We start from the raw sequence: 54,917 nt of genomic DNA on the forward strand, positions 1-54,917 counted from the left end.
CGCCCGCCGGCTCTACGATGCGGGGATCGAGGAGCCCGCCGACTTACGGACTGCGGACAAAGGCGTCATCCTCGCGGTTCTCAAAGGACGGAAGACGGCCAAGACCATCCTCGAGAACGCGGGCCGCGAGGATCCCTCGATGGACGGCGTCGAGCCGAGATCGAACGGGGCAAACGACGGGGACGGGAACGCGGCGGCGAACGCGCGCGGGGACCGCACGGCAACGGACGTGACTGAAACGACGGACGCGGACGACAGTCAAGCGAGCCTGGGTGATTTCTGATGGCGCTACTCGAAGGCCGACTCGAGATCGACGATGTTGACGCGTTCGTGGCAACCCTCGGTGAGATCGGGGACCGCCACGACGTGACGGTTCAGGCGTTCGATGCACGGTACGTCGCCGACCGACGCCACATAGCGCGGGCGGTCGAGTTCGCCGACCGGGCCATCGAACGGGGGGAGAACGTCGCCCGGGACCGGGCCGTCGAGATTCTCCTGTACGCCGCCGGCCGGCGACAGATCGACCGCGCCCTCGAGATGGGCGTCGGCGAAGGGGAGCACCGAGCGGTCGTGCTCGTCGACGGCGCTCACGACGGGGACGAAGCGGCCGCACTCGAGGAACTGCAGGCGCTGGGCGCGTTCGTCGAGCGGGACTCAACGCTCGAGACGCGGGATTCCGAGACGCTGTGTGATTTCTTCGACATCACCGATATCGAGCGGGCGGCCACAGACGCGCCACTGTCGGCGCTGGTTCATGAGCGGGTCGCACTGCTCGAGGTCGAAAAGTAGCCTCGCGGTGCCGAGACGTCCCGCGAGGGGAACGCCGGGTGTACGGACAGCGGACCGCAGTCAGTCGTCGGCCGACTCCTCGGTACGGCGTTCTCTGGCTTCTCGAAGGCCATCGCAGATGCCGCCCTGGCTCGACAGATTGACCTGTGCGAGCCGCCCCCGACGGTGGACGAGGGCGAACGACTCGGCGTCGATGGGATCGCCCTCCGGCGTTCGAAACAGGGGGTCGGCTGGTTCCGAAACGAGGGCAGTCTCGCGGGCTTTGCGGAGGTACCGCTCGATCGGAGCGTTCGGAACGGTGACCGCGAACGAACGATCGGGGACGTAGACGGCGACGGTGTCCGTCGAGTCGGTCATCTCGAGGTCGTCGCGGCTGAGAGCGACGATCGCTCCGGCGTCGAGACCGGCGTCAAGCAGCGCCTCGATCGCGTCGTACTGGCGGGCGACACGAGCCTTCTCGTCGAGTTCCGCACGGACTGCTGCGACGTCGCCGTCGGCGTCCGGAAACGCCTCAGCGAATGACAGACCTTCGTTCACGCCGCGGTTGATCTCCGCCTCGTGCATGTGATCGTGGAGCGTAATCCGACTCTCTTCGACCGCCGGCAGGGACTCGACCTCGTCGCGGGCGTCGATCGCCATCATCCAGGCGAACGCCGGCGAGCACAACGCAGTCGGGAGCGTGAGGTCGACACCGACGCGTTCGCCGTCGATATCGATCCGGTCGATGTACTCGAGTTCGACGATCGAGCGATCCAGTTCCGGATCGGTGACGCGGTCCAGTCGGTCGCGGATGGCCGCTCGAGTCGGAGCGGTGTCGTCGGAGGTTTGTGTACTCATGCTCGTCAGTCGTCCGCAGCAGTGGGTTCTTCGCTGGCGTAGTGATCCCCGAGATCGAACTGCTGGCTGATCTCGTCATCTCGGAACGCCTGCCGTTTTTGCTCGATATCGATGTCGTAGAGGGCGGCGATGTTCTCGCCCATGACTTTCTTCTTGGTCTCGAGGTCCCACTCGACGCCGTACTCTGCGCGGTGCTCCTGGGTGAGTTCGGCTTCCATGACCTCCTCGACGAGCCAGTCGGGGTTCCAGATGGCGTAGTCCGAGCCGAAGATTACGCGGTCCTCGCCGAGCCACCAGAGGAGTTCGGACATGATCTCGGAGAACTTGCCCGGCCGGTTCTGGGCGAACGGTGCGGCGACGGCCAACCCGCCGTAGACGTTGTTCTCCTGGGCGGCGATCCAGCAGAAGTCGTCGAGACGCGGCAACCCGACGTGTTCGACGATAAAGTCGAGCTCCGGGAACGACGAGGCCGCATCGTCGATGTCCGCGACGTCGAACGCGTCGCGATTAAGGGGGCGGATCGTCGGCCCCTTGTGCGCGTGGATGTTCTCGATCCCGAGTTCCTGGCACGTCTCGAGGAATTCGAAAGACTCCTCGTCGTCCAGTCGCCACCCCTTCGAGTCACCGCGCCACTCGGCAGTGTAGAGTTTGACGCCGGGAATATCGTAGTTCTCGTGGAGTTCCTCAAGGTACTCGAGGCCCTCCTCCCCGTCGCGCGGGTCGAAGGTGCCATTGAGGACGAACCGCTCGGGATACTCGGTTGCGAGTTCGGCGTTCTGCTCCGTCGTGTTGAACCCTTCAGTGTAGAAATCGGTGAGGTACGTCGGCTGGAAGATCCCCATGTCTGCGGCGGCGTTGCCGAACAGATCCTCGACCATTCGGTCGGCACCGTATTCGCGATACTCGTCCATGTCCCACTGCCGTTCCTCGGGCGTGAACGTCGTGTGGTAATCATAGAAACACTGGATGAACTCTTCCCCACCCTCGTGTTTGATGTTTTCCTCCGTGGCGTCCCACAGATGGACGTGGCCGTCGATTACGAAGATTTCTTCTCCGTTGTGCTGGTACATCGCACACTGTTTATCGGTACCACACCACATTACCCTTTTTTCGTACAGATACGAATCACACTGCGAGTTGAATATGCATGGTCAAAATTAGCGTATCCGCGATTTTATATCAATCCTCAAATATTCACGCGGAGCGATACTCGAGGGGACTATTATGCCGAATGCCGACGAACTGTGACGCGGTACCATGCAAGCAGCCAGGCTCCACGAGTACACCGACGACATGAGCGACGCGCTGCAGGTCGAGGACATCGACCGCCCTGACCTCGAGCGCTCGGATCAGGTACTGATCGAGGTCGAGGGAGCAGGATGGTGTCAGACTGATAATCATATCATCGAGGGGATGTGGACCGACTACGCGCCACAGGATCTGCCGATGACGCTGGGTCACGAAAACGCGGGCATCGTCGCCGAGACCGGTGAAGAAGTGACGCTGGTCGCGGAGGGGGACCCCGTGATCTGCCATCCCGTTCAGACCTGTGGCATCTGTCGGCCCTGCCGGCTCGGCGAGGACATGTACTGCGAGAACAGTGCGTTCAACGGGCTCACTACCGACGGCGGGTTCGCCGAATACCTGCAGACGAACGAGCGGGCGGTCATTCCGCTACCCGACGTCGTCGACCCGACGGACATCGCACCGCACGCCGACGCGGGAATCACGGCCTACCACGCCATCAAAAAGGCGGTCGACGAACTGAACCCCGGCGACACCTGCGTCGTCATCGGCGTCGGTGGCCTCGGACACATCGGGCTGCAGTGTCTCGACGCGATGAGCGCCGCGGACATCGTCGCCGCGGATATCAAAGACGAGGCGCTCGAGTTGGCCGAAGGGCTGGGCGCTCGCCACGCCGTCAACTCCGCCGAGGAGGATCTCGCCGACGTGGTTGCGGACCTGACCGACGACGAGGGAGCCCAGCAGGTCGTCGACTTCGTCGGCCGCGACGAGACGACCGCACTGGCACCCGAGATCGTCGCCGCCGGCGGTGATCATCACATCGTCGGCTACGGCGGGCACGTCCACGAACCCAGTCAGGCGCTGGTCAACGGCGAGTTCTCGTTCCGCGGCACGCTCGTCGGCAAGTACGCCGAGTTGCAGGAACTCGTCGCGCTCGTCGAGCGGGGCGACGTCGAACTGCGTACCGAACGCCACGACCTCGGCGAGATCAACACGGTCGCGGAACGGCTCGAGCACAACGAAATCGAGGGCCGAGCGGTGATCCAGCCGCCCTGACGAACGCAGCCCGCACCCCGCCCTCGATTCGCTTCCATCAGCCAAACCCGCTGCAGTGGCGCGCGACCGTGCGCCCACGCGACAACGAGGAGCATACGACGGAACTCGGGTCCGGTAACCGGCGGTGAGCCGACCATTCCGAACCGACGCTACGCTCTTGTGTGATCGGACGATATGCCGTACATGGCCACTCTCGAGGACCCGATCGATATCGGCGGGCTGACGGTCCCCAACCGACTCTACCGCGCGCCGCTGCTCGAGTGTGCGGGCAACGGTCCCGACGCGGTCGACACGCTGATCGACGACCTCGAGCCGGCCGCCGAATCGGGCGTCGGCCTCATCTGTCAGGGTGCGACGATCGTCCGCGGCGAGGGCGGCTGCGCCGCCCCGGGGATGACCCGGGTCCACGATTCCGACTTCGTGGCACGGCTGTCGCGGCTGACCGACCGCATCCACGACCACGGGAGCCGGATCGTCCTCCAACTCGAGCACGGCGGCCTCCGGAGCATGGAGACCTGGCACGCCGAGTACCGACGGGAGCATCCGGCCCTCGAGCAACTCGCCGTCTCGGAGCCGCCATGGCAGTTGCGCACCCTCGATCGACTCGGCTTGCTGGAGTACGATCCCCACGTCCTCACGACCGCCGAGGTGTACGGCCTCGCGGCGGATTTCGGCCGTGCGGCCGCCCGCGCCGTCGAAGCCGGCTACGACGGCATCCACCTCGCCGGCGCGAACATGGGGATCGTCCAGCAGTTCCTGTCGCCCTTCTACAACCGGCGGACCGACGAGTTCGGTGGGAGTCCGGAAGCGCGACTCGAGTTCCTCGCGATCGTCCACGACGAGATCCGCGAGCGGGCCGGCGACGTGCCCCTGCTGACCAAGGTGCCGGCCGAAACGCCCGCCCCACCCGCACCGGTCGTCCGCCGAAAGCTCTCGCTCGCGGACGGTATCGAAATCGCCCGTCGGCTCGAGCGGATCGGCTACGACGCGGTGGTCCCCGTCCAGACCTCCGTCGTCTGGGATATGAGCATCGTCCGCGGAGAGTATCCCGAGCGAGCGTGGGAGACCGAGACTCTGCGTAATGAGTACGACGCAGCGTTCGGCGGCGCGACGCGCAGACGACTCGTCGCCCTCGCGAACCGAATCCAGTCGCTGCAGTACGATTTCGAACCCGCGTGGAACGCGGACTTCTGCCGACGCGTACGCGAACAGGTCTCGATCCCCGTCCTCGGGGAGGGCGGGATCCGCGAGCGGGAAGAGATGGACCGACTGCTCGGCTCGAGCGGGCGGCGCGAGGACAGAGACGACGACGGCGATGGCGACGCGGCACCCGCCTGCGACATGGTCGGGATGGCCCGGCCTTTCTACGCCGAGCCGCGGCTGGGTGCGCGGCTGCTCGAGACCGGATCGGACGCGGAAACGCAGCGCGTGCTCTGTGAGAGCTGCAACAACTGTACGGTACCGCAGGTCACGGGTGCACCGGGGATCTGTCGGACGCCTGCCGTGCTCCGACGACGCGGCGAACTCGAGCGGGAGGGTGCGTACGACCGGACTGCAGGAGAGTGAGTCAGGCCGTGACGGTGTCGCTCGTCAGTTCCTTGAGCGTTCCTTCGATCGTATAATCGGGGGCCGCGACCCTGAATCGAGAGTCGGTCGAGCCCGCATAGTGGAGTTGGAGCGTGTACGAGCCGTCGTCGGCAATCGGTGCCGCTTCGGCGCGGTCCGCATCGAGTTGCTTGAGCATGACCATCTCGCCGGCGTCCGTGGCGTCGGCCTGGCCGCGAATCTCGTAGGTCGTTCGCTTCTGCGAGACCTCGGACCCCTCGAGCGGATAGCCGCGATCGACCCAGGCGTTGAATCCCTCGTCGAGCGCGTAGACGTTCTCGTAGCCGTTCTCGATCAGTTTCCCGGCTCGCAATCCGGAGAGGTGATGTGGACAGCCACAGTAGGTCACGATCCGTTGGTCTTTGGACCAGTCCGCAACCGGATCATCGTCCGGCGTGTACGGTGGAGCAGTACTTAGCGCCGCACCGGCGATGTGGGCTTTCTCGTACTGATCAGCGCCGCGGGCATCGGCGACTCTGGCCTCTTGCCGTTGATACCAGTAATAGACGTCATCGATGGGGGCCAACGGCACGTCGACACCATCGAACGTCTGCGTTTCGTACGAACTGGGATCGATCGATCGCTCTTCGGGTTCGGACTCCGAGCCCGGGCCGTATCCATCACCCTCGTTATCACCGCCACCGCCGAGGCAACCCACGACGGCCGTCACGGACGCCGTCGATCCCACTGCGAGAAACTGCCGTCGGTTCATAGGCCGACTATACGCGAGTCACCCCAATATGGGTTCTGGTAACGGTCAGATCGGTCGACCAACCCCTTCGTTTCAACTGGAAACGGAGAGACGGGGCTGGTGAAGTGCTCGAGGTGAAACGAAAGAGAAGTAGTCCATGCTGGATTCGAACCAGCGTCGAAGCCCCCAGAAGGCTTCAGGATTGGCCGCTACCCTAATGGACTGATCGGTTCGTCGGTCCCGCTTCCGACGGTGTACTACACCATAGTTGGGCTCCGTATTAGAGTGTTACGAACTCGGTCGCGATTCGAAACCGACAGCCGAAGTCCGGTATCGGAGCCGGATACACCGCTAATCAGGGGTGGAGTGAGTTGTAGTGTTCCTTCCGATGACAGTTTGCGCAGAGAACGATACACTTCTCGATCTCGTTTCGGATTCGATCTTTCGCGTATCCGAAGGCGATCATCTTCCCGACAGCCATTTCCTTCTGTTCTTCGTCGACGTGATGGAAGTCGAGGCAGACGGGATTCGTCTCGCTACAACGAGCACAGCCACCATTCGCTCGCTGAAGTTCGTTCGCCCACGCCCTGTGTGATGCCCGTCGTTCGAGCGAGCGCTCGGTATTCCAGTCGGCATTCTTATAATGCCACCGCTGGTCGACGGACAGCTCTTTCCACGACGTTCCCTCGGGAAGATCAATCTCGTCTGGTTTCGATCCGACTCGAGATCCCCTCGAGTACGCAGTCTCCAGTCCCGCCATCTCTTTCGCATCGTTCCAGCCGCCGCACAGTCGTTCGGTGGCCTCCTGCAGCGCCTCGAGACAGTCCGCTTCCGTCGTCACACCGCCGTTCGCTGCGCAATCCCATATAAAGTACAGGACGATACCGGCAGCGATCGTTCCTCGAGTGCGAACCGATATCCCTTTTCCCCTTACCCGCGCACCCCCGAGTATGTACGTCGGACGATTCGTCGTCGTCGGCCCCGAAGTCGGAGCGTACCGCGTCTCCTCACGATCGTTCCCGAACCGGGAACTCACCGCTCGAGACGAGGCCCTGACCGTGGGACCCACGGAAGACGCCCCGGAAACGGACAACCCGTACGTCTCCTACAACTGCCTGCGGGTCGTCGAGACGCCGACCGGCGAGACGGCCGCCTTCGGCAACGGCTCGCACGTCGATCCGATCGCGGAGAAACTCGAGTTGGGCTACCCCGCACGCGACGCCCTCGCGGAGAGCCTGCTGGCGCTGGACTACGAGAAGGACGACTACGACACGCCCCGCATCGCGGCGACGATCGGGGACGGCGGCGAGGCACTGATCGGCACCGTTCGCAAGGACGCCCTGCTGGTCGAGACCGTCGACGAGCCGACGCTGGTCGCGACCTACGAGACGGACGCGCCCGAACCGTTCGACCTCGAGGCCGAGACCGCCGAGGCGGCCGCCAGCGAGGTCTACGATCACGAGTTCGAACACGCGGTCTGTGCGGCCGGCGTCGCCCGGACCGACGACGGGTTCGAGACGGCCATCGAGAACGGCGACTGAGAACGGCGACCGGGTGAGCCGTAGCGCAGGACTGGGACGCCCATCGCCGGTCACTGCGGGAACGCGTCGGGCGGCGCGACTCCGTATTCAGCGACCGAAATCGCGGCGTTCGGCATCCCGGTCGTCAGAGCGCGGGTCGCGGACCGCACGCGGGTGCTGTCGATTCGGCAACCTACAAACCCCTCGCAACTGTTACTGTCGTGCATGAAGGTGGGACTCGTTTCGGACATTCACGGCAACCGGGTCGCGCTCGAGGCCGTCCTCGCGGACATGCCGCCGGTCGACGAACTGTGCTGTGCGGGCGATGTCGTCGGCTACAACCCCTGGCCGGGGGAGTGCGTCGACGAGCTGCGAGCGCGTGACGTGCCGACGGTGATGGGAAACCACGATGCCGCCGTCGTCGGGGAGACGCCGTTCCGGTTCAACGGGATGGCCAAGGCGGGCATCGACCACGCCGACCGACGGCTTTCCGAGGCGCAACTCGAGTGGCTCGCCGGCCTCCCGACGGAGCGCCGCGAGTGTGACGGCCGCGTCAAACTCGTCCACGGGCATCCCGACGATCCCGATCGGTACACCCGGTACACGTACCCCGAGGAGTTCTCGCCGCGACTGCTGGGCGACGAGGACGTGTTGGTGCTCGGGCACACTCACAAGCAGGGCGCGCGGCAGTTCGCGGCGGGGATCGTCGTCAATCCCGGGAGTGTCGGGCAGCCGCGAGACGGGGACCCGCGAGCGGGCTACGCGGTCCTCGATCTCGACGCGATGACGGTCGACACCCACCGCGTCGAGTACGATATCGACGCCGTTCAGGCGGCAGTCGAGGACGCGGGGCTCCCGAAGCGAATCGGGACCCGGCTCGCCCGTGGACAGTGATAGCGACCTCGGAAACGAATCTTTTTACACTCACCCCGCTGCTACGTTCGGGCATGGTATCTGCCGGCTCCACCGCGTGTACCGCCCGGAACGATCCTCGACACGCCGTGGGTCGGTGTTGTCGCTCGGCGCGTCGGCCGTCGACGCGAGGCCGGCGGCGCATCGCAATCGATCCCATGAGAACGACGACGGAAAGCGATGTTCGGACGCATGCGTGAGGACGTTCGGGCGATGCGTGAGCGCGACCCCGCCGCGACGGGGTGGCTCGAGGTCCTGCTGTGCTACCCGGGGTTACACGCGATCTGGGCGCATCGGCTCGCCCATCGCTGCTGGTCTCACGGGGCTAGCTGTCGGCTGCTCGCACGGCTGTGTTCCCACCTCGCCCGCTGGCTGACCGGGATCGAGATCCACCCGGCCGCCGAGATCGGCCGCCGGGTAACGATCGACCACGGGATGGGTGTCGTCATCGGCGAGACGGCCGAAATCGGCGACGACGTACACATGTACCACGGCGTTACGCTCGGCGGCGATACGAACGAACCGGTCAAACGTCATCCGACGGTCGAGACGGGGGCACAGCTCGGCGCGAACGCCACGCTGCTGGGGGACATCACGATCGGCGCGGACGCAGCCGTCGGTGCCGGCTCGGTCGTCACGAGCGACGTCGAACCCGGCGCGACCGTCGTCGGGGTTCCGGCCGAGCGAGTCGATTGACCGAGGAGACGGACCGCGACGATCCGCGGCTCGAGCGCGGTGCTGACTCCGTCAGCCCCAGGCCCCACCGACGCCGCCAACCGACGCTTAGACGAGCGGTGCGACCAGTTCCTGGCCCGCCTCGAGCAACTCCCCGATCCGCTCCTCGTCCTCGGCTTCGGCGTAGACCCGCAGTACTGGCTCGGTGCCGCTCGGCCGAACCAGCAGCCACGAGCCGTCGGCCAGCAGGAGTTTGAACCCGTCGGCGGTGTTGACGTTCTCCACCGCGGTTCCCGCGACGGTCTCGGGGATCGCGTCCTCGAGCGCCGCCAGGACCCGCGATTTCTCGTCGTCGGGACAGTCGACGCTGCGCTTGTCCTGAACGACGGTGCCGTGTTCGGCGAGCAGTCGGTCGACCCGGTCGTCAAGGGGCGCTTCGGCGTGCATCAGCGCCGCCAGCAGAGCCATCAGGACCCCGTCCTTCTCTCGGACGTGGCCCCGAACGGTGAAGCCGCCCGATTCCTCACCGCCGACCAGCGCGTCGCCCTCGGCCATCGCCTCGGCGACCCACTTGAAGCCGACCGGGACCTCACGGACGGTCTCGCCGTGGGCCTCGGCAACCCGATCGATCAGATACGTCGTGGAGACGGTCCGGACAGCCGCGCCCGACGCGTCCTCGAGGAGGAAATCGTACAGTGCGGCGAAAAAGAGGTTCTCGTCGAGGTAGCCGCGTTCCGGCGTGACGATCGCGAGGCGGTCGGCATCGCCGTCGTTGGCGATACCGAGATCGACGCCGCTGGTATCGTCGGTGACGGTCGCGATCAGGCGGTCGAGGTTCTCGGCGGCGGGCTCGGGCGAGCCGCCGCCGAATTCGGGGTCTCGTTCGCAGCGATAGCGCTCGAGGGAGGCACCCGCGCGCTCCAGCAAGGCGTCGGTCGTGTCGCGCCCGCTCCCGTGCATGGCGTCGTAGGCGACGCTGAGTTCGGATATATCGGTCCCGCCGGTGATCGACGCGGCGAGTTCGAGGGCGGCGTCGGCGTGAGGGGTGGCGAAGTCGACGTCGCGAACCGTTCCGTGTTCGCTCTCGGGAAGCGGATCGGGGTCGGCGAGGCGATCCGCGATGGCGTCGGTGACGGCCGGCAGGGCCGGCGCGCCGTCCGCGGGGATGAACTTCACGCCGTTGTACTCCGGCGGATTGTGCGAGGCGGTGATCACCAACCCGCCAGCGAGGTCGCGGTCGGCGATCGCATGGGCTACCAGCGGCGTCGGCCGATCACGGTCGGAAAGCAACACGTCGAACCCGTTCGCACACAGCACTCGCGCCAGTTCCTCGGCGAACCCCCGCGAACTCTCGCGGGCGTCGTACCCCACCGCGACCGGTCCCTCGAGTCCGGTGTCCGTGAGGTACGTCGCGACCGCCTGTCCCACCATTCGAACGCGAGGTACGGTGAACTCCGCGAGCGTCGCCCGCCAGCCGTCGGTACCGAAGCTGATCGTCTCCATACCCTGTGGTCATTGCCGGCCGCGAAAAAAGCGACGCTGGCGGACGGGAACCGCAAGCGATGGATCGCCGACGGAGTCAGGCGTCGACATCAGTGAGGCGCTGTTCGAAGAGCCGTTCGCCGGTCTCCTCGCAGGTGACGGCAACGACCTCGTGGGAGGTACAGCAGGATTCGACGACTTCCTCGCCCATCCGGACGTCACCGCCGGACGGACACGTCTCGAGGAACATCCGGAGTCCGTTGAGCACCTCGCCTTTCGTTTCGGGGTCGAAGGCGTCCCAGTCGTCCATCCACGTCTCGAGGGCCCGACTTGCGGCGACATCCGCGATCAGGGCGGCTCGAGAGGGCCAGCGGCCGGCTCCGCCGGCACTGGACAGCAGGGCGCGACTCTCACCGCGTGTCTCGAGTTCGAACTCGTCGGGATCGGCGTCGAATCCGAACGCGTCGACGGCCGCATCGACATCGACGCCGGACTCGGAGAGCGGGTCGATTTCGTCAAACCAGGCGGTCTCGAACTCGTCGGTGAGACAGAGGTCGTCCCGATCCGCGCAGGGCTCGAGGACATCGTGATCGAGGAAGAACGTCTCGAGGTCGGCGACGGCGGGTTCGTCGGTGTCGGCGGTCGACTCGTCGCCAACGGCGTCGGTGTCGGTCGACGCGACGGCATCGGATTCGTCGAAGGTGGTCTCGCGACCGGCTGCCGGGCGATCGGTCGAGTCGACGGTGCCGAGGCCGCTCGCCACCGCCGGATCGGGCTCCTTGCCGAACCAGCGCAGCACTTCCGGCGGGAGGTACCGCTTGGTCAGCGTCGGCGTGCCGGGGACGAGATACCCCCGAAGATAGATTAGCGCGATCGACACCCCCACGGCGAGTACCCCGCCGAGGCGGGACTTCCGCGCGATGACCGAGCCGACCACCGCCGCAATGACGAGATTCAACACGGTACAGGGCTCACACCGGTTCTCACCGGTGTACTCGGCTGTTTCAGGTCGTCGACGACATCGAGTTGCATCTCGGTCATACTATCACGACCTGTATGTATCTATTTTTCGGAGTGGATGTGTGAGATAATGGTCGACGCGACGGACGGGGACATCGAACGGGGGCTCACTCGAGGCCGACCAATCGTTCCTTCGCGGTGCGACTCAGTTGTTTGATTTCGTACTCGCGGGACATGGCGGCCGATTTCGAGTCGAACGTCTCACGGTGGCGGAGTTCGACCGGTGTCCGTCCGCGCGTGTATTTCGCTCCCTCGCCGGCGTCGTGTTCGGCGACGCGCCGCTCGAGGTCGGTCGTGTAGCCGGTGTACAGCGAGCCGTCGGCACACTCGAGAACGTAGACGACGTGATCGGCCATCGGTCGTGGCCAGGCGTGGGAAGGTAAAAAGCGTCTCGTCCGTGGGGGCGCGTGGTTGTTGATCCGCGTCACTCCGAGGTCAGGTACCGCGGGCGCGCTCTTTCGCGGCTTCTGCGATTCCCGCGTTGGCCGAACAGCTGACACACGCATGGATTTCACCGTGTTCGTCGGCGAAAACGCGTGCAAACCGTTCGGAGACGTGCGCGCCGCAGTGATCACACTTGGGCATTGGTCACACCGGCCGGAGCCGGTACTACCGACTACTGGGCGAACGGATAAATAGCCTTCTCCATACACTGTTTGGCTTTTCCGTTGTGGAAAGTATTTTTCCGAAATGGTGCACGCTACGCAGTCACGTGCCGCATCGATCGCTCGAGCGATCAGCGTCGCCTGCCCGCTCGAGACTGGAATGCCGATGACCGGCGTGTCGACCGGTCCCGCCAGGGACATGGTCGCAACTGAAACGAGTGACACACTGATCGCAACCCCGTCCTGCGATCAGGTGTGCAGTGACTGTCAGTTGCGACTATAGCCACCATCGCGTCGAGCGACGGCGGCTCGTACTGAGCCGTCGTCACGCGAACCGTCGGGGACGGTCTCGAGGGCCGACGCACTCGACTCCGTCGACCCGGTCGGCCGAGACGGGACGGAGATCCAGTGACTCGGTATCGCTGAACGCGCGTACGAGCCCCAGAGGGCCGCGCGCGAGCCGAATGCCGGGCTCGAAGAGCCGCGAAATGCCGGACGGGTGCTCATCGAACATATACTTTCCGGTGGTGACGGGGATCGAAACGGGCGAATGAACCGCTGCAACCCCCGTATTTCTACGACTAACCAAAAGCATTATATGAGGTAACGCGAAACGAGTAGATCGTATGGCAGATCTTATCGTCAAAGCCGCCGTCAAGGAAGCGCTCGATGACAAAAACGTTGCTTCGGACTTCTACGACGCGCTCGACGAGGAAGTCGACGAGCTCCTCGAGGACGCCGCCCGGCGCGCAGAGGCTAACGACCGGAAGACGGTCCAGCCCCGCGACCTGTAAGGCACGATTGAACCGCGATTTTTTCGGCCGCTACGTCGATAGCGGTTAGCATCGCCGACCGGAGAAGTGAGCGCCCGCCTCACCCCGAGACGGACCGCACGAACGCACTTAGCGGCGGCGCTGGTCGATGTACTCGTTCGTTCGTCCGAGCACGACGTATTCCGTGTCCCGTAAGTCCGAAAGCGACGCCGAACCGGTGACGAACATCGCCGTCCGCAGTTCCAACACGAGCGTCTCGATGAGTTCGACGACCTCGTCGACACCCTGCCCGGCCGGCCCGAGAAACGGTTTCGCGAGCCCGCCAGCACGGGCCCCGAGCGCGATGGCCTTGGCGATATCCAGCCCGGAGCGAACGCCGCCGCTTGCGATCACACAATCATGGACTGTCGCCGCCTCGAGCGTGCTCACCGCTGTCGGGACGCCCCATGCGCGAAACAGGCGGCCGATCGCTTCCTGTCGCTCGGCACCGACCGCGGCTGCTCGATGGGACTCGATTCCCGACCACGTCGTTCCGCCCTGACCGGCGACATCGACAGCATCGACGCCGGCGTCGGCGAGCCGGGTCGCCGTTTCTCGTGACATTCCGTTGCCCGTTTCTTTGACGATCACCGGCACCGAAAGCTCGTCGGCGACTCGCTCGATCGCTGCGAGACACCCACGGGCGTCGACGTCGCCTTCTGGCTGGACGGCCTCCTGCAGAAAGTTCAGGTGGATCGCCATCGCGTCGGCGTCGATCATCTCCACGGCTTCCTCGACGTCGTCCACGCCGTACTCGAGCAACTGGGCCGCACCGACGTTTCCGTAGAGGAAGGCATTCGGGGCGGCGTCTCGGACGACCGTATACGACTCGAGGACCGCTTCGTCGTCGAGTTCGAGGCCGGCACGCTGGCTGCCGACGCCCATGGCGACGTTCGTGCGTTCGGCGGCGTCCGCGAGCGTCCGATTTAGTTTCGTGGTGTTCGGGTGTCCCCCGGTCATGCTCTCGATAACGATCGGGGCTGCGAGTTCGTGTCCGAACAGGTCCACGGTCGTCTCGATCTCGTCGCGGTGAACCTCCGGGAGCGCCTCGTGGACGAGGTCGATATCGGTAAAGCCTGCACCGGTCGTCTCGACGTCTTCTTCCTCGATAATACGGATGTGGTCGTCTTTTCGATCGGATGTCTCGGGCATTGAACCGTCTCCTCCGAAGGGTCGCGTGTCCGTGTTGAAAAGCTGTCTATTCCGCGTTGCGATCGACGCCACGACCGCCGATCCGCCGGCCGCCGGCTCGAGGTTTTTGTCACGCGCCGTGGGAGGTGTGAGACACATGTTGCGCAAACTCCTGCTCGGCTTCGGGATCGTCGAGATCCTCAAACCGGAGCCGATTATCGGGCTGTGCGAGCGGATCGGGCTGCGAAACTCCGGCGAGATCGAGCGACGGCCGTTGGCGCTGACGGGAGCCCGGATCGAGGGGCTCGTCTTCGTCTGGTTGCTCGTCCGCGGCCGACAAGGATCGACACTCGTCTCTGCGTTGCTGGGGAGTGCCGGACTGACGCTCGTTCTGGTTCCCCGGCCGATCATCGAACTCAGCCAGCACCTAGTCTACGCCGAGACGGACCGGCTCGAGTTACAGCCGTGGGTAGTCCCCGCGGCGCGGCTGCTGGGTGTGCTCTATCTGATCGTGACCCTGCTCTCACGGAGTCCGGGTACCGAATCGGCCGGCAACAGCGGAGCTGCCGAGAGTACAGACGACTCGGCACAGTCGGCAAGCCGACTCCCTTCGCGGTGACTCTCGACATGCGACGAGCACTGGTGATCGGCGTCGGGGTGCTCGAACTACTCGCCCCGAGACGTGTTATCCGGTTCGGCGAACGCCTCGCGTTTGCGAACCCCGAGGACGGACAGCTGCGATCACGGACAGTCCCGATCGCTCGGCTCGAGGGAGTCGTGTTCGTCTGGCTGGTCGGCCGCGAGGNCAGAGATGTGTATAAGAGACAGCGCTGGTCCCGCAATCGGTCGTCGAGATGAACCTTCATCTGGCCTACGAGAACGCGGATGAACTCGAGCTGAAACGATGGGTTGTCCCGCTGACACGCCTGTTAGGCGTTGTTTCCCTGCTCGCTGGCCTGTTCGCGACGCCGGTCGATACGCCGACGGACTCGGACGCGCCTCGACGCGACGGGGCGGCAGAAACTTACCGGGCATCGTAGAGGACGGGCTGTCGAATCGGCTCAATACTGGTGAACGTCGACGCCGTCTTCGGTGCCGACGTAGGCCGCGTCGGCCATCCCGACGAACAGGCCGTGTTCGACGACGCCCGGAACCGTAGAGAGTCGCGTCGCCAGTCGGTCGGGGTCGTCGATCGGGCCGAACTCGCAGTCCAGCACCAGATTGCCGTTGTCGGTCACGACCGGCCCGTCCTTTCGTTCGGCCGCTCTGAGGGTCGCCTCGCCGCCCAGTTCGGTGAGGCGGTCCGCGACGACGGTATGTGCGTCGGGGAGCACTTCGACGGGAACCGAGCGCTCGAGTCGGGCGGTCAGCTTCGAGGGGTCGGCGACGACGACGAATCGATCTGCCGCCGTATCGACGAGTTTCTCGCGCGCATGGGCCGCGCCGCCGCCCTTGATGAGCGCGCCATGAGCGGTGGCATCGGGCGCGTCGACGACCCGATCGGCACCGTCGATCGCGAGGTCGACGCCGTCTGCGGCGTCGAGATCGGTCAGGGGAATCCCGACTTCCAGCGCCAGTTGCCGGGCTTGAAACGAGGTCGGGATGCCCCGGACATCGAGGCCGTCGTCGATCGCCCGTCCGATCGCCCGGATGGCGTGGGCGGTCGTCGACCCGGTGCCGAGTCCGACCACGAATCCGTTCTCGACGTCCGCAACCGCCCGTTCACCGGCGCGCCGTTTCGCTGCATCGGAACCGCCGTCCGTCTTCATGGGTGTGCAAGCGAGCGGCGGCGAGAAAAACGTTGCACCTCCGCCCGGCCCGTAGCGCTACCGGTTGGCCGCTATGGCCGACCGTATCAGAGGTCGACGTAGTCGAACCGCCAGAGGCCGAGTCCGATCGGGACGGCGGCCCAGACCGCGAGGATGACGAACCCGAACCAGGGCTCGGCGACGAGCGGCAGCGTCGAGATGTCGTACGCGCTGGCCACCGTGGGACCGGACTGGTTCAGCACGGCACCGATCGCGGAGCCGTAGGCGGCGTCCGGTGATACCGCGTTGTAGACGAAGTACCAGCCGGGTGGTGACTCCATCAGAAACGTCCCCTCGATCACATAGAGGAGGATCGTGCCGACGATCCCCCAGATGACTTTGAACAGGATCACGACGCAGAGCGCACCGACCGCCGCTCTGGTCGTCGACCGCGTCATCGCGGAGAGCCCGACGCCGATGGCGACGTAGACGAGTCCGAACAGTATCGTCACGGCGGTGAACGCGACGTAATCGGTGAGCGAGACCGAACCGACGAACGCGAAGAGGCCGAGCAGGCCGATGGTAAAGCCCACGAAGATCGAAACGGCCACGACGCCAGTCCGGCCGAGCACCTTCCCGAGAACGACGTCGCGACGGCGGTGCGGGAGACCGAGCAGGAACTTCAGACTGCCGCTCTCTCGCTCGCCGGCGATCGCACCGTATCCGACGATCAGGGCGATAATCGGGACGAGAAACCCGGCGGGTGCCTGGAGAGTGAGGACCAGTTCGATCGTCGACTGGGCACTGGCGTCGTCGGACAGTCCCGAGAGCCACGATGCGAGGGCCGCGCCGCCGACGGTAAACAGGGCGAACAGGACGGTCAACCCGATCAGCACGCGCGACCGAATCGCATCCCGGAAATCCTTCTTCGCGACGATGATCGCACTCATTGTATCACCCCCGCACTGCCGGCCGCGTCCGAGGTGTAGGCGACGAACAGGTCCTCGAGCGAGGAGTCGTCGGTTTCGAAGTCCTCGACTGAGACGCCGTGCTCCTCGATTCGCCGCAGTACGGTCGTCTTCGCGCGGTCCTCGCAGGCGACGATGAGGGTCCGGCCCTCGGGCTCCACCGACGACACGCCGTCGATGGATTCGATCGCCGCGAGCGCGGCCGCGGAATCGTCGGGGATGCGGTCGAGCGTCACGCGGAGCCGGGTCTGGGTCGGCATCGAGTCGCGGAGGCCGTCGATGGTGTCCTCGGCGATCAGGTGGCCATCACGGAGAATGCCGACGCGGTCACAGACCGCCTCGACCTGCCCGAGAACGTGCGAGGAAAAGAAGATGGTCGCACCGCGGGCGTTCTCCTCACGGATGATTTCCCGCATCTCGCGGGCCCCGTTCGGGTCGAGGCCGGTCGAGGGCTCGTCGAGGATCAGCAGATCGGGCTCGCCGACAAGGGCCGTCGCGAGCATGAGCCGCTGGGCCATCCCTTTCGAGTAGCCGCCGGCTTTCTTCCCGGCGGCGTCGGCGATTCCGACCCGCTCGAGGAGTTCGTCGGGGTCGTCGTCGGCCGCTTTCGATTCGATCGCGAACTCGACGTGCTGGCGACCGGTCAGGCGGTCGTACAGCGTGGCCCCTTCGGGAAGGATGCCAGTCCGCTTGCGGATCTCGAGGCTATCCGATCGTGCGTCCAGATCGAAGACGCGGACGTCGCCGCGAGTCGGCCGGATGAAATCGAGCACGAGGTTGATCGTCGTGGACTTGCCCGCGCCGTTGGGGCCGAGAAAGCCGTATATGTCTCCGCTCTCGACGGTGAGGTCAAGTCCGTCGAGTGCCAGTTCGGTGCCGTATCGTTTCGTCACGCCGGAGATATCGATCGCGGTCACGTTAATTATCCAAGTTATTTACGTGCGGATATAAATACCTTGCTTGGGACCCCATCGCAACCGATCGCCGAGTGGACGAGTGCGCCAGCGGTAGCATTGCCCGTCGCCGGCCACTGAGCGGAGAGGCGTCTGCCGGTATCGACCGGGTGGCGTCGTCGTTTCGTGCTTGATCTAGTATATCACTGATGGAAAAGTGAGAAAGAAATATAACACCTATTCGATTATCATCACTTGTATATGAGAGTACTCACGTCGCGTTCGATCGATCGAAGCGGTAGCGATCGACACGGGAAACCCGACGGTCGATCGATGGACGAGTCGAACGGGGTGGTGTGATGGTGCAACTCGCCCTCCTCCCACTGCAGGCCGGCGGCGAAGCCGTCAACGTCGACTCCACGGCGGCCCTCGTCGGGATGATAATCGGGCTCATCATCGGTGTGCTAATCGCGGCCGGTGCCGGATACTGGGTGTACAAAGACGCCTCGAAGCGCGAGAACAACGAACTCCTGTGGGCGATCGGCGTCGCGGCGACGCTGTTCATCGTATTTCCGGTCGGAATCATCGTCCTGATCGCGTATGTCATCGTTCGGGGCAACGAAACGCAACCGGAACCGGTGCAGGAAGGCGGAGCCGCCGGCGGCGACTGGTAGTCGCCGATCGGCTCGACGCCGATCCGGACGCATCGACGACCGGACGGCCGCGCCCCCGCTTCGTTTGCGGCCCGTGCTGTTGCGCCGAACTTTTTTTGAATCGTCCGTGGACGATCCTGCATGGCACGGGAGACGGCGGTCGCCCTCGAGAACGTCCGCAAGACCTATCGGATCGGCGAACCCGTTCACGCGCTCGACGGGGTCTCCCTCGCGGTGCCGCGGGGATCGTACACCGCGATCATGGGACCGAGCGGGTCCGGCAAGTCGACCCTGATGAACCTCGTGGGCTGTCTGGACACGCCGACGGCGGGCGAGGTCGTCGTCGGCGGCCGGCCGGTCGGCGAACTCGAGGACCGCGAACGGACGCGGCTCCGGGGGACGGAGGTGGGGTTCGTCTTCCAGACGTTCAATCTGATGCCGCGGCTGAACGCCCTCGAGAACGTTGCCCTGCCGCAGTTGTTCCAGGGTATCGATCGGGCCGAACGCCGGGAGCGGGCGCGGGACCTGCTCGAGCGGGTGGGCCTCGGCGACCGCGCGGAGCACCTGCCGAACGAACTATCGGGGGGCCAGCGACAGCGGGTGGCTCTCGCGCGAGCACTGGTCAACGACCCGGCGATCGTACTGGCCGACGAACCGTCGGGGAACCTCGATACCGACACCGAAGCGGACATTCTGGACCTCTTCGACGAGTTTCACGCGGCCGGGACGACGATGCTCGTCGTCACCCACGAGCGACACGTCGCCGACCGCGCCGACCGCATCGTCCACCTCCTCGATGGGACAATCGAGCGGATCGAGGACCTCGAGCGCGGCAATGACGGTGGGTCGGCAGTGGACCCGGGACGCGGGACGGAGACGACACCCGACGCGGACGCCGATTCCGAGACGGGGTCGCCGACGGGACGTCGGGAGGCCGATTCCGAATGAATCCGCTCGAGAGCCTGCGTCTATCGTGGCGCTCCATTCGCGGTCACAAGCTCCGATCGGCGCTGACGACGCTGGGGATCGTGATCGGCATCGCGGCGGTGATCGCGTTCGTCACGCTGGGTGCCAGCCTCCAGGCGGGCATTATCGGCGACATCAGCCCGGACGACCGGCGCAACGTCTACGGCTGGGCCGCCGATCCCGACACCGAGGGTGGCCCCTTGGCGGGAGCCCAACCGGTGTTCACCCCGGACGACCTCGACTCGGTTGCGTCGCAACCGGACGTGGCGGCGGCCTACGGGTACGCGACGATTCAAACGCAGGCGATCTCGAACGGCAACGAGACGGTCGCACAGGGGAACGGACTGATCGCCACGGGGCCGTCGTACATCCGTGAGGGCAGGCTGGCCGAGGGCAGGCAATTCGAGCGAGGGGACCGCGAGGCGGTTGTCAATCCCGCGGCGGCGAACCAGTTCGAGGAGAACGTCACTATCGGCGACGAACTCACGGTGACGATCCTCGGCGGCGAGCGCACGACGCTCGAGGTGGTCGGCATCACCGACACCAGCGAGGGACAGAGTCCGTTCGAAGGCTTCGAATCCTCGCCGCGGGTCTACGTGCCGACGGACCCCTACTACGTGGAGCAGGCGGCCGGGCTGGGAATCGGCGGCGGGAGCGATGGAAGCGGGAACGATACCGGTGCCGGCAGTGAAAACGGAACCGGCACCGGTGACGCCCGCTTCCTCGCGATCATTATCGAAGCCGACTCCGCCGCCCAGTCCGATATCGACGCCGCCCGCGAGAGCGCGACCGCCTACCTCGAGAGCGAGCAGTCCGACGCGAGCGAGTTGCTGGGCGACGATCTCGCGGTCACGTTCCAGACGAGTACGGAACTGCTCCAGCAACTCCAGGACGTGCTGGCTCTGCTGCGGAACTTCATCGTCGGCATCGCGGCTATTTCCCTGCTGGTCGGCTCGATCGGCATCGCGAACATCATGCTCGTCAGCGTCACCGAACGGACCCGGGAGATCGGCATCATGAAAGCCGTGGGCGCGCAGAACCGCGACGTACTCGGACTCTTCTTGACCGAAGCGGTGATCCTCGGCGTCATCGGCGCGATCCTGGGAACGGGGCTGGGGCTGCTCGGCGGCTATCTCGGCGCGCAGTACATCGACCTGCCGCTGGTCTACCCCCTCGAGTACGTGGCGCTGGCGATCGGCGTCGGAGTCCTCGTCGGGATTCTCGCCGGCCTGTATCCAGCCTGGCGGGCCGCGCGAACGGACCCGATCGATGCGCTCAGATACGAGTAACCCGTCGTACAAAGCGCTTCACCATCGCTTTCGGCGGTCGGAGCGGCTGGCATCGGTCACGGTCGTGATCACCGATCCGACTCGTACTCCCGGTCACGGTCCGGGTAGCGATCCCCGTCGGACCCGGCCGATGGGTCCCGATCCGACCGTCCGTCGCGGTCCCACCCTCGCGTCGTCTCGGGATCGCGGTCCGGGGACGGCGGGACATCGGCAGCGTGGGACGGGCGCTCCGACGCCGTCGAGAAGCCGATCGTGTCCCGCGTCCGCCGTCGTTTCTCGGGATACTGGCGCGCGAGGTAGGCACCCAGATAGCCACCGAGCACCGAGAACCCGATGGTGTAGACGAGCACGATCAGGAGGGCGACGACGACGAAAATCGAGAGGACGGCGATGCCGCCGCCCGGAACGCCGCCGAGGAGTCCCAACCCGAGGAACCCGAAGACGAGGGCCCCTCCGGTCGCGATCGGGAGGAACATGACGAATCCGGCTATCACGCCCGCGATCGTTCCCGCCCGTCCGTCGGGTCCCTCGAGAAAGCCCGCGACGGCTCCGCCGAGGACGGTCGAGCCGGGGATAAACGAGAGCGCGACGCCGACGACGGCACCGATGACCGCGTTGACGAACGTGCGAGTGCTGACCATGCCGAACGGACGACGGGACCGGTGAAAATTGTGGCGGAGAACGGCGTAAATGGACAGGGGAAACGGTTGTCTCGAAGGGGTACCCGCCGGTCGGTGGCAGCTTCAGTTCGTAGCTGTTCAGTATCACCAGAAGACATATGACCTGGTGGTGAGAACCCAAATGTGAGTTATGAGACATGATCAGGCCACCACAGAGAAGGGACTCTCGACCCGGCCGGACGGAGTCGGCAAGCGCCGATGGGTCGGTTCGAAACCACTCACCGCGGTCCGAGACGGTCGAGTTCTCGACCGCCGACGGCGAACGCAGTGTAGCCGCAGGAAGACTCGAGCGGGCGATAGTGGACCCGGCGAGCAGTGACCGATCACCGTGGACCCAACAACGATGACAGAACCAACCATGCTCGGACGGCTGAATGGAGTATTGAAAGAAAACTATCTTCTTCACGCAGTCATCGCGATGCTCGTCGTTTTCGTTATCAGAATCGGGTTCAACATCTATAACGGAGAGGACCCATCGTTCATCGAAGCAATCGCTTCCGGTGTATTCATGGGGGTAATATACTACGGCGGAATGAAATACGGCAGCTCGTAGTCACCCCGAGGAATGGCACGACACGACCGGACTCTCGTCCACGGACTGCGGATCGGATACGTCGACGTGGTGCGGGACTGGCGGACGCTCAAGCGGGACCGCGTCCGACTCGCGTTGCTCGCTGGTGCCGCTCTCTTCGGGACGCTCTATCTCGGACTGATGGCGCTGGTCGTCCAGGGTCGAACGGCCGACCTCGCGGCTCGAGCCGAGCCGTCGCTACCGCCGGCGGTGGGTTTGCTCGTGACGCTGCTGTGGCTGTCGAGTACTCTCATGTTCGGCCAGCGAGCGGCGGTCCGAACGATCGATATCGACGCCCCATCGCTGGTGCTGACCAGCGTTCGACCGAGAGCGGTGACGATCGGCGTTCTCTTCGCGGAGTTCCTGCGTGGACTCGCGTTCGTCGTCCTCCCGGTCGGCATCCTCGGTATCGGATTCGCCACCGGTGCCGGGACGCCCGTTCCGATCCTGACGCTGCCGCTCGTTACCGTCCTCTTTCTGACGAGCAGCGTCTGCGCAGGCATTGCGATCGGTGCCGCGGTCGCCGTCTGGGGTCGCCGCGCCCGCTGGAAGACCGAGTACGTGGCCGGCGGGCTGGCCCTCTTCGGCGCGCTCGTCGTCGCCGGGGTGATGACACGACTGAGTACGACCCCGGAGCTGGCCGCTGGGCTGCCGACGAGTTGGTACGGCGACCTCTTCGTCGTCGGGACGCCGATCGCGGCGAGCCAGGCCCGCGCCTTCGGCGCGGTGCTCGGGACGGTCGCGATCGGCTACGCGGGCGCGACGGTAACCGAGCGGTTCGCAACGCAGCTCTGGCTCGGCGAAGTAGGAGCGGGCGGTAACGATCGAGGAGTCGCGGCCCCGGGCGAGCGATCACGGCCGTTCCCTCGCCTGCGAGGATGGATCGACCGTCCGACGCGGTACGTCGCGTGGCGATCGCTCCACCGAGTAAAACGCGACCCGACCCGTCTCTCGCATCTCGGCCTCCCGCTGCTGGGGGCCGCGTGGTTGCTAGTCGATCTGGCACGGTCGACGACCGGACGGTCCCTGCTTCCGATCGCCGTCGGCCTCCTCGGGTCGTGGGTCGTCGGGAGCGTCCTGACGCTAAATCCGCTCGGTGACGACGGAGGGGCGTTACCGGCGACGCTGACATCGCCGGTCGACGGGAGCCAGTTCGTGCGGGGAACCGCACTGACGAGCGCGCTCGTCGGCGTGCCGCTGCTCGTCGCGGCCGGAAGCGCGGTCAGCATCGCGACATCGGCGCTTCCGCTCGCGCTCGGACTGAGTCTCTGGGTCGGCGTTCACGGAGCGGCCGCCATCGGGATCGCACTCGCCGTCGGCATGCGCTTTCCCCGGTTCGGCGCGATACGGGTCAGCCGTCGGCGAACCGTGGTCCCGCCGAGTTTGTCGGCGATCGTGATCTACTCGATGACCGTACTGTCGCTCGGACTGATCGGGGTCGGCGCTCTCGTCGGTCCACGGCTCCTTTTGCACGACGGCGCGGCAGCAACGATCGCTCAGGGCGCGTCGGTACTGGTGTGGCTCTCCCTGGAAGGTGGAATCGGATACGGCTGTTATCGAGCGGCGGTACGGCGGTTCGATCGATATACGCTCGAGTGAGCGGTGACTACAGTTCCCGGCGGAGCGTGCCGGCGAGGTCGAAGTAAAACGAGAGGACGGCACACCCGAGCAGAACGACGATCGAACCGAGGTAGAGTTCGAGCCCGAGCGTCTCGAGCATCCAGTCCGGGTCGAGAAAGCCGGTTGCGATCACCAGTGTACAGACGGCTGCGATACCGGTGACGAGGACCGCGACCGGGAGCGATGTCTGCCGATTCATACCCGAATATCTATTGCTAGAGATGATTAATTTAATGGGTTTTATCCAATCCGATCCGATTCCGACAGCATCGTTGCCGGCTACGCCCGGGGAGAGAACTTCGCTCGAGAGGTCGTCCAATACGATCTCGAGAACCTGACGGACGCCGCCGAGGCCAGCATCGTCATCGGTCGCAATCCCGACAGCGGTGAGATCGAAGTCGCCAATCTCGATTACTACTACGAAACCGACGACGGTGTCCTCGACGAGGTGCACCGGTTCGAGCCCACGAACGGACCAGAAACTGCGTCCAACAACCCTCCGTTCCGGAACGAACGACGTGATGCGGACGGCTGTCCGGTAGCGGGACGGATCAGTCACCACGTCCCGGTCAGTCGTCGACGGCCTGCGAACTCGAGTCCTCGAACGTCGTCTCGGTATCGGCAGCCGCGTTTGGCGGCTCCTGGTCGTCGGCTTCGACGAGTTCGGTAAACGTCGTGTCGCCGTTGACTTCGTCGGCGAGCAGGTCGACGGCTTCGACGAAGACCGCGACGATCAGCGGCCCGACGACGATGCCGATCGGGCCGAGCGTGAAGAGCCCGCCGGTAAAGCCGACGAAGTAGAGGCTGCCGGGTAGGCCGGCCGACCGGCGGGAGAGCCGCGGTCGGACGGCGAGGTCGGGCAGCCAGGCCACGAATACGAGCCCCAAAACGCCGATCAGGGTCGCCGCGACGAGGTCGCCGACCGCGACGTGGTAGAGCGTGATAGGGGCGATGAGCATACTCGGACCGATGATGGGGACGAACTGTAAGACGGCGGCCATGATCGAAAGCGTCAGTGCAGCCTCGTAGCCGAGGAGTCGGAACAGTGGGTACGCGACGAGAAGCGTCGCGATCGAGGTCGCGACCTGCAGGACGTAAATCGCGTACAGCGTCTCGCGGGCCCGTTTGGTGAGCGCGTAGACGACATCACGATAGCCGTAGGGAATCGGCGCGACGGCGGCTCGACCCGCTTCGTCACCCTTGAGCAGGAGGCCGAACATGAGAACGATAAACAGCGCGAACTTGATCCCGAGCACCGGCAGCGCCAGCGCGAACGAGGTCGCGGCGTCGCTGAGATAGTCGACCGAAAGCGCCTGTATCTCCCCGGCTTCGACGGTGTACGTCGCCTCGAGCACCGTCACGGAGAACTCCGGAGGGAGGGCCTTGACGGCGTCGAGCACCTGCTCGATGCGGAAATACAGCGCGACGACGATCGGTGCGAAGACCGCGATAGCGGCGACGAAGCCGACGACGGTCGCCGCGAGCGCGCCGGTCCACTCGGAGAGGCCGCGCCTGACGAGCCAGCCTTGAACGGGCAGAAGGACGTAGGCGACGGTGAGCGCAAAGAGGATCGTCCCGAGAACGTCGAGCAGGATACCGCCCGTGAGGACGCCGAGGGCGACGACGATTCCAGCGAGGACGTATCGTCGCCGGCCGTTCGAACTCGCCGGTCCGGTCGATGATCCTGTCACAGCGGTGCGTCTCACCCGGACAATAAAGTCTTTCGGCTCTGACGGCGGTGCTGGAACGAAACGATGCCGATCACGGGCCTTAAGACTACCCAGTGCAACCACCCGGTAATGAGACGACGAACGTTCGTTGGCGCAGTCGGTGGGGGTGCAGTCGCCGGCGTCGCAGGCTGTCTGACACGCGACAGTACGTCGGGAGGCAGCGACGGCGATACGCTTCGCATTGCGACCTACCCCTCGATGGTCGAAGAGGGGGACCCCGCCGGCGTGTGGCTCAAGGAAGCGTTCGAGTCGGCGTATCCCGAAGCCGAGATCTCCTGGACGGTGCCCGAAAACGGCATCAACACCTACATCCAACGGGCGCGACAGGACACCGTCGACGCGGACGTGTACTTCGGTCTCAACATCGACGAACTCGTCCGTGTCGACGACAGTCTCGACGGGCAACTGTTCCGATCGCTCGAGCGGGACCGGATCGAGGGCGTCGATCGGCTCCGGGACGATCTCACGTTCGGCGATCCAAACGGCCGCGTGCTCCCGTACGATACGGGCTACATCAGCCTCGTGTACGACGAGAGCGTCGTCGCCCCGCCGGAATCGCTCGATGCGTTGCTCGGTGCCGAGTACGAGGACACCCTGATCACCCAGAACGCCCAGTCGTCCGATCCGGGGCTGGCGTTCCTGCTCTGGACCATCGCGGAGTACGGGGCCGACGGCTACCTCGAGTACTGGCGCGCGCTTCGGGACAACGGCGTACAGATCCTCGACGGGTGGAGCGAGTCGTACTTCGGATCGTACACCGAGGAGGAGCGGCCGATGATCGTCTCCTACTCGACCGATCAGGTGTTCCACGCGACGGGCGATGAGCCCGACCTCACCAGACATCAGATCGCGTTTCCGAACGGGCAAGGGTACGAGAATCCGGAGGGAATGGCGATCTTCGCCGACAGTGACAAGGCGGACCTCGCCGCCGATTTCATGGCGTTCGTGCTCTCGAGCGAGGCGCAGGCCGAGATCGCGCAGCGAAACGTCCAGTTCCCCGCCGTCGCCGACGACCACGTCGACCTCGACGAGAGCTTCAGCCAGTACGCTCACGCACCCGCAGAGCCGGTTACGTTTACGTACGACGACCTTCGGGGCACCCTCAACGGCTGGATCGAGGACTGGGCGCGCGAATTCGCCAGCCAGTAGGCTCGTGTCTCGACCGAACCGGTCCGAGCGGGGAGCCCGGCTGCGACGGCGATCGGCCGACGTTCGCCGCTGGCTCGAGCGCCGCGCGCTCGCGTTGACGACGCTCGTCACGGCCGGCGTCCTCGCCGTCATGCTCTACCTGCCGGTCGGCGTCGTCTTCGGTGAGGCGGTGATCGACGACGGCGCGGCGACGCTCGCGTTCTTCCGTGCGGTCCTCACCGATCCGTTCTACGTCGGCGTCCTCGCGGACGTCTTCGCGGAGCCGCTGGCAGTGAAAACGCACCTCGAGTCGCTGGTCGGCTGGCTCGGGGCGATTTCGGTGGCCGTGTCGTTCGAGTCCCCGCTGCCCGGCGTTTCGCTGCCGGTCCCGTGGCTCGCTCTCGAGGTGCCGCCGATCCGAAAGGGACTGTTCGGCTTTACCGCGTATCAGGCCGCGCTGTCGACGATCGCGAGCGTCGCGCTTGGACTGCCCGCCGCCTACGTCCTCGCGAACTACGAGTTCCGGGGCCGGCGAACGCTACGTTCGCTGACGATCCTCCCGTTCGTGCTGCCGGGAATCATGGTCGCCGTGGGGTTCTACGCGATGTTCGGCCGGGCGGGCACGCTCAACCAGGGACTCGCTCTCGTCGGACTGGGACCGATCCCGTTCATCGAGTGGAACCCGCTCGCCATCGTGATCGTCGCCCACGCGTTCTACAACGCGCCGCTGGTCGCTCGCGTGACCGTCGCCGCCTGGGAATCCGTCGACGCCCGAAGCGTCGAAACCGCACGCAGTCTCGGGGCGAGTCCCCGTCGCGCGTTCCGCGATGTGGTCGTTCCGCAGCTCCTGCCGGCTATCCTGACGGGCGCGTTGCTGACGTTTATTTTCACCTTCATGACCTTCCCCATCGTGCTCGCGCTGGGCGGGCTCCAACTCGCGACCGTCGAAGTCTGGATCTACGATCGGGTCCGCCGGCTCGCGTACTCCGAGGCGGCGACGCTGGCCGTCCTCGAGACGCTCCTCTCGCTTGCCCTGACCTACACCTACCTGCGGTACGAGTCCGCCCAGTCCGGCCTGGCTCGAGCGGCGACCGCACCGTCCCGAACGCCGCTGTTCCCGGACCGTCGGACGGCACTGTCGCCGCGGCGGCTGGCGATCGTCGGTTACGGGCTCGTCACCCTCGTCGTCTTTGTCGGCCCGCTGGCGAGTCTCGTCGTCGGGAGCGTGACCGACGGGAGCGGGTTCACGCTGGCTCACTACGCGTTCCTGCTCGAGCGCCAGCTCGAAGGGGCGTCGTACCAGACGTTACCGTGGGTCGCGATCCGGAACTCGCTGCTGTTCGGCGTCGCAACGTTGGCCGTCGCCGTCCCGATGGGCGTCGTCGTCTCGGTCGTGACGGTCCGGGCCGGTCGCGGCGGCACGATCGTCGATACGCTGGCGATGCTCCCGCTGGCGGTCAGCGGCGTCGTGTTCGGGATCGGGCTGTTACGTGGCTTGGTCTTCGGCGTTTCGCTGCCCGGCGGCTGGCAGTTTCGGGTGACGGGCGGGGTCGCGATCGTTGCCGCTCATGCGGTCGCGGCGTACCCCTTCGTCACGCGCAACGTCTCGCCGCTCCTGTCGACGCTCGATCCGGCACTGGTCGAGTCCGCGCGTGCGCTCGGGGCTTCCCGGTATCGCGCCCTCCGAGACGTGGAGTTGCCGCTGGTGGCCAGCGGGATCGTCGCCGGCGCAGCCTTCGCGTTCGCCATCTCGATCGGCGAGTTCTCTTCGACGGTGCTATTGGCCAGCGGAAGCCAGACCTACACCATGCCCGTTGCCGTCGAGCGCTATCTCGGCCGCCGCTCCGGGCCCGCGGTCGCCATGGGAACCGTGCTGTTGGTCGTCACGGCCGCGAGTTTCGTCGTCGTCGACCGCGTCGGCGGGAGGTTCGAGCGATGACCGAACTCCGTCTCGAGGGCGTCTCGAAAGTCTACGGGGCGAACGGAACCGGGACCAGCGCGCTCGAGGGCGTCGACATCACCGTTCGCGACGGCGAGTTTTTCACCCTGGTCGGCCCCTCCGGCTGCGGCAAGACCACGACGCTGCGGACGATCGCCGGCTTCGAAGCACCGACCGACGGAACCATCCGTTTCGACGGACGGGAGATGGGCGATGTCCCGCCCGAACGGCGGGATGTCGGCGTCGTCTTCCAGAGCTACGCCCTGTTCCCCCACATGAGCGTCGCCGAGAACGTCGGCTACGGCCTCCGATTTCGGGAGCCACCGGACGGCGTGACAGTCGACGACCGCGTCGCCGACCTGCTCGAACTGGTCGATCTCGAGGGGATGGGCGACCGCGACCCGGATCAGCTGTCCGGGGGACAGCGACAGCGGGTGGCACTGGCACGGGCGCTCGCGCCGGCACCGGACCTGCTCTTGCTCGACGAGCCGATGAGCGCGCTCGACGCACAGCTTCGGGAGTCACTGCGTCGCCAGGTCAGCCGGATTCAGTCCGAGCTCGGAATCACGACCGTCTACGTCACCCACGACCAGGCGGAGGCGCTGGCGATCTCCGATCGAGTCGCGGTCATGAACGGAGGACGGATCGAACAGGTCGGCCGGCCACAGGAGGTCTATCGGGAGCCCGCGACGCGGTTCGTCGCCGAGTTCGTCGGCGACAACAACGTTTTCGAGGGCGACGTACGGGGCCGGAACGGCGAGTACTCCCGGATAGCTATCGACGGCGAGACGTTCTCGCTGCCGTCGATCCCCGACGGAGCCGATCGTGTCACCTTCTGCGTGCGGCCGGGAGCGCTCTCGCAGGCTGCCGATCACAACCGGCTGCCGGTGACCGTCGAAACCAGCGAGTTCCTCGGGGAAACCGTCCGGGTCAACGGCCGATGGAACGGGCGCAGGGTCGTCCTGCAGCTTCCGGCCGTCCCCGAGAGCGCCGAGCTCACCGTCGGGTTCGCGCCCGACGACGCACACGTCATCGACCTCGACCGGGACTGATTCGGATCCCGCCTACCGGGGCCGCTCGGCATGCCGGAACACGCAGGTGATTTCTTTTCCCGACGGCACTGGTAGCATTCCACATGCAGATCACACGACAGCTCCGGATCGACGTCGGGCGGCGGGAGGTCGACGTCGGTACCGAAACGACCGTCCGGGTGCGCGACGACCGGCGACAGCCCGTCGAGGGAGCCATCGTTTCGACGGAGACGAAATCGACGCGAACCGACGAACGCGGGCTGTGTAAACTGCAGTTCGGATCGCCGGGGTTCTGGAAACTCACCGCCGCGAAATCCCCGACCGACCGCGTGGCGTACAAGCCCGCGTCGACGCTCGTTCGGGTCGTCCCGAACGCGGCCGCGCTTCGGCCGTATCGTCCGATCGGCTCCCGGTAACGCCATGTGATGGGATGGTACAGGTTATCTCGGCCGCCGCGTGGAAGACCGTGACGGACACCAAAGAGAGTCGGGACGAGCAGGCCGGCGACGAGTCCGACGAAAAGCAGACGACGGGAGCGGAGTAGCGTCGCTACAGACCCCAGAAGAAATTGATTCCGAGGACGGTCACGATCGAGAGCAGCAACTGGAGCGGTGCACCGACTCGGACGAAGTCGGTGAACTTGTAGCCGCCGGGGCCGTAGACGAACAGGTTCGTCTGGTAGCCAACGGGTGTGAGGAACGCGGTCGAGGCCGCGAACGTCACCGCCAGCACGAACGCAAAGGGGTTCGCGCCGATCTGGTCGGCGGTCTGGACGGCCACCGGGAGCATCAACACGACGCTGGCGTTGTTGGAGATGACGCCCGTGATGAGCCCGGTCGCGAGGTAGAACACCCAGAGCACACCGAGCGGCGGTAGATAGGTGCCGGTCATGGCGACGAGGCTCCCGAGCAGATCCGCGCCGCCGGTCTGCTCGAGGGCGATTCCCAGCGGGATGATGCCGGCCAGCAGGAAGATCACGTCCCACTCGACGGCATCGTAGATTTCCGTCGGCTTGAGCACGCCCGTCGCGACCATCGCGACGACGCCGGCGAGTGCGGTCACGAGGATCGGCAGGGAGAGCGCGGACAGCGCCTCGAACGCGCCGACGCCCGTCAGCCCGGTGAGGGTGGTGCCGACCGTGCCCCACGGCACGGCGACGAAGCCGACGACGCCCGCCATGATCGCCGCTGCGTGGGGAATCTTCTCCGTTCGGTAATCCGGCTCCTCGGGTTCGTGTGCGACGATGAAATCGTCGTTCTGCGAGAGTCGGTCGATGCTGTCCGGGGCCGCCTGGACTAACAGCGTGTCACCGACCCGAATCCGGCGTTCCTCCATGTGATCGCGGACCGTCTCTCCGCGGCTGCGAAATGCCAGCACAGTCGCGTCGTAGCGCTGGCGGAACGTCGACGTCTCGAGCGATTCGCCGACGAGGAACGAACCCCGCGGGACGACGATCTCGACGAGGGTTTGATCGGTCACCTCGTCGGGCTCTAACTCCTCGTCCGTCTGCGGGTTGCCCGCGAGCGTAAGCGTCCCCCGATCGACGAACTGCTGGACGGTGTCGCGGTCGGCGCGCAGCCGCAACAGGTCTCCCTCGCGAATCGTTTTCTGCGCGATCGGTTCGATGAACTCCTCGTCGTCGCGGACGACCTGAAGGATGTCGGCGTCGAACTCGACGTGGTCGATCGCGTCCGCGACGGTCGTGCCGACGATCGGCGAGTCCCCGTCGACGACGACCTCGGTCAGATACTCCTCGATCGCGTACTCCTGGACGTAGTCCTCCTCGACGGGGACGCGCTCGGGCAGCAGTCGGTGGCCGATAGTCATGAGATAGAGGCTCCCGACGACCAGGACGACGATTCCGAGCTTGGTGAACTCGAACATCGAGAACTGGTGGAGTTCGGGATACTCGGTGCTGAGGCGGGCGCTGACGTCGCTCGCGAGGATGTTCGTGGACGTGCCGATCAGGGTGAGCATCCCGCCGAACATCGAGGCGTAGGACAGCGGGATCAGGAGCTTCGAGGGCGAGGTCTTCCCCTTGTGGGCGATATCCGAGACGACGGGAACGAGGATGGCGACGACCGGCGTATTGTTGATAAAGCCGGAAATCGGGCCGCTAATGCCGATCGTCGCCAGGAGCTGTTTGTCGAGGTCGTCGCCGGCGAACGCGGCCATCTTGCGGCCGAGTATCTGAACGACCCCCGTTTGACTGATCCCCGAACTGAGGATCAGCATCGCTAGCACGGTGATCGTCGCCGAACTCGAAAAGCCCGACGTTCCCTCGCTCGTCGATATCTCGGTGGCGTTCACCACGCCGTCGGCCCCGAGCACCATCAGCAACACCATAATCAGGATGGCGGTCACGTCGATTGGCAGCCACTCGGTAATGAACAGCACCAGCGCGATAGCGATGATCCCGAACACGACCAGCATCTGGGGGGTCACGGTGAGCGTTCCTGACTCGGCGGCCAGCGGCACGACCCCGATACCCGGGAGGGGACATCCAGGCACAGTTGACAGTACGGCTATTCGGATCGTCCCGCTTGAAGGCCTCGGTTCGGGACGGGTTCTCGACCCGTGAACATCTTCGGAGGAGTTCCTTTGATTCGGGAACCGGACGGGACACTCAAGTGACTGCTCCGAACACGAACGCGTACGACGGCGGCCGCCGCTCGAGTCGCCCGGACCACTGCGGTCGACCCGCGGTGCTCGCGCGATCGAATCGGACGCGGCGAGCGGTCGACGCCGATCCGGAGACGACCATGAACGAGTATGCGCTCGTCATCGCGATCGCGAACACGACGACGGTGCTGGCGGGAGGTGCAATCGCACTGCTAGCCTATCGTGCGTTCCGGCGAACCGGTGCCACGGCGCTGCGGACGGTCGCCATCGGCGTCGGCGTCATCGTCGGCGGATCGATACTGGGAAGCAGCATACACCTCGTCGGCGATGCGGTGGGGCTCGGGATTGCCCTCCAGAGCGCGGTCACTGCGGTCGGATTCGTTATCTTGCTGTACTCGCTATACGCCGAAACGAGCGATCTGAGCGTTACGACCGAACTGTCACTATGACCGACGGATCGACGGAACGGCCGACGCGTGTCGTCGCACAGGGGACCTTCGACCTCCTCCATCCGGGGCACGTCCACTACCTCGAGGAAGCCGCCGCTGCGGGCGAGGAACTCCACGTCATCGTCGCCCGCGCCGAGAGCGTCGCCCACAAGCCCGCGCCCGTCCTCCCGGACGCGCAGCGCCGTGACGCCGTCGCAGCCCTCGAAGCGGTCGATCGGGCTCGGCTCGGGCATCCCACGGATTTCTCGGTCCCGATCCGCGAGGTCGACCCCGACGTGCTCGTCCTCGGCCACGACCAGCACCACGACGACGACGAGGTCAGAGAATTGCTCGCGGCGTGGGGGATCGACTGTCGCGTCGAGCGGGCCAGCGGGCTCGAGTCGACCGGCGACGAACTGTACGGGAGCAGCGACATCGTCGAACGGGCGGTCGCCGACCGGGCACGGGCCGGACCGCGATCGTCGGGCGAGTTGGAAGCCGACGCCGACGACTGACGGCTGACGACTCCCATCGCCGTTACTGCGATGACAGCCGCGGTCGGAACCGCTCGAGGCCGACGTCGAGCATGTCCGGACTCACCGTCTGGAACTCGCCGTCGTCGGGCAGGTACGGCCGGACGGAATCCCAACTCTCGCGCGCGTAGCGCTCGTCGAGCAGGACGCGAACGCCGACATCGTCGGGACTGCGGATGACGCGGCCGATCGCCTGTCGGGCTTTCCGGACTGCGGGAATGGTCAGTGCGTAGGTGAAGCCGTCGCCGAACGCGTCGTCGTAGGCCCGGCGCACGGCCGTGGTTCGCGGACTCGAGGTGTTGACGATCGGGACCCCACAGACGACGGCAGCGGCGAGGCGATCACCGCTATAGTCGACGCCCTCGGTCAGCGTCCCCCGGAGGCTCGTGACGAGTACTTTCCCCGGACCCGCGAAGAACTCGTCTTTGAGCGACTGCGTGGTCTCGTCGTCGCTCGCGGCGTCGAGCAGGACCGGCTTCTCGACCCGCTCCTCGAGAGTTCCGGCGGCCCACTCGGCCTCGGCGTAACTGGGCATCCCGACGAGGACGTTGCCGGGAAGGCGAGCGACCGTCGCGATGGCATCGGCATAGGACCGTCGCGTCGGCGTCTCCTCGTCGGGGCTGCCCCGATTATCGTAGGTGAACTTCGGCGCGGCGACCGCGAAGCTCTCGCGGTTCTCCGCGGGGAAGTGGAGGCCGTACCGGCGCTCGACGACCGGCCTGTCGTCCTCGCGGGCGAGGTACTGAAGCCCCGTAACCTCGGTGAAGGCGTCCATCGGCTCGAGAGTCGCGCTCATCAGGATGCCGCCGCCGAAGTGTCCGAGTCGGTCGCCGATGGCGTCGCTCGGCACGCAGTTGTGCAGGGCGAACCGGGCGTTATAGGCCCGCCGCCACGAATCCGGCGGCTCGGTGTCGTCCCACGTCCGCTCGAGTTCGATCTCCCGGAAGTAGTCGGTGTGGCCGCGGCGATACCACTCGCCGAGCACGCGGCCGACGGCGGGCGCGGCGCGGGTTCGGTCCTCGTCTTCGGCCTCGTTCAGGACCCGTTCGACGATCGCGCCGACGGCCTCGGCGCGGACCCAGTCGGCGTCGCCGTAGCCCGCCTCCCTGGCCCACTCCGAGAGTTCGTCCTCGGCGGGCTCACCCGGATCGCGGAGCGGGATTTCCGCGTCGTGAAGCCCGGTCAGGTTCGATTGCCAGCCCCGGTGGTTCCGGTCGAGATGGGCCCTGACCCGGCGGTCGAGTTCCTCCCGGAGGTCCCGGACGAACTCGAGCGTTCGATTGAGTTCCTCGAACGAAACGTCGCTCTCGGTCAGTTCTCCGCGGACGAGGTCGGCGTCGGCGGTCTTGGAACCGCCTTCGGCTTGTCGTCCCTCGCGTTCGAATTTGATCGGCTGGATGACCCGCGAGAGTTCGGTTTCGACGTCACGGAGGGTGCGGTCGGCGATCCCGTCGCTGACCAGATCGCGGACGCGCGGCTCTAACATGTGGGCCTCGTCGCAGACGACGAACGTCGACTCGTCGAGGAGCGCGCCGGTGAACGAGCCGACCGTTCGGGGATCGAAGGCGTGGTAGTAGTTCCCGATCACGACCTCGACCTCGCCGAGGGCAGCCCCCATCACGGAGTGGGGACAGGTGCCGTGTGTGACCGACCGGGCGACCAAGTCCTCGGGCGTGACCATCCCCGCGTCCGTGAAGTCGTAGGGAACCGCCTCGGCAGCCGATCCGGTTTCCTCGTCGTCGGGCAGGTCCGACAGGTACTGGGCGTAGAACGGGCAGTACTCCGTTTCGGCACCGACGGGACCACCCTCTCCGTACTCGGGGAGGTCGGGCGGGTACGGCGTGGGCTCGCCCGCGGTCTCGAGGAAGGTGTTCTTCGATTGGCTGCCGCTGTCGGCCAGGCCGATCTGCTGGCTCCGGGCGCGGGCGGCCAGGGTTTCGGCCGTCGTATCGCCGCCCTCGCCAGTGAGGTCGCGGGTGCGATCCCGCAGCGTTTCGCAGCGATCGTAGACGGTGCTGTCGTCGATTCCCGCCGCGTTCTCACGGTTGTACGGACAGACGTCGGCCTTCCCGACGAGCGTGAGTCCCGACACCGGGTCCCAGTCGGCGGGCAGGTTCTCGTTGATCGTCTCGAGGTCCGCTTCGAACTGGCGCAGTTGCTGTTTGACGCTCGTCAGCACGAACACGCGCTCGTAGTCGGTGTCCGGATCGCGCACGAGGTCGATCCCCGCGGTGAGCGCGATCATCGTCTTCCCGGTGCCACAGGCCCCTTCGATGACGGTGTACCCGCCTTCCCGTCCGGTATCGATAGCCGTCTTGATGCCGTCGACCTGCGGGTCGTAGGGCTGCGCGTGGCCGAACACCGTCCGCCAATTCGTCATTCTTTCCGTACTCGTCGTCGGTTGTCCATAGCGTTGACGGACTGGAGTGGCCGCACCATCGGTTGCTGGCAGCGTGACCCTTTACTTAGCTGAGTTCCTACGGCACTATGTGAAGGTCCCCCAATCACTCGAGAACGTCGGACAGGACGTGGTCATCCGCACGTTCGAGTACGGCGACGGCAGCGTTATCGCGGTCGACTTCGGCAGTTCGGCCGCCGACATCGCGGTCGATATCGTCGGCTCGACCGCGATCATCGTGGCGGACGGCGAACAGTTCGAGTTCGAACTCCCGCCCGAGGCGAGCGCCGTCTCCGCGCACAACGGCGTGCTCACGATCGAGGAGTAACGTCCCGACCGGTACGAACGGCTTCGACGAGGTCGATACCACTGTGTCGACGGGGGCGACCGGATTCCGAGCGACTGGCGTTTCGAACCGGGACCGAAGCGCAACGCCTTCCCCGATCCGTCGACTACCCCGCCCATGAGCGATTCGATCGATGTCGACCGCTGGCGCGCGGACCTCGAGTCGAAACGCGCCGAGAAAGACGAGTTCTTCGCGGAGCATCCCCAGTCGCCGATCCCGCCCGACGCACGGGACGGCTTCGAGGGGCTCGCGTATTTCGATCCCGATCCGACCTACCGCGTGACCACGACGGCGACGGTCCACGACGATCCCGAGGTCGTCCTGATGGACACCACCGCGGGCCGAGAAATGCGCTACCTCCGCGTCGCCACGCTCGAGTTCGACCTCGACCGCGAGGACGAAGACCTGGACGACGGCACCGTCGCGCTCGCGGCCTACCGGCAGGAGAGTCCGAACGAACAGCCGCTGTTCGTCCCGTTCCGGGACAAGACAACGGGCCAGCAGACCTACCAAGGCGGTCGATACATGGAACTCGAACCGGATCGGGACCTCGAGGACGGCGACGAGATCGTCGTGGACTTCAACCTCGCGTACTCCCCGTTCTGTGCCTACAGCGATACGTTCGACTGTCCGCTCCCGCCCGAAGAAAACTGGCTCGAAGTGGCGATCCCGGCCGGCGAGCGCTACGAGTAGTCGGCCGTCCCCGGAGAGGTGCGTTTCGACTCGAGTTATCGGCCTCCGTACGTCCTGTCTCGTGTGTTTCTCGGCCTCGAGTGGAAACCGGGGGGTTTTCGCCGACAGGTCGGCCGTCGATAGATGACGCCGACGCGTCAGTGAGCGACGCCGACGGTGAGCAGCGTCCCGAGTTCGCGGTAGCGTTCGACCATGTCCTCGCGGGTGTCCCAGTCCTCCGTGGGGAACTCGGTCGCGTCGGGAATCGTGATCTCGCGGTCGGGAATGGTATCCTGTTCGGCGACGGAGAGCCCCGCATCGCGGAAGGCATCGCGGTACTGGTCGCGGTCCCAGCGGGTCATCTCAATGGTGATGAACTCCTGCCACTCGTGGGAATGGACGTTCTCCTCGTAGTAGTTCACCGCACAGTAGAAGGTGCCACCGGGTCGGAGGACTCGAGCGATTTCCGCGAGCGTATGGTCGGGATCGGCCGCGTAATAGAACGCTTCCATGCTCCAGACGTGATCGATCGAGTCGTCGGCGAAGGGAAGTTCGTCGAAGTCACCGACGAGATAGCCGACGACCGGATCGTCGGTGTACCCCGCGGCGTTGCGCGCCATCTCGGGGGAGCCGTCGAGTCCGTAGACGCGGCCGGCGTCTTTGGTATCGCGCAGCGCGCGTCCGGCGTAACCGCTTCCACAGCCGAGATCGAGGACGGTATCGCCGGGTTCGATTGGCATCCGCGCGAGCGCGTGCTTTGCAGTGTGCCAGTGGCGCTCTTCCATGCCCTTGTCCCGGCCGCTCGAGGCCCAGTCGTCGAACTCCTCGCGAACGCTCATATACAAACCCGTGAACGCCGCGGCCCTAAACCCGTTCGCATCGAAACGAATCTCGTCAGAACCCGACCCTCGTCGGAACCGGGTCGGATCGACACGCGGATCGCTCGAGTCGCCCCCCGCGGCCGAACCGGGCACCCTTCTCACTGTGCTGAGAACCACCGATAGATTCTTTAGGCTAGCCTAAAACATATGGAGTGAAGGGTCGGTGATCGAAATCCGTGGGCATCCGGATTTCGATTCGACGCTCGGTGAGTCTCGCTGTCCCACCCCTCGCCAGTTTTTCAGACCCTTCCTCCGTTTCCGACGCTAACTTCCCCCGGGAGACACATCCGCACGCTTAAGGGAGTTCCCAAAGTTGTTCACGGCACTATGGATTACACACTTGCAATAGACGGGACACCGGAAACGGTTCCCGGCGGAACCGGAATGCTTCTCTTGCACCCGAGCACCGGCGAAACCGACCGTATCGACACGGATTTCCTCAAAATCGATACCGACAACTTCCTCGTCGTCTCCACGCGAACTACCGCTCGCGAGGTCAGACAGAAACTCGAGTACTACGACGTCGACGAGGAGCGCGCCGAAATCCTGGACACCCTCAGCATCGAACGCGGCTACTCGCGGCGCTCCTCCGAGACCGTCCACTACGTCGCCGCACCCGACGACGTCGACGGCATCGTCGAGCACATCGACGGCTTCCTCGACGAGCACGACGGCAAACTCCGCATCAGCTTCGACTCCGTCACCGAACTCGCCTATTACGCCGGCGACGACCAGGCCCTCGAGGCGGTCGAGCGGATTCTCGAACTGCTCGAAAAACACGACGCCGTCGGCCTCTTTCATCTCTCGGAGGAGCCCCACGACGAGGCGGTCGTCGACGAGTTCCGCGCCCTGTTCGACGGCATCATCGATCTCGACGAGGACGGCAGCGTCGACGCCGACTTCTAACCGGCACCCGGCGGTCGAGTGTCGGAAGTTACTCCTCGAGCGAGTCGAACGTTTTCTCGGCCCACCGAATCGCGTACTCCGGGCCGTGGTCCAGATACGCCTCGGTATCGAGCGCGGCGAAGGGTGGTGGCAACTCGATCGCGTGTTTGAGCGCGGCACACGCCAACTCCGTCGCATCGGCGAACGTGGTCTCGCCGCGTGCGACCGCACGCGGGAGTCCGGCAACCCGATCCTCGAGCCGGGTCCCGGCGTCCTGCCATGCCGCGGCGAGTTCCGGGTGGTCGGCGTGCCAGTTCGCGAAGACCGCACGCGTCTGGAGTCCGACCCAGCCGTCGAACAGTGCCGCGGCGATCTGGTACGTATCGTTCGGGTCGAGCGCGACCGCTCGATCGAGATCGGGATAGGCCGCCTCGAAGAAGCCGATGAAGTGTTCGGGCACCTCGAGAGCGACCTGGACGAGCGCCTCGGCGATCAGGAAGTCGACGAACGAGTCGGGCGATCCCTCGACCCGGGGTTTGACGAGAACGATCGGCGGGTCGGTCTGGCGGGTCCAGGCGACGCTCCCGTCGCCCGGCATCCCGACGGTGAGATCCGAACTCGCGTAGCGAGCGAGCAGGGTCGGTGCGTCCTCGGGAAGCCAGGCCGCGGAGTAGCTCGCGGGCTCGAGCGCGTCGACGATCAGGCCGAGGTCCTCGGCGACTGCCGGGTTCAGCGTCTCGAAGTCGCGCTCGCAGTCGAGAACCCGGACGTCGGGCGCGTGGGCCTGACGGACGGCCTCGACCCGATCCGAGAGCGCACGCGCCTCGAACATCAGGCGAACGCGTTCTGGAAGACGAGCAGGATCGACAGCAGCGCCGATACGGCGACCGTGGTGAGAACGACCTTGGTTGCAGTGCTCATGTCCGGTGGGTTGTCTCCGCGTCGCTTAAATCCATCTGTCTCGGTCGCGCTTCCCACTCTGCCAGCCGTCAGCGCCCGTTTCGGCCCCCGCGAGTTCGCGCGGTTCGTCCGTCCGTCGCGGTCGTGTTCTCGTGACTATCGACCCCGCCGGTTCGGCCCCATTGAGACGGGAGGGTCGCGTGGATGGACGACGGTTAGAGGGCGTGGGCGGACGAACGAGTAGCGGGAGGCGTTCTCGAGAACTGGGCTAGCAGTCGAACCAATGCCATGCTGGGAGACAAACCGTGCCGTGCTGGGAGGCAAACCGAGGCGGCCGAGCGGCAGGTCAGTCGTCTTCGTCGCCGTCGTGCCACGAATCCGGGACATCGATGACGTATCGTCCGTCTTCTTGTAGGGAGATGATGTACTCGTCCCGGTTGTAGAGCTCCATCAGGTTGAGTTCGTACTGTCCCGGTCGAACGATCTTGATGCTCTCGAACTGCTCGTTAAGCTCCGCCCGGAGGTCCTCGATCGACGGACGCTGCCCGCTCGGCTCGCTGACGACGCGCCCGTGTTCCGGAGGTCGGTCGGCGTCATCGGAGCCGACCTCGGCCCCGGTCTCGGCTTCGCTATGTGTGCCGGCGACACTGTCCGCATCGCCGTCCGGCTCCGCTCCGCCCTTCTCGGGACGGTCGGAGTGTGCAGGGAGATCGTCCGAGGGCACGACTTCGGTACGGGCGTCGGCCTGTGCCGAGTTCTCGTCGTCCGCCATGGTCGCGGTCGGACCGCTCGATGGGCGGTCCGACGAGTTCCGGGAGTGGGACTGCTCGTCGGAGCCTGCCTCGGTCGGCGATCCGGACCGATCCTCGGGTCGTCGGGCCGTCTCGGGCCACTCCTCGAACTCGCCGTCCGATGGCGGCTCCGAATCGTCACTGTCGGTCTCGTCGCTCGCGGGCCAGGATTGGTTCGACTCCGTGGCTGCCGTCGAGCCGGCAGACAGCGGCTGTTCGGCAGCTTCCGGGCCTGAGTCATCGTCGGAGTCGGCCGACACCCAGTCGCGAACGGTCTCCGCGGCGCGCGTCGCGACGCCGTCCGACTCGGACGAGGACGCGTCCGCGGAGCCGCTTGCGGTATCGACCGATCCGGAGCCGTCAGTTCCCGCTCCACCGGACGATTCGGCTGCGGCCGTCGTGGTCGGCGCGAACTGGAACTTGTTCCCGCCGCAGTTCGGACACCCCGACAGCATCTCCTTGGAACCGTCGGCGAACGTCCGGCCGCAGTTCGTACACTGATGTGGCATTAGTTACGGGACACGAGCGCGCTGATGAGCGTTTCGTCCTTGTGGAGCGTCTCGATCTGGTTCGCCGGCCCGATCACCGTCAGCTTCGCTTCCGTCTCGTCACCCCCCATGATACGACCGAGCAGCGACGAGTCACGGGTCTCCGATTTGGGGTAGGTCTCGATCTCGATCCCGTTGAACTCGTCGGGACTGATTTCGGCCATCGTCACTTCGATGAGGCGGCTCTCCTCGTCCGGCGTCAGCCCCTCCTCCAAGATGACGATATTGCCGTCGTGGACGCCGTCTAAGATCATCCTGATCTTCTCCATGGTCGCCATTCCGGCCATTCGCTCGCCGCTGATCAGGTCGATCTGTACGCCGTCGGGTGCGTCCGAGTCGTCCGCGTTAGTTGCTTTTGGCATCGTAATCACCCGAAGTACTCGGCGATGTTGTCGTACACTTCGTCCATGTTGTCGCCTTCCTTCGCGGACAGGGGAATGGTTTTGTGCTGTGGGAAGGCGTCCTCGATCCGCTTGACGCTCGAGTCCTCGAGGTCGGTCTTGTTCGCGAAGATCAACACGGGGAGATCACGCGATTCGACGATCCCGATGAGCATCGTGTTGACCTGCGTGATCGGATCCTCCGCGCTATCCAGAACGTAGATGACGCCGTCGACGTCCTCCCGTAGCCAGTGCATCGCTTCGGCGACACCTTCGGTCGCCTCGCGAGAGCGTCGGATCGCGTCCTCTTCGTCCATCTCGTCGGTGAACTCCTCGTAATCGACTTTCGTCGTCACACCAGGTGTGTCGACGATGTCGATCGTCACCGTCTTGCCGTCCCGTTCGATCTCGACATTTTCTTTTCTGCGTGCGCGGCGTGTCTCGTGGGGGACGTGGCTCTCCGCACCGACCGCGTCACCAGTCCAGTCACGCGCGATACGGTTCGCGAGCGTCGTCTTGCCGGCATTCGGCGGCCCGTAAATACCGATTCGTTTGGGCTCCTGTTCCGAAAACAGGCGGTCCGTAGCCCGGGAAATACTATCTTTGAGTTCTGTGAACAGTCCCATCTGTAGAGGCCTCCAGCACCGCGGGGTGCATCTGCGCGTACTACAAACTGAACTCACTTAAGCCTACGTCAGACGTGTAGACAATTCGACGAAAAGGAGTTAGTACGATCTGTGACTGTATACGAGGCGGACACACACCTGGAATCTGTCGCCGAGCGGGTGATCGGGGGGTCGTCCCAACTGGAGAGGACAGGAGAGGGAGTATACGGGTACCGAAAGACCAGTACGGGTAACGGAAAACCGTAGCCGGAGTGCCCGATCGACAGCAGATAGTGGTATTATACCACATACTAATATTTGCGAGGTACTCGAGAGGGCGGAGCCCCCCACCCCTTCGTTTCGAGTGGAGATCCGCGAGGCCGTCGGGTGAGATACGAACTGGACAGTCGCTACTGGCGGGGATATCGGCCTGCTTTTCGGCTCGAGAAGGTTCTCAGCCCCATTACGATGGTGTATTCGCTGATACGGACGGTTCTAGTAATCCAGAAGCTAGTCTAGCAATATAGATGGCTCTGAGAACCAGTTCTAGTAGGATCTAGTAAATAGCATTCTATACCTAGTAAGAACATCTTGTTTGCTAGTGCTACGGATACTGTTTCTAGCCGACCCAAATAAATCTTCTCATCACAAATTCCGTCGAACCCCCACCCACCCTCGTGGCTAGTTCCACCTGAAACGAAGGGGTGGGGGGGGGTTGGACATCTCGATGCCTCCACCGTTTGGAAGATATTGCCATACCCGATCCCCGCTAATCGGGGAAATCGTAACCGAACTCGCGACTCGAGTCGATTCGATCCTCCTTCAACTGCTCGATTGCTTTTCACCGACTCGAAACGTGGTCGCAACGAACGGATCGGTTCCGCAACGACCGCCCGTTTCGGTCGGAAACGGGGGGGAAGGGAAGACTTTATTACCATGGTTTTCCTCTGTTTCGTTTGCATCAACTGGACCCGGAACGGGCATTTGGAACGGTGAATTCGGCCATGGAGGCCATCACACCGCTATATTCCCGCTCCCGGGTTCGGTGTTCCACTCGAAATAAGGGGGTGCTGCACGACGGATGTCAGACGACAACTCAGAGATCACTGGCTCGGACGAGGTCGACGGAACGAGCGGTTTCTCGACGGACTTCGAGAGCGCCGACCTCGGCGACGACGAGTCGAATCAGGGACTGTTCGACGACCTGCTCAGCGGCGAGCCCATCTTCGAGAACAAGGAAGTCCTCCGTCCGTCCTACACCCCACACGAACTCCCCCACCGGAGCGATCAGATCAACAAGATGGCGACGATTCTCGTCGCCGCGCTCCGCGGTGAAACGCCGTCGAACATCCTTATCTACGGCAAGACCGGCACCGGCAAAACCGCGAGCGCCAAGTTCGTCAGCAAGGAACTCGAGAGCACCTCACAGAAGTACTCGGTTCCGTGCGATGTCGAGTACATCAACTGCGAAGTTACCGACACCCAGTACCGCGTGCTCGCACAGCTCGCGAACAAGTTCATCGAGAAGAACGAAGCGCGGATCGACGACCGCGTCGCGACGCTCGAGTCGCTGCTCGACGATATCGACGAGTACGACGCCGACGCGGCGCGCCGCAGTGCCGACGCGACTACACCGGACGACGGCGCGGACGACCGGACGGCGTCGGACCCCTTCGATTTCGTTTCGAGCGCGGACGCGGAGCCGGACGCCGACGGTTCAGGTGGAGACGAAACCGGCGCTCAGTCTGGTGGTTCTGCAGTCGAAACAGGGGGGTCTCCGGACGGATCGACGGATGCCGCCGACTCCTCGTCGTCCGCATCGGAGACCGGGCGGGAGGTCGCCGGCGGTCCCGGCCACGACGAGGCCACGACCGATTCGTCCGCGCCCCCGCCGGCCCATCCACTCGAGTCGACGGCGTTCGAGACTCGCGCCGAGGTCGAGGACCGCATCGCCGAACTCGAGGACGACAAGGAGTCGTTCGAGGAGGTACCGATGACCGGGTGGCCGACCGACCGGGTCTACAGCGTTTTCTTCGACGCCGTCGACTACGACGAACGGGTCGTCGTCATCATGTTAGACGAGATCGACAAACTCGTCGAGAAAAGCGGCGATGACACCCTCTACAACCTCTCGCGGATGAACTCCGAACTCGAGAACTCGCGGGTCTCGATCATCGGTATTTCGAACGATCTGAAGTTCACCGACTTCCTCGATCCGCGGGTCAAGTCCTCCCTGGGTGAAGAGGAGATCGTCTTCCCGCCGTACGACGCGAACCAGCTACGGGACATCCTCAAGCACCGGTCCGAGGTCGCGTTCAAGGGGAACGCGCTCTCCGAGGACGTGATCCCGCTGTGTGCGGCCTTCGCCGCACAGGAACACGGCGACGCGCGACGCGCGCTGGACCTCCTGCGGACCGCGGGCGAACTGGCCGAACGGTCCCAGGCCGAGACGATCGTCGAGGAACACGTCCGGCAGGCCCAGGACAAGATCGAACTCGATCGCGTCGTCGAAGTCGTCCGGACGCTCCCCACCCAGAGCAAACTCGTCCTCTTCGCGATCATCCTCCTCGAGAAAAACGGCGTCCACAGCATCAACACGGGCGAGGTGTTCAACATCTACAAGCGCCTCTGCGAGGAGATCGACGCGGATGTCCTGACCCAGCGCCGGGTGACGGATCTCATCAGCGAACTCGACATGCTCGGGATCGTCAACGCCGTCGTCGTCTCGAAGGGGCGGTACGGCCGGACCAAGGAGATCAGCCTCTCCGTTCCACTCGAAGAGACGGAGGCCGTCTTGCTTTCCGACTCCCGACTGAGCGACATCGACGATGTCCAGCCGTTCGTTCAGGCGCGGTTCGAAAACTGACCGCGGCTGTGTCCGCGTTCCCGTCCGCCCTTCGCGTTCGCTGCAAGCGCTTCAATCCCTGTCCGCGTCCCAGCGCGATTCCAGCGGTGATTCAATCGGCCGATATTCCGGCGTCGCGTTCCGATCCCCTTCGTTTCGACTCGAGTTCTCACGGACTGCGACACAGCCGCGAGCCGTGATGCAGCCGCGTCTCGGGGGGCGCGGATTCCGGGTGGAGACAGTCGGCGGTCGGTTCAGTGTCGATGCCGGCCGATCGCGACCGCGGCTCCGGCCCCGGTACTGGCGATGGCAGCGACCCCGGCGAGGTTCCCGTCCGGTCCGACACCAGTGGCACCCGGATCGGCGGGCGTCGGTGCCGGTATCGATCCCTGGGTTGTACTCGAGGGCGACGTCGGAACGAGCATTCCACCGAGGAGTTTGTCGAAGGTCAGGCGGACGTGCCCGAGCCACGGGATGCGGAACATCGCTTTGCCTTGAATCCACGTTGGTTTGACGACGTCGCTAATCCCGTTTCCGTACTGGTCGTATCCGTCGTTGTTGTCACCTTTCGTGACGAAGCCGGCGTGCTCTGCGGGGCAGGTCGCGACATCCTCACAGGTCGCATCCCCGACGATCTCCTCGCTGGCCTTGGTATCGACCCAATGTTCTCCCTTGTCGACCCAGAAGTGGGCGCGGTGGATCACCGGCGTTTCCGCCGGATCGCCGTTGGGTTGGTAGATGATCACGTCGCCGGGATTGCCGAACTTCTCGTGGTCGCTCTCCTGACCGTTTTCGAGGGTGACGACACCGGTTCCGGCGGCGGCAGCGTCACCGGCGAATCGGCCCTCGTCTGCGACGAAGATGAGATCGCCCTTGTGCATGTTCGGCTCCATACTGCCGCTTTCGACGGCGACGAGTGGGGGCCAGATGCCGCTGACGCCGAACAGGAGGAGACCGACGACGGCGACGATGGCGACGCTGCTCAGGATATCCCGCGTCACCATGACGGTCTCGTTGTCGGTGTTGAGGAACCAGCGCAGGAGCCCGTCGTCTTCGATCGTCACGCCGTCGTCGGCGGTGGCGGCGTTTCCGGGTGGCTCCTCGGGTGCAGGCGGCGTTTGCGAACTGCCGGCGCTTCGATCCCGCTCGCGATCGTCGTCGCCGGAATCATCCGGGGGCGACCCGGCACTAGAACCGCTCATCGTCACTCGTTTTGCCGGGCCGTCAAATCAACTTTCCGTTCGCGGGGATCGCCCCGATCGTCTCAGTGACTGCCATCCTCGGCAGCCATCCCGAACAGGACGAGCGCGATCGTGCCCGTCGCGACGAAGGTACCCGTCGGTCCCAACCCGGTCGCTGCGCCTACCGAGCCGACCGCCAGCCGAAGCTCTCCGACCCATGGCACCCGAACCATTGCTTTCCCGGTGATCCAGTCGGGGCTGACGATCGTCGTCTCCGCCCCCGAGCGTGGCAGTTGGTCGTAACCGGGATTGGCGTCGCCTTTCGTAACGAACCCGGCGTGCGGTGCCGGACACGTGGTGATCTCGTCGCAGGTCGCACCGTTCAACGACCCTGGGTCGGCTTTCGTCTCGACCCATCGCTCACCCTTGTCGACCCAGAAGTGGGCGCGGTGAATCGTCGGCGTCTTCGTCGGATCGCCGTTCGGGATGAAGACGATGACATCGCCGGCGCTGGCGAACTTCTCGTGGCCGTTTTCCCGACCGCTCTCGAGGGTGACGACGCCGGTGTCGCCGATGGCGTTTTCGCCGGCGAACCGATCGTCGTCGACGACGAAGACGAGATCCCCCTCCCGGATGTTCGGTTCCATACTCCCGCTCTCGACGGCGACGAACGGCGGCCAGGTTCCGCCGATAGCGAACAGGAGGAGACCGATGGTCGCGATGATCGCGAGACTCGCTGCGACATCCCGACACGTCGTGACTCGCCAGTCGTCGGTCTCGAGCAGCCAGCGACCGATCCCGTCCTCGATCGCAACGCCGTCGTCGTGAGTGGGGTTCCTGCGGTCGTCGGGCGCTCGATCTCGGCGGTCGGGCTCGCGGTCGGCTGGCTTGGCCGCGCGGTCACCGGGGTCGGCTCCCCGAGCCGAGTCCGGTCCCGAGCGTCCGTCAGGGGGTCCGGTCGGGTCGTCGCCCCGCGTCTCGCCGTCAGGCCCATCCATTGGGAACCGCTTTCTCCGAGCCGGGTATCAACCTTCCGGCGACCGTCGCGGGGACGGCGGATGGACGCTATCGTTCCGTCGACTCGAGCGCCGCGAAACCGGCCGCCGCGAGCGGGGCATTCGCTACCCTTTTGACCTCGCTCTCGAATGCGAGAGGTGTGCCACTCGAGGCCCCCGCTCGGATCGTCGGCGAACTCACGAGCCGCGGGTACAACGCCGAACGCGAGGCGGTGACGCGGCTCGCCGCGGCCGAGAACCCGAACGCGGCGCTCGAGCGCGTCCTCGAGGAGATCCCGGACGATGCACTGGTCGTCCGGACCGACCACGTGGAGACGGCCCTCTCGACGGCCGGCGCGGCCGGGGCGGTCGGGGCCGAGACCGTCGCCGGAGCCGAATCGCAGCCGGCCGATTCGACCCCCTCCGTTTCGACTGGAACCTCGCCCGTGGACGGCGACCCGACCGGCGGGTCTCCAGTTGAAACGGAGGGGTCTCGATCCGCCGATCCCGCCCAGCGCTCGCTCGAGATCGTCGGCGACATGACGGGCCAGAGCACGGGGACGGGCGAATACAGCGACTTCGTCTCCGTCTTCCGTGATCGGCTCGATCGACTGGGCGCGAAACTGCGGGGCCGAGTCAACCATCGGCCGGCGACGGCCATTCAGGACATGCCGGGCGGCAGCGAGGTGGCGATGGTCGGGCTGGTCAACGACATCCGCTCGACCGCCAGCGGCCACTGGCTGATCGAACTCGAGGATGCGACGGGAACGTTTCCGTGGCTCGTGATGAAAGACAGGGAGTACGCCGACCTCGTCGGGGAACTGCTCTGCGACGAAGTGCTGGCGATGGAGGGGACCCTGGCGGACGATTCGGGGATCGCATTCGTCGACGCGATGCACTTCCCGGACGTTCCCCGGACCCACGAGCCATCGACGGCGGACCGGCACGTGCAGGCGGCGCTGATCAGCGACGTCCACGTCGGCAGCCAGGAGTTCATGGCCGACGCCTGGAACGCCTTTGCCGACTGGCTACACACTCCGGACGCCCAGCACGTCGAGTACCTACTGCTCGCGGGCGACATGGTCGAGGGGGTCGGCGTCTACCCCGACCAGGACGAGGAACTCGACATCGTCGACATCTACGAACAGTACGAGGCGTTCAGCGAGCACCTCAAGAAGATCCCGGGCGACATCGAGATCGTCATGATCCCGGGGAACCACGACGCGGTGCGACTCGCCGAACCCCAGCCCGGATTCGACGAGGAACTCCGGGAGATCATGTCCGTCCACGACCCGCAGATCGTGAGCAACCCGTCGATGGTGACCCTCGAGGGCGTTTCCGTCCTGATGTATCACGGCGTCAGTCTGGACGAGGTCATCGCGGAACTGCCCGAGGAGAAAGCCAGCTACGACGATCCTCACAAGGCGATGTACCACCTCCTCAAGAAGCGCCACGTCGCGCCGCAGTTCGGCGGTCACACCCGCCTGGCTCCCGAGGAGAAGGATTACCTCATCATCGACGAGGTACCCGATATCTTCCATACCGGCCACGTCCACAAGCTCGGCTTCGGCAAGTACCACGACGTGCTCGCGATCAACTCCGGTTGCTGGCAGGCCCAGACCGACTTCCAGAAGAGCGTCAACATCGACCCCGACGCCGGCTTCGCGCCGATCGTCGACCTGGATACGCTGGACGTGACGGTCCAGAAGTTCTCCTAACGAAATTTTGCGCTGCGCTCTGGTGAGACGACGCCAGCAGAGCCGACACACGTCTCGCCGACGCTCGGCAACAGTTCGATCAAAAGTCCCTTTCCTTCGTTCGCTCATCTCACTCGCTCACATCGGTCGTCGGCCCGCGAGCGCCTCCGACGCTCGCGGAACAACCACTTGCCAAGTTACTTTTGCCACAGCATTCCCTCGACGCTTCGGGACCACTCCGATTACGGCTCGAGTCGAAACCGAACCGTCGGGGAGCCGTCGAACCGCGGACCGTGGCCGCGCCGTTCGAACCCGAGGTCCTCGGCGGCCGTCTCGATGGAGTCGGCGTCCTGTGCCGCCAGCACTTCGACGGCCATCGACTCGCGTTCGGCGAACCGGACGGGTTCGGCCAGCAACCGTTTGCAGGCCTCGCAGGTGCCGTCGAGTTGGGTGACGTGAACGGTATCCTCGCGTGCGTCGAAGCTAATGAATCCCAGCAGGTCCTCGGGATCGGAGCCGCTATACTGCGAATCCGACACGTCCGCGTTCGGATCGTGGCTCCCGTCCTCGGCGACGCGGACCGTTCGGTCGTGGACGAGATTCCGCATCACGTCCGTTGGGGAGTCGGCGATCGACGCGAGCGCGTCGGCGTCGGCCTCGAGTGCGTCCCGTACGTTCATCGGCGTGTGGTAATGAGGTGCACGACAATAAATCCCGGTCGCGCATCCGTTGTCGTGCGCCGCGCGCTCTAGTCAGCGTCGCGATCGCGGGGGCGAACGGGGACAGGTAAAAATGCGGACGATGAACACAGTTATTTGCCCGCTCTGGTTACGGACGGAGTATGAGTCACACCATCGCACCGCTCGCGGCCCGTGAGGTGTCAGTATGCGCGTCGTAGCCAAGTTCGGCGGGACGAGCCTCGGCAGCGGCGACCGGATCAACCGCGCCGCCGATTCGATCGCCGCGGCCGTGGAGGACGGCCACGAGATCGCCGTCGTCGCCAGTGCCATGGGGTCGACCACCGACGAACTGCTCGACGAGATTTCCTTCGAGACCGACGAGGCCGACCGCGCTCAGATCGTCAGCATGGGTGAACGGACGTCGGTCCGCATGCTCAAGGCCGCACTGTCGGCTCGCGGTATCGATGCGATCTTCCTCGAGCCGGGCAGCGATCGGTGGCCGGTCGTCACCGACGAGTACGGCGAGGTCAACGTCGAGGAGACCCAGGAACGCGCCCAGGAGGTCGCGGCGGATCTCGACGGGACGGTGCCGGTCATCACCGGTTTCCTCGCCGAGGGGCCGGACGGCTCGATCACGACGCTGGGTCGGGGCGGCAGCGATACCACGGCCGTCATGATGGGCAAGTACATGGACGCCGACGAGGTCGTCATCGTCACCGACGTCGAGGGCGTCATGACCGGCGACCCCCACGTCGTCGAAGGGGCCCGCAACGTCGGCGAAATCTCCGTCGACGAACTTCGGAACCTGTCGTTCCGCGGTGCCGAGGTCGTCGCTCCCTCCGCGCTGTCGTACAAGGACGGGAAGTTAGACGTCCGTGTCGTCCACTACCAGCACGGCGATCTCCTGTCGGGCGGCACGAGCATCGAAGGCGAGTTCAAGAACTTGGTCGACCTACGCGAGCGGCCGCTCGCCTGTCTGACCGTCGCCGGCCGTGCCATCCGCAATCAGCCAGGTATCTTCAACCACCTCTCGGAGTCCGTCGCGGAGAGCGACATCAATATCGACGCCGTCGCCAGCGGGATGGACACCATCACGTTCTACATCGACGAGGAGGAAGCCGAACGCGCCGAGAACATCCTCCACCGCGAGGTCATCGCCCGCGACGAACTCTCGAGTGTCACCGTCGACTCGCCGATCGCCGTCATCCGCGTGACCGGCGGCGAACTCCCCAACCAGCCGGGGATTATCAGCGAGATCGTCAACCCGCTGGCCGAGGCCCGGATTCACCTGCAGGACATCATCACCAGCGCGACCAGCGTCGCGCTGTTCGTCGACTGGGATGACCGCGAGGAGACCCTCGAGTTGACTCAGGACCTGTTCTAGCTCGAGCGTGTCGTTGTCCGGACGCGACTCACGGTTTCGGGCACCGACTCGGACGCGACCGCTGGTAACACGCTATTATCTTCGTCGTTGCCCGCGTATACAGCTGCTACAACGGTCACGGCCGGTGTATGCAGTCGCTAATATAGCGGTAACAGCATCGTAACGAAGGTGGTAGTCGATGCGGACGGGCACATGAGCACCGACCCGACAGCGACGGCGGTCCTCGAAGAGGTCGAGGCCGACCCGGACGCGATCCTTGCGGCGTTCGACGCGGACTCGCCCGCCGACCTCGTCGACGCCGGCGGCGACCACGACCCGAGACCGGACGACGCCGTCGATACGACGGCGACCGACCTGTTCGCCGACCTCGCGGCCGGCGAGACGGCGGCTACAAACGGTACGGACGGTGAGCCGCCGGCTGCGAACGCCACCGATGCCGATTCCGACGGGATGGGACGCGCCACCGACGCCGACGGCGGAGCCCCGACGCGTGCGGACCGCGAGTTCGAATTCGTCGGCCACCCGGACATGATCATCCGTGGCGACGGCGACGTGATCGATGCTACCGCGGTCGAACTCGGCGCGCTCGTTGCGACCGACGTCGTCGCTGCCGACTCGACCGATCCCGCTGACTGCGTCGACCCTCGCGCGGCACCCGATACCGACTCGACCGACGCCACCGCTTCGTCGCGGACACTCACCATCCGTGACGGGCGGACCGAGAGGCTGGCACTCGTCGGTCCCGAACCGACGAGGACGCGGATCGCCGACGACGTCTTCGGTGGCGTCCGTGTCGACACTCACTGAGTCCGCGGCCGTGATCGTCTCCGTCCACACTGTGTCACCGTCGGCTCCGTTCGCGTGCGGTCCACCGATTCCGTCCATCGATGCGTCGATCCGTCCGGCGGGGGCCGTCTCGAGCCATCGACGCTCACAACCTCTCAGCTAGACTGAACACGCTGGGCGGCGTTGAGCGGGTATGGTCGCGTACAAGTCGAAAGTAGTCGAACGGATCACCCTTCCATCGAAAGAACGACGAACGCAGGCGCTCGAAGCGGCTGGATACAACGCGTTCAATCTCCCAGCGGACGACGTGTTTATCGATCTCCTGACCGACAGCGGGACGGGCGCGATGAGCGACGACCAGTGGGCCGCGCTGCTTCAGGGGGACGAGGCGTACGCCGGCTCGTCGAGTTTCGACCGCCTCGAGTCCGCGGTCGCGGACGTGATGGGGTTCGAACGCGTGGTCCCGGCTCATCAGGGTCGCGGTGCCGAAAACGTTCTCTACGGTAGCCTGCTCGCCGAGGACGACGTCGCGCTCAACAACACGCACTTCGATACGACGCGAGCGCACGTCTCGAATCAAGGTGCCGATCCGGTCGACTGTCCGGTTCCGGGAGCCCACGATCCGGCGACGAACGAGCCGTTCAAGGGTAATTTCTCGATCGAGCGGGCTCGCGAAGTCGTCGACGAGGTCGGCGCGGACCACGTCCCGCTGGTGATCCTCACCATTACGAACAATTCGACGGCGGGCCAGCCGGTCAGCGTCGAGAACACCCGTCGCGTCCGGGCGTTCGCCGACGAGATCGACGCCACGTTCGTGATCGACGCCTGTCGGTTCGCGGAGAACGCCTACTTCGTGACCCGGCGCGAAGACGAGTTCGCGGACGCGACGGTCGCCGAGGTGGCACGCGAGCAACTCGGGCTCGCGGACGCGCTCGTCATGAGCGGGAAGAAAGACGGGCTGGCGAACGTCGGCGGGTTCGTCGCGACCGACGACGAGGCCCTCTTCGAGCAGTGTAAACAGCGCGCGATCCTCTACGAGGGGTTCCCCACGTACGGCGGCATGGCCGGACGCGATGTCGCCGCGATGGCAGTCGGCCTGCGTGAGGCCGTCGAGGAGTCGTACATCGAGGATCGGGTCGAACAGGTCCGCGAACTCGGCGCGATGCTCGAGGAGGCTGGCCTGCCGGTGTACACGCCGACCGGCGGGCACGCGGTCTACCTCGACGCGGGAGCGACTTTTCCGGAGATCCCGGCCGAGCAGTTCCCGGGGCAGGCGCTGGTCTGTGAACTGTATCGGGAAGGGGGTGTCAGGGGCGTCGAACTCGGGAGCTTCGCGTTCCCCGAAACCGACCGACCGGAACTGGTTCGACTCGCGGTCCCACGCCGGACCTACCACCGGGAGCACTTCGAGCACGTCGTCGAGACGGCCGAAGCAGTCCTCGAGAAGCGACACGAGGTATCCGGACTCGAAATCGCTTCCAACCCCGCAGTCCCCGAGCTTCGTCACTTTTCGGCGTCGCTCGAGCCGGTCTCGGCCGAAGCCGCGACCGCTGTTGACGCGGGATCGGACTGACGGACGGGTGCGGCCGACGCGAGTTACCGATTCGAGAAAGCGCTGCGCGCTCGCTCTCGAACCGTCTTCGGTTCGGGCTCGGATCGACTCCTGAACTGTCGCTTCGCGATCGTTTGCAGCCCCTTCGATGTCGCTTCGGACCGTATCATGTCGGCCGCCCAGTCGGGAACCTGTGACTCGAGCTCTCGGCGTTTCTGCGCTTTCACTCTGCTGAATCGGCGAAGCGCGACGCCGACGCCGAGGAACAATCCGGCGTCGACGATCTCGCGTCGGAACCGGTCCCGGTCGTTGCGGACCGCGATCGCTTTCACCAGCGAGAGCAGCCCGATCGCCAGATAGACCTTCGAACTCTTCGACGGATCGCCGCTGAGCATCCGTTGGAGCGCCATACTGGGGCACGTACCACATTCATCCCCGATAAAACGACCCCGGCAGGCGACGGGGCCCCATGAGTCGGGCCATCAGACGCGCCCGGCCGCCACCGCCACACCGCGGTGGCGCTGGTCGTCGATCGGTTCGATCGAAAACCCCAATCGCTCGTAGAACGGCCTGACATCGTCGTCGAACCGGGCCGTGAGCCGCTTTTCTCGCTCGAGCGCCCGGTTGATCAGCGCCGAGCCGATCCCCCGACCCCGGTGGCGACGGCGGACGCCGATCGCCCCGACGTGGGCACCCGGCTCGCTCTCGAGGGGTTCGAGGACGGCCGTACCGAGTACCCGTTCGCTCCCATCGGATTCGCCGGCCGGCTCCGTGCCGCCTCGCCGATCGCCGGCCACGAAGACGTCTCCGTCGTCGATTCGCTGTTCTACGTCGCCCGGCTCGAGCATCGCCGCGTCGAGGATGCGACGGACCTCCAGAACGTCGTCGGCGGTGGCGGTACGGACGAACATGTGTCAGATGCATCGGCCGGCGTGGGCCAACAGCGCGTCGATTGTCGCTCGATCGACTCTCGCTTTCGGCAGGGCAACCACGAGGGACATACGCGGAGTACCACATCGATGGGGAAAGCGGCTGGGCTTTCACCGATCGCGCGAGCACCGAGGGGTTCGTCGTCCGGGAGTGATGGTATTACCGTACATGGTTCCGTGCTGTCGGGAGCCACGATCGACCGATTCCCGCCAGTAGCGCGTCACCGTCGGAGTCCCTGAGGGCGACCGCAGTGAACTCGTGAGGAACCAAGTCACCGTCGGCCGTTCGGAGGGCGGCGTCGACTCGAGTGCTCCCGGTCTCGATCGCCGCCTGGATCGATCCCCTGTCCGGTCCCTCGTAGAAATCAAGCGCGTGCATCGACTCGATCCGTTCGTTCGAATAGCCCGCTCTCTCGGGCAGCCGCTCGTTCCAGTCCTGACGGTTCCCCTCCGCATCGAGGACGTAGAACACATCGTCGATTGCGTCCGCCAGGGCACCGAGTTCGTCGTCGCGATCGCTCGAGAAGTCGACGGCGTCCGCGCCGGCTTCGAATCGCTCGATTTTCGCCGTCAACCGCGCGATCGCGCCCCCCGTGTCGCTGGGGTTGACGAGAGCGAGGAGTTTGACCGTCGGGACTGCGTCCAGTAGCGGCCGGGCCACGATGGACCGAATCGACTATGCGAGTTCAGTAGTCGCTGACCGGCTATTACTGAGCGGGTCGGTGCCGCACAAACTCTTGCTAGCTGAGCATTCATCCCGATCGACTCGGATGCAGGGTGGTAACTGCTCCCTCGAGTCGGAGACGCTACGGACCGAGTCGCCAGCGTTACCCGCCCTTGATCAGCCGCAACACCGTTACGTGGTCGCTTTCGACGGGCTGATCCTCCGGGACCGGACGCCCGTCGACGAGGACGCTCACCTCGTGGGGACTCAACTCGACCTCGCGGAGCAGGTCCGCGTACGTCGGCGTGGCGTCGGTGGGATCGCCGGTCGCCTCCCCGTCAGCCGCGACCCCCGCCACCGCCTCGAGTTCGAGTTCGTAGGTGTCCTCGCCCTTGACATCGACGGTGACGTGCATACGCCCCGTTACGCCGCGGCGGCCTTGAGCGCGTCGCTCGAGGCTCGGCTCGTCGCTCACTCCGCCGCCGGCTCGTCCGATCCGGCTCGCCGCTCTCGACCGCGCTTCCGGCCGGCGCGCCAGTGGCCGTAGAGGGCGCGGACGAGCGCGCCGAGTCCCAGCAGGAGGACGAGCAGGTTGATCACCTGTCTCTTATACACATCT

At 65.3% G+C, this 54,917-nt stretch carries 58 protein-coding genes, 1 tRNA gene and 1 pseudogene (1 of these 60 only partly in view); 29 read left to right on the forward strand and 31 right to left on the reverse strand.

The window, feature by feature from the left end; genetic code table 11:
* On the forward strand, positions 1–283 hold the end of the coding sequence (locus C487_RS06765; RefSeq protein ID WP_006184959.1) for an ATP-dependent DNA helicase. It extends 2,087 nt beyond the left edge of the window; the window shows 283 of its 2,370 coding nt (coding positions 2,088–2,370); the start codon falls outside the window, past its left edge; it ends in the stop codon at positions 281–283.
* Complete coding sequence (cgi121, locus tag C487_RS06770) at positions 283–789, forward strand: KEOPS complex subunit Cgi121 (RefSeq protein WP_006184960.1); 507 nt, start codon at positions 283–285, stop codon at positions 787–789. The genes C487_RS06765 and cgi121 overlap by 1 nt, the downstream gene beginning before the upstream one ends.
* 60 nt (positions 790–849) lie before the next feature.
* Here the strand turns inward: cgi121 and C487_RS06775 are convergent, their stop codons facing one another.
* Positions 850–1,626, reverse strand: coding sequence for an iron-sulfur cluster assembly protein (locus tag C487_RS06775; RefSeq protein ID WP_006184961.1), 777 nt, complete (start codon positions 1,624–1,626; stop codon positions 850–852).
* A gap of 5 nt (positions 1,627–1,631) precedes the next feature.
* Entirely contained in the window at positions 1,632–2,696 is a 1,065-nt protein-coding gene (locus tag C487_RS06780) for an amidohydrolase family protein (protein WP_049907998.1), read from the reverse strand.
* Positions 2,697–2,883: 187 nt separating this feature from the next.
* Between C487_RS06780 and C487_RS06785 the strand changes: the two genes are divergently transcribed.
* Together C487_RS06785 and C487_RS06790 are read left to right on the forward strand one after the other, a co-directional pair.
* Positions 2,884–3,927: an NAD(P)-dependent alcohol dehydrogenase gene (locus C487_RS06785; RefSeq protein ID WP_006184963.1), complete on the forward strand. Its 1,044-nt coding sequence runs from the start codon at positions 2,884–2,886 to the stop codon at positions 3,925–3,927.
* Positions 3,928–4,110: 183 nt separating this feature from the next.
* A complete protein-coding gene (locus C487_RS06790; protein ID WP_049907999.1) occupies positions 4,111–5,493 on the forward strand; it encodes an oxidoreductase in 1,383 nt (460 codons plus the stop codon).
* A gap of 1 nt (position 5,494) precedes the next feature.
* Here the strand turns inward: C487_RS06790 and C487_RS06795 are convergent, their stop codons facing one another.
* The 3 genes from C487_RS06795 to C487_RS06805 all read right to left on the reverse strand — a co-directional run bounded on the left by C487_RS06795 (position 5,495) and on the right by C487_RS06805 (position 7,064).
* Positions 5,495–6,244 (reverse strand): rhodanese-like domain-containing protein, encoded by a 750-nt coding sequence (locus C487_RS06795; protein ID WP_006184965.1) that lies wholly within the window; start codon positions 6,242–6,244, stop codon positions 5,495–5,497.
* Positions 6,245–6,374: 130 nt separating this feature from the next.
* Positions 6,375–6,447 (reverse strand) — tRNA-Gln (locus C487_RS06800).
* A 131-nt stretch (positions 6,448–6,578) separates the two neighbouring features.
* Positions 6,579–7,064 carry a hypothetical protein gene (locus C487_RS06805; RefSeq protein WP_006184966.1) on the reverse strand — a complete coding sequence of 162 codons (486 nt, stop codon included), beginning with the start codon at positions 7,062–7,064 and terminating at the stop codon, positions 6,579–6,581.
* A 109-nt stretch (positions 7,065–7,173) separates the two neighbouring features.
* Here C487_RS06805 and C487_RS06810 point away from each other — a divergent pair, with 109 nt between their 5' ends.
* The 3 genes from C487_RS06810 to cysE all read left to right on the forward strand — a co-directional run bounded on the left by C487_RS06810 (position 7,174) and on the right by cysE (position 9,351).
* A complete protein-coding gene (locus C487_RS06810) occupies positions 7,174–7,764 on the forward strand; it encodes an IMP cyclohydrolase (protein WP_006184967.1) in 591 nt (196 codons plus the stop codon).
* Positions 7,765–7,968: 204 nt separating this feature from the next.
* Complete coding sequence (locus tag C487_RS06815) at positions 7,969–8,637, forward strand: metallophosphoesterase family protein (RefSeq protein WP_006184968.1); 669 nt, start codon at positions 7,969–7,971, stop codon at positions 8,635–8,637.
* Between the two features lie 198 nt (positions 8,638–8,835).
* Positions 8,836–9,351 (forward strand): serine O-acetyltransferase, encoded by a 516-nt coding sequence (gene cysE, locus C487_RS06820; RefSeq protein WP_006184969.1) that lies wholly within the window; start codon positions 8,836–8,838, stop codon positions 9,349–9,351.
* Between the two features lie 87 nt (positions 9,352–9,438).
* Here cysE and C487_RS06825 read toward each other — a convergent pair whose 3' ends face one another.
* From C487_RS06825 to C487_RS22195, 4 genes and pseudogenes are all read right to left on the reverse strand, one after another.
* The gene (locus tag C487_RS06825; RefSeq protein WP_006184970.1) at positions 9,439–10,833 is read right to left on the reverse strand and encodes a phosphoglucomutase/phosphomannomutase family protein; all 1,395 of its coding nucleotides are present in this window, start codon (positions 10,831–10,833) and stop codon (positions 9,439–9,441) included.
* Between the two features lie 76 nt (positions 10,834–10,909).
* Positions 10,910–11,844: pseudogene (locus tag C487_RS06830) on the reverse strand (hypothetical protein).
* A gap of 95 nt (positions 11,845–11,939) precedes the next feature.
* Entirely contained in the window at positions 11,940–12,188 is a 249-nt protein-coding gene (locus C487_RS06835; RefSeq protein WP_006184972.1) for a GIY-YIG nuclease family protein, read from the reverse strand.
* Between the two features lie 79 nt (positions 12,189–12,267).
* A complete protein-coding gene (locus C487_RS22195; protein WP_006184973.1) occupies positions 12,268–12,417 on the reverse strand; it encodes a DUF7563 family protein in 150 nt (49 codons plus the stop codon).
* A gap of 646 nt (positions 12,418–13,063) precedes the next feature.
* Between C487_RS22195 and C487_RS06845 the strand changes: the two genes are divergently transcribed.
* The gene (locus C487_RS06845; protein ID WP_004267503.1) at positions 13,064–13,231 is read left to right on the forward strand and encodes a DUF1931 family protein; all 168 of its coding nucleotides are present in this window, start codon (positions 13,064–13,066) and stop codon (positions 13,229–13,231) included.
* A gap of 108 nt (positions 13,232–13,339) precedes the next feature.
* On the opposite strand, the gene fni is transcribed toward C487_RS06845, so the two are convergent.
* On the reverse strand, positions 13,340–14,401 hold the full coding sequence (fni, locus tag C487_RS06850) for a type 2 isopentenyl-diphosphate Delta-isomerase (RefSeq protein ID WP_006184975.1): 1,062 nt from the start codon (positions 14,399–14,401) through the stop codon (positions 13,340–13,342).
* 136 nt (positions 14,402–14,537) lie between these two features.
* On the opposite strand from fni, the gene C487_RS06855 reads away from it, so the two are divergent.
* Positions 14,538–14,999 carry a hypothetical protein gene (locus C487_RS06855; protein ID WP_006184976.1) on the forward strand — a complete coding sequence of 154 codons (462 nt, stop codon included), beginning with the start codon at positions 14,538–14,540 and terminating at the stop codon, positions 14,997–14,999.
* A gap of 442 nt (positions 15,000–15,441) precedes the next feature.
* Here the strand turns inward: C487_RS06855 and rpiA are convergent, their stop codons facing one another.
* The 3 genes from rpiA to C487_RS06875 all read right to left on the reverse strand — a co-directional run bounded on the left by rpiA (position 15,442) and on the right by C487_RS06875 (position 18,013).
* Complete coding sequence (gene rpiA / locus C487_RS06865) at positions 15,442–16,149, reverse strand: ribose-5-phosphate isomerase RpiA (protein WP_006184979.1); 708 nt, start codon at positions 16,147–16,149, stop codon at positions 15,442–15,444.
* A gap of 86 nt (positions 16,150–16,235) precedes the next feature.
* Positions 16,236–17,078, reverse strand: coding sequence for an ABC transporter permease (locus tag C487_RS06870; RefSeq protein WP_006184980.1), 843 nt, complete (start codon positions 17,076–17,078; stop codon positions 16,236–16,238).
* Entirely contained in the window at positions 17,075–18,013 is a 939-nt protein-coding gene (locus tag C487_RS06875) for an ABC transporter ATP-binding protein (protein ID WP_006184981.1), read from the reverse strand. Before C487_RS06875 ends, C487_RS06870 begins: the two co-directional genes overlap by 4 nt.
* Before the next feature lie 335 nt (positions 18,014–18,348).
* Between C487_RS06875 and C487_RS06880 the strand changes: the two genes are divergently transcribed.
* From C487_RS06880 to C487_RS06890, 3 genes are all read left to right on the forward strand, one after another.
* Complete coding sequence (locus tag C487_RS06880; protein ID WP_006184982.1) at positions 18,349–18,663, forward strand: hypothetical protein; 315 nt, start codon at positions 18,349–18,351, stop codon at positions 18,661–18,663.
* A gap of 120 nt (positions 18,664–18,783) precedes the next feature.
* Complete coding sequence (locus C487_RS06885; protein ID WP_006184983.1) at positions 18,784–19,590, forward strand: ABC transporter ATP-binding protein; 807 nt, start codon at positions 18,784–18,786, stop codon at positions 19,588–19,590.
* The gene (locus C487_RS06890; RefSeq protein ID WP_006184984.1) at positions 19,587–20,897 is read left to right on the forward strand and encodes an ABC transporter permease; all 1,311 of its coding nucleotides are present in this window, start codon (positions 19,587–19,589) and stop codon (positions 20,895–20,897) included. Before C487_RS06885 ends, C487_RS06890 begins: the two co-directional genes overlap by 4 nt.
* A 68-nt stretch (positions 20,898–20,965) precedes the next feature.
* Here the strand turns inward: C487_RS06890 and C487_RS06895 are convergent, their stop codons facing one another.
* Positions 20,966–21,538 (reverse strand): DUF5518 domain-containing protein, encoded by a 573-nt coding sequence (locus C487_RS06895; RefSeq protein WP_006184985.1) that lies wholly within the window; start codon positions 21,536–21,538, stop codon positions 20,966–20,968.
* A 367-nt stretch (positions 21,539–21,905) separates the two neighbouring features.
* On the opposite strand from C487_RS06895, the gene C487_RS06900 reads away from it, so the two are divergent.
* Both C487_RS06900 and C487_RS06905 read left to right on the forward strand, forming a co-directional pair.
* Entirely contained in the window at positions 21,906–22,130 is a 225-nt protein-coding gene (locus C487_RS06900) for a hypothetical protein (protein ID WP_241431071.1), read from the forward strand.
* 12 nt (positions 22,131–22,142) lie between these two features.
* Positions 22,143–23,747, forward strand: coding sequence for a hypothetical protein (locus C487_RS06905; protein ID WP_006184988.1), 1,605 nt, complete (start codon positions 22,143–22,145; stop codon positions 23,745–23,747).
* A 7-nt stretch (positions 23,748–23,754) separates the two neighbouring features.
* On the opposite strand, the gene C487_RS20980 is transcribed toward C487_RS06905, so the two are convergent.
* Complete coding sequence (locus C487_RS20980; RefSeq protein WP_049908000.1) at positions 23,755–23,967, reverse strand: hypothetical protein; 213 nt, start codon at positions 23,965–23,967, stop codon at positions 23,755–23,757.
* Positions 23,968–24,036: 69 nt separating this feature from the next.
* On the opposite strand from C487_RS20980, the gene C487_RS21985 reads away from it, so the two are divergent.
* Entirely contained in the window at positions 24,037–24,438 is a 402-nt protein-coding gene (locus C487_RS21985; protein ID WP_394295583.1) for a hypothetical protein, read from the forward strand.
* On the opposite strand, the gene C487_RS06915 is transcribed toward C487_RS21985, so the two are convergent.
* Positions 24,338–25,459, reverse strand: coding sequence for an AI-2E family transporter (locus C487_RS06915; RefSeq protein WP_006184991.1), 1,122 nt, complete (start codon positions 25,457–25,459; stop codon positions 24,338–24,340). The two genes, C487_RS21985 and C487_RS06915, sit on opposite strands and share 101 nt — an antisense overlap.
* A 108-nt stretch (positions 25,460–25,567) precedes the next feature.
* Here C487_RS06915 and C487_RS06920 point away from each other — a divergent pair, with 108 nt between their 5' ends.
* The 4 genes from C487_RS06920 (at position 25,568) to C487_RS06935 (ending at position 30,012) form a co-directional block, all read left to right on the forward strand.
* Positions 25,568–26,647 carry a thiamine ABC transporter substrate-binding protein gene (locus C487_RS06920; RefSeq protein ID WP_006184992.1) on the forward strand — a complete coding sequence of 360 codons (1,080 nt, stop codon included), beginning with the start codon at positions 25,568–25,570 and terminating at the stop codon, positions 26,645–26,647.
* A 4-nt stretch (positions 26,648–26,651) separates the two neighbouring features.
* Positions 26,652–28,565, forward strand: a complete 1,914-nt coding sequence (locus C487_RS06925; RefSeq protein ID WP_006184994.1) for an ABC transporter permease — start codon at positions 26,652–26,654, stop codon at positions 28,563–28,565.
* The gene (locus C487_RS06930) at positions 28,562–29,617 is read left to right on the forward strand and encodes an ABC transporter ATP-binding protein (protein ID WP_006184995.1); all 1,056 of its coding nucleotides are present in this window, start codon (positions 28,562–28,564) and stop codon (positions 29,615–29,617) included. Before C487_RS06925 ends, C487_RS06930 begins: the two co-directional genes overlap by 4 nt.
* An 83-nt stretch (positions 29,618–29,700) precedes the next feature.
* Positions 29,701–30,012, forward strand: coding sequence for a hypothetical protein (locus C487_RS06935; RefSeq protein ID WP_006184996.1), 312 nt, complete (start codon positions 29,701–29,703; stop codon positions 30,010–30,012).
* Positions 30,013–30,145: 133 nt separating this feature from the next.
* Here C487_RS06935 and C487_RS06940 read toward each other — a convergent pair whose 3' ends face one another.
* On the reverse strand, positions 30,146–32,029 hold the full coding sequence (locus tag C487_RS06940; protein WP_049907993.1) for an SLC13 family permease: 1,884 nt from the start codon (positions 32,027–32,029) through the stop codon (positions 30,146–30,148).
* 197 nt (positions 32,030–32,226) lie between these two features.
* Here C487_RS06940 and C487_RS06945 point away from each other — a divergent pair, with 197 nt between their 5' ends.
* Both C487_RS06945 and C487_RS06950 read left to right on the forward strand, forming a co-directional pair.
* A complete protein-coding gene (locus C487_RS06945) occupies positions 32,227–32,667 on the forward strand; it encodes a DUF7521 family protein (protein WP_006184998.1) in 441 nt (146 codons plus the stop codon).
* Positions 32,664–33,161: an adenylyltransferase/cytidyltransferase family protein gene (locus C487_RS06950; RefSeq protein WP_006184999.1), complete on the forward strand. Its 498-nt coding sequence runs from the start codon at positions 32,664–32,666 to the stop codon at positions 33,159–33,161. The genes C487_RS06945 and C487_RS06950 overlap by 4 nt, the downstream gene beginning before the upstream one ends.
* Positions 33,162–33,183: 22 nt before the next feature.
* Here C487_RS06950 and C487_RS06955 read toward each other — a convergent pair whose 3' ends face one another.
* Positions 33,184–35,559: an ATP-dependent DNA helicase gene (locus C487_RS06955; RefSeq protein WP_006185000.1), complete on the reverse strand. Its 2,376-nt coding sequence runs from the start codon at positions 35,557–35,559 to the stop codon at positions 33,184–33,186.
* 109 nt (positions 35,560–35,668) lie between these two features.
* Here C487_RS06955 and C487_RS06960 point away from each other — a divergent pair, with 109 nt between their 5' ends.
* A complete protein-coding gene (locus C487_RS06960) occupies positions 35,669–35,905 on the forward strand; it encodes a DUF7127 family protein (protein ID WP_006185001.1) in 237 nt (78 codons plus the stop codon).
* 135 nt (positions 35,906–36,040) lie between these two features.
* Positions 36,041–36,616 (forward strand): DUF1684 domain-containing protein, encoded by a 576-nt coding sequence (locus C487_RS06965; RefSeq protein ID WP_006185002.1) that lies wholly within the window; start codon positions 36,041–36,043, stop codon positions 36,614–36,616.
* 137 nt (positions 36,617–36,753) lie between these two features.
* Here C487_RS06965 and C487_RS06970 read toward each other — a convergent pair whose 3' ends face one another.
* Positions 36,754–37,434, reverse strand: a complete 681-nt coding sequence (locus tag C487_RS06970; RefSeq protein ID WP_006185003.1) for a class I SAM-dependent methyltransferase — start codon at positions 37,432–37,434, stop codon at positions 36,754–36,756.
* A gap of 369 nt (positions 37,435–37,803) precedes the next feature.
* Here C487_RS06970 and C487_RS06975 point away from each other — a divergent pair, with 369 nt between their 5' ends.
* Complete coding sequence (locus C487_RS06975) at positions 37,804–38,382, forward strand: DUF7090 family protein (protein ID WP_006185004.1); 579 nt, start codon at positions 37,804–37,806, stop codon at positions 38,380–38,382.
* A 28-nt stretch (positions 38,383–38,410) separates the two neighbouring features.
* On the opposite strand, the gene C487_RS06980 is transcribed toward C487_RS06975, so the two are convergent.
* The 5 genes from C487_RS06980 to C487_RS06995 all read right to left on the reverse strand — a co-directional run bounded on the left by C487_RS06980 (position 38,411) and on the right by C487_RS06995 (position 41,606).
* Positions 38,411–39,193, reverse strand: coding sequence for a DUF7089 family protein (locus C487_RS06980; RefSeq protein ID WP_006185005.1), 783 nt, complete (start codon positions 39,191–39,193; stop codon positions 38,411–38,413).
* On the reverse strand, positions 39,193–39,282 hold the full coding sequence (locus tag C487_RS22200) for a hypothetical protein (protein ID WP_006185006.1): 90 nt from the start codon (positions 39,280–39,282) through the stop codon (positions 39,193–39,195). Before C487_RS22200 ends, C487_RS06980 begins: the two co-directional genes overlap by 1 nt.
* Positions 39,283–39,607: 325 nt before the next feature.
* Positions 39,608–40,561 (reverse strand): OapC/ArvC family zinc-ribbon domain-containing protein, encoded by a 954-nt coding sequence (locus tag C487_RS06985; RefSeq protein WP_006185007.1) that lies wholly within the window; start codon positions 40,559–40,561, stop codon positions 39,608–39,610.
* Complete coding sequence (locus C487_RS06990; RefSeq protein ID WP_006185008.1) at positions 40,561–40,962, reverse strand: DUF2073 domain-containing protein; 402 nt, start codon at positions 40,960–40,962, stop codon at positions 40,561–40,563. The genes C487_RS06985 and C487_RS06990 overlap by 1 nt, the downstream gene beginning before the upstream one ends.
* Positions 40,963–40,967: 5 nt before the next feature.
* Positions 40,968–41,606 (reverse strand): Era-like GTP-binding protein, encoded by a 639-nt coding sequence (locus tag C487_RS06995; RefSeq protein ID WP_006185009.1) that lies wholly within the window; start codon positions 41,604–41,606, stop codon positions 40,968–40,970.
* A 1,060-nt stretch (positions 41,607–42,666) separates the two neighbouring features.
* On the opposite strand from C487_RS06995, the gene C487_RS07000 reads away from it, so the two are divergent.
* Positions 42,667–44,451 carry a Cdc6/Cdc18 family protein gene (locus C487_RS07000; protein ID WP_006185010.1) on the forward strand — a complete coding sequence of 595 codons (1,785 nt, stop codon included), beginning with the start codon at positions 42,667–42,669 and terminating at the stop codon, positions 44,449–44,451.
* A 233-nt stretch (positions 44,452–44,684) separates the two neighbouring features.
* Here C487_RS07000 and C487_RS07005 read toward each other — a convergent pair whose 3' ends face one another.
* Positions 44,685–45,632, reverse strand: a complete 948-nt coding sequence (locus tag C487_RS07005; protein ID WP_006185011.1) for a S24/S26 family peptidase — start codon at positions 45,630–45,632, stop codon at positions 44,685–44,687.
* A 62-nt stretch (positions 45,633–45,694) separates the two neighbouring features.
* Complete coding sequence (locus C487_RS07010; RefSeq protein ID WP_006185012.1) at positions 45,695–46,609, reverse strand: S26 family signal peptidase; 915 nt, start codon at positions 46,607–46,609, stop codon at positions 45,695–45,697.
* 158 nt (positions 46,610–46,767) lie between these two features.
* Between C487_RS07010 and C487_RS07015 the strand changes: the two genes are divergently transcribed.
* Positions 46,768–48,324: a DNA-directed DNA polymerase II small subunit gene (locus C487_RS07015; protein ID WP_006185013.1), complete on the forward strand. Its 1,557-nt coding sequence runs from the start codon at positions 46,768–46,770 to the stop codon at positions 48,322–48,324.
* Between the two features lie 221 nt (positions 48,325–48,545).
* Here the strand turns inward: C487_RS07015 and C487_RS07020 are convergent, their stop codons facing one another.
* The gene (locus tag C487_RS07020) at positions 48,546–48,983 is read right to left on the reverse strand and encodes a hypothetical protein (protein ID WP_006185014.1); all 438 of its coding nucleotides are present in this window, start codon (positions 48,981–48,983) and stop codon (positions 48,546–48,548) included.
* Between the two features lie 205 nt (positions 48,984–49,188).
* On the opposite strand from C487_RS07020, the gene C487_RS07025 reads away from it, so the two are divergent.
* The 3 genes from C487_RS07025 to C487_RS07035 all read left to right on the forward strand — a co-directional run bounded on the left by C487_RS07025 (position 49,189) and on the right by C487_RS07035 (position 52,726).
* Entirely contained in the window at positions 49,189–50,367 is a 1,179-nt protein-coding gene (locus tag C487_RS07025; protein ID WP_006185015.1) for an aspartate kinase, read from the forward strand.
* A gap of 192 nt (positions 50,368–50,559) precedes the next feature.
* A complete protein-coding gene (locus C487_RS07030; protein ID WP_006185016.1) occupies positions 50,560–51,174 on the forward strand; it encodes a hypothetical protein in 615 nt (204 codons plus the stop codon).
* Positions 51,175–51,346: 172 nt separating this feature from the next.
* Positions 51,347–52,726, forward strand: a complete 1,380-nt coding sequence (locus C487_RS07035) for a tryptophanase (protein WP_006185017.1) — start codon at positions 51,347–51,349, stop codon at positions 52,724–52,726.
* Between the two features lie 23 nt (positions 52,727–52,749).
* Here the strand turns inward: C487_RS07035 and C487_RS07040 are convergent, their stop codons facing one another.
* From C487_RS07040 to samp2, 4 genes are all read right to left on the reverse strand, one after another.
* Positions 52,750–53,115: a hypothetical protein gene (locus C487_RS07040; protein WP_006185018.1), complete on the reverse strand. Its 366-nt coding sequence runs from the start codon at positions 53,113–53,115 to the stop codon at positions 52,750–52,752.
* 72 nt (positions 53,116–53,187) lie between these two features.
* Positions 53,188–53,616, reverse strand: coding sequence for a GNAT family N-acetyltransferase (locus C487_RS07045; protein WP_006185019.1), 429 nt, complete (start codon positions 53,614–53,616; stop codon positions 53,188–53,190).
* A 178-nt stretch (positions 53,617–53,794) separates the two neighbouring features.
* Positions 53,795–54,295 carry a PAS domain-containing protein gene (locus tag C487_RS07050; protein WP_006185020.1) on the reverse strand — a complete coding sequence of 167 codons (501 nt, stop codon included), beginning with the start codon at positions 54,293–54,295 and terminating at the stop codon, positions 53,795–53,797.
* 166 nt (positions 54,296–54,461) lie between these two features.
* Positions 54,462–54,713 carry a ubiquitin-like small modifier protein SAMP2 gene (samp2, locus tag C487_RS07055; RefSeq protein ID WP_006185021.1) on the reverse strand — a complete coding sequence of 84 codons (252 nt, stop codon included), beginning with the start codon at positions 54,711–54,713 and terminating at the stop codon, positions 54,462–54,464.
* Positions 54,714–54,917: the final 204 nt, after the last annotated feature.

The organism is Natrinema pallidum DSM 3751, assembly GCF_000337615.1.
GTDB lineage: Archaea > Halobacteriota > Halobacteria > Halobacteriales > Natrialbaceae > Natrinema > Natrinema pallidum.

Excerpts from the sequence above, each read along its gene's own strand:
- C487_RS06870 (WP_006184980.1), bottom strand. The coding sequence starts at position 17,078 with ATGAGTGCGATCATCGTCGCGAAGAAGGATTTCCGGGATGCGATTCGG.
- C487_RS06895 (WP_006184985.1), bottom strand. The coding sequence starts at position 21,538 with ATGGTCAGCACTCGCACGTTCGTCAACGCGGTCATCGGTGCCGTCGTC.
- C487_RS20980 (WP_049908000.1), bottom strand. The coding sequence starts at position 23,967 with ATGAATCGGCAGACATCGCTCCCGGTCGCGGTCCTCGTCACCGGTATC.
- C487_RS07025 (WP_006185015.1), top strand. The coding sequence starts at position 49,189 with ATGCGCGTCGTAGCCAAGTTCGGCGGGACGAGCCTCGGCAGCGGCGAC.
- C487_RS06775 (WP_006184961.1), bottom strand. The coding sequence starts at position 1,626 with ATGAGTACACAAACCTCCGACGACACCGCTCCGACTCGAGCGGCCATC.
- C487_RS06935 (WP_006184996.1), top strand. The coding sequence starts at position 29,701 with ATGCAGATCACACGACAGCTCCGGATCGACGTCGGGCGGCGGGAGGTC.
- C487_RS22200 (WP_006185006.1), bottom strand. The coding sequence starts at position 39,282 with ATGAGCACTGCAACCAAGGTCGTTCTCACCACGGTCGCCGTATCGGCG.
- samp2 (WP_006185021.1), bottom strand. The coding sequence starts at position 54,713 with ATGCACGTCACCGTCGATGTCAAGGGCGAGGACACCTACGAACTCGAA.
- C487_RS07040 (WP_006185018.1), bottom strand. The coding sequence starts at position 53,115 with ATGGCGCTCCAACGGATGCTCAGCGGCGATCCGTCGAAGAGTTCGAAG.
- C487_RS06835 (WP_006184972.1), bottom strand. The coding sequence starts at position 12,188 with ATGGCCGATCACGTCGTCTACGTTCTCGAGTGTGCCGACGGCTCGCTG.
- C487_RS06980 (WP_006185005.1), bottom strand. The coding sequence starts at position 39,193 with ATGTTCGAGGCGCGTGCGCTCTCGGATCGGGTCGAGGCCGTCCGTCAG.
- C487_RS06940 (WP_049907993.1), bottom strand. The coding sequence starts at position 32,029 with ATGCTGGTCGTGTTCGGGATCATCGCTATCGCGCTGGTGCTGTTCATT.
- cgi121 (WP_006184960.1), top strand. The coding sequence starts at position 283 with ATGGCGCTACTCGAAGGCCGACTCGAGATCGACGATGTTGACGCGTTC.
- C487_RS06990 (WP_006185008.1), bottom strand. The coding sequence starts at position 40,962 with ATGCCAAAAGCAACTAACGCGGACGACTCGGACGCACCCGACGGCGTA.
- C487_RS06845 (WP_004267503.1), top strand. The coding sequence starts at position 13,064 with ATGGCAGATCTTATCGTCAAAGCCGCCGTCAAGGAAGCGCTCGATGAC.
- C487_RS06890 (WP_006184984.1), top strand. The coding sequence starts at position 19,587 with ATGAATCCGCTCGAGAGCCTGCGTCTATCGTGGCGCTCCATTCGCGGT.
- C487_RS06815 (WP_006184968.1), top strand. The coding sequence starts at position 7,969 with ATGAAGGTGGGACTCGTTTCGGACATTCACGGCAACCGGGTCGCGCTC.
- C487_RS06965 (WP_006185002.1), top strand. The coding sequence starts at position 36,041 with ATGAGCGATTCGATCGATGTCGACCGCTGGCGCGCGGACCTCGAGTCG.
- C487_RS06810 (WP_006184967.1), top strand. The coding sequence starts at position 7,174 with ATGTACGTCGGACGATTCGTCGTCGTCGGCCCCGAAGTCGGAGCGTAC.
- C487_RS06995 (WP_006185009.1), bottom strand. The coding sequence starts at position 41,606 with ATGGGACTGTTCACAGAACTCAAAGATAGTATTTCCCGGGCTACGGAC.
- fni (WP_006184975.1), bottom strand. The coding sequence starts at position 14,401 with ATGCCCGAGACATCCGATCGAAAAGACGACCACATCCGTATTATCGAG.
- C487_RS06825 (WP_006184970.1), bottom strand. The coding sequence starts at position 10,833 with ATGGAGACGATCAGCTTCGGTACCGACGGCTGGCGGGCGACGCTCGCG.
- C487_RS06795 (WP_006184965.1), bottom strand. The coding sequence starts at position 6,244 with ATGAACCGACGGCAGTTTCTCGCAGTGGGATCGACGGCGTCCGTGACG.
- C487_RS06855 (WP_006184976.1), top strand. The coding sequence starts at position 14,538 with ATGTTGCGCAAACTCCTGCTCGGCTTCGGGATCGTCGAGATCCTCAAA.
- C487_RS06885 (WP_006184983.1), top strand. The coding sequence starts at position 18,784 with ATGGCACGGGAGACGGCGGTCGCCCTCGAGAACGTCCGCAAGACCTAT.
- C487_RS06920 (WP_006184992.1), top strand. The coding sequence starts at position 25,568 with ATGAGACGACGAACGTTCGTTGGCGCAGTCGGTGGGGGTGCAGTCGCC.
- C487_RS06780 (WP_049907998.1), bottom strand. The coding sequence starts at position 2,696 with ATGTACCAGCACAACGGAGAAGAAATCTTCGTAATCGACGGCCACGTC.
- C487_RS07030 (WP_006185016.1), top strand. The coding sequence starts at position 50,560 with ATGAGCACCGACCCGACAGCGACGGCGGTCCTCGAAGAGGTCGAGGCC.
- C487_RS22195 (WP_006184973.1), bottom strand. The coding sequence starts at position 12,417 with ATGCCCAAGTGTGATCACTGCGGCGCGCACGTCTCCGAACGGTTTGCA.
- C487_RS07010 (WP_006185012.1), bottom strand. The coding sequence starts at position 46,609 with ATGGATGGGCCTGACGGCGAGACGCGGGGCGACGACCCGACCGGACCC.
- C487_RS07035 (WP_006185017.1), top strand. The coding sequence starts at position 51,347 with ATGGTCGCGTACAAGTCGAAAGTAGTCGAACGGATCACCCTTCCATCG.
- C487_RS06790 (WP_049907999.1), top strand. The coding sequence starts at position 4,111 with ATGGCCACTCTCGAGGACCCGATCGATATCGGCGGGCTGACGGTCCCC.
- C487_RS06975 (WP_006185004.1), top strand. The coding sequence starts at position 37,804 with ATGGATTACACACTTGCAATAGACGGGACACCGGAAACGGTTCCCGGC.
- rpiA (WP_006184979.1), bottom strand. The coding sequence starts at position 16,149 with ATGAAGACGGACGGCGGTTCCGATGCAGCGAAACGGCGCGCCGGTGAA.
- C487_RS06985 (WP_006185007.1), bottom strand. The coding sequence starts at position 40,561 with ATGCCACATCAGTGTACGAACTGCGGCCGGACGTTCGCCGACGGTTCC.
- C487_RS06905 (WP_006184988.1), top strand. The coding sequence starts at position 22,143 with ATGGCACGACACGACCGGACTCTCGTCCACGGACTGCGGATCGGATAC.
- C487_RS07045 (WP_006185019.1), bottom strand. The coding sequence starts at position 53,616 with ATGTTCGTCCGTACCGCCACCGCCGACGACGTTCTGGAGGTCCGTCGC.
- C487_RS07005 (WP_006185011.1), bottom strand. The coding sequence starts at position 45,632 with ATGAGCGGTTCTAGTGCCGGGTCGCCCCCGGATGATTCCGGCGACGAC.
- C487_RS07000 (WP_006185010.1), top strand. The coding sequence starts at position 42,667 with ATGTCAGACGACAACTCAGAGATCACTGGCTCGGACGAGGTCGACGGA.
- C487_RS06970 (WP_006185003.1), bottom strand. The coding sequence starts at position 37,434 with ATGAGCGTTCGCGAGGAGTTCGACGACTGGGCCTCGAGCGGCCGGGAC.
- C487_RS06785 (WP_006184963.1), top strand. The coding sequence starts at position 2,884 with ATGCAAGCAGCCAGGCTCCACGAGTACACCGACGACATGAGCGACGCG.
- C487_RS06950 (WP_006184999.1), top strand. The coding sequence starts at position 32,664 with ATGACCGACGGATCGACGGAACGGCCGACGCGTGTCGTCGCACAGGGG.
- C487_RS06880 (WP_006184982.1), top strand. The coding sequence starts at position 18,349 with ATGGTGCAACTCGCCCTCCTCCCACTGCAGGCCGGCGGCGAAGCCGTC.
- C487_RS06930 (WP_006184995.1), top strand. The coding sequence starts at position 28,562 with ATGACCGAACTCCGTCTCGAGGGCGTCTCGAAAGTCTACGGGGCGAAC.
- C487_RS07020 (WP_006185014.1), bottom strand. The coding sequence starts at position 48,983 with ATGAACGTACGGGACGCACTCGAGGCCGACGCCGACGCGCTCGCGTCG.
- C487_RS06955 (WP_006185000.1), bottom strand. The coding sequence starts at position 35,559 with ATGACGAATTGGCGGACGGTGTTCGGCCACGCGCAGCCCTACGACCCG.
- cysE (WP_006184969.1), top strand. The coding sequence starts at position 8,836 with ATGTTCGGACGCATGCGTGAGGACGTTCGGGCGATGCGTGAGCGCGAC.